The 57,671-nt window shown below is 68.6% G+C and carries 43 protein-coding genes (1 of these 43 running past the window's edge); 12 read left to right on the top strand and 31 right to left on the bottom strand.

All coding sequences use genetic code 11. The features are described 5' to 3' along the window. Positions 1 to 943, bottom strand: the 5' portion of a protein-coding gene (locus EFY87_RS02615; protein WP_245988342.1) for an MFS transporter. The gene continues 485 nt to the left of window position 1, outside the view; 943 of the gene's 1,428 nt are visible here — the first part of the coding sequence; the start codon lies at positions 941 to 943; its stop codon lies beyond the left edge, outside the window. A gap of 80 nt (positions 944 to 1,023) precedes the next feature. Here EFY87_RS02615 and EFY87_RS02610 point away from each other — a divergent pair, with 80 nt between their 5' ends. Next, positions 1,024 to 2,268 (top strand): alpha-hydroxy acid oxidase, encoded by a 1,245-nt coding sequence (locus tag EFY87_RS02610; RefSeq protein ID WP_425459342.1) that lies wholly within the window; start codon positions 1,024 to 1,026, stop codon positions 2,266 to 2,268. 410 nt (positions 2,269 to 2,678) lie between these two features. On the opposite strand, the gene EFY87_RS02605 is transcribed toward EFY87_RS02610, so the two are convergent. Then, entirely contained in the window at positions 2,679 to 3,902 is a 1,224-nt protein-coding gene (locus tag EFY87_RS02605) for a M24 family metallopeptidase (protein ID WP_245988340.1), read from the bottom strand. A gap of 63 nt (positions 3,903 to 3,965) precedes the next feature. On the opposite strand from EFY87_RS02605, the gene EFY87_RS02600 reads away from it, so the two are divergent. After that, positions 3,966 to 4,946 (top strand): D-2-hydroxyacid dehydrogenase, encoded by a 981-nt coding sequence (locus tag EFY87_RS02600; RefSeq protein WP_123269917.1) that lies wholly within the window; start codon positions 3,966 to 3,968, stop codon positions 4,944 to 4,946. A 160-nt stretch (positions 4,947 to 5,106) separates the two neighbouring features. On the opposite strand, the gene uvrB is transcribed toward EFY87_RS02600, so the two are convergent. Continuing rightward, complete coding sequence (gene uvrB, locus EFY87_RS02595; protein ID WP_123269916.1) at positions 5,107 to 7,218, bottom strand: excinuclease ABC subunit UvrB; 2,112 nt, start codon at positions 7,216 to 7,218, stop codon at positions 5,107 to 5,109. Between the two features lie 60 nt (positions 7,219 to 7,278). On the opposite strand from uvrB, the gene EFY87_RS02590 reads away from it, so the two are divergent. Next, on the top strand, positions 7,279 to 8,535 hold the full coding sequence (locus EFY87_RS02590; protein WP_158607477.1) for a threonine/serine exporter family protein: 1,257 nt from the start codon (positions 7,279 to 7,281) through the stop codon (positions 8,533 to 8,535). Between the two features lie 35 nt (positions 8,536 to 8,570). Here EFY87_RS02590 and EFY87_RS02585 read toward each other — a convergent pair whose 3' ends face one another. Then, positions 8,571 to 8,831 (bottom strand): metal-sensitive transcriptional regulator, encoded by a 261-nt coding sequence (locus tag EFY87_RS02585; RefSeq protein ID WP_123269914.1) that lies wholly within the window; start codon positions 8,829 to 8,831, stop codon positions 8,571 to 8,573. A 160-nt stretch (positions 8,832 to 8,991) separates the two neighbouring features. Between EFY87_RS02585 and EFY87_RS02580 the strand changes: the two genes are divergently transcribed. Further along, positions 8,992 to 11,154, top strand: coding sequence for an MMPL family transporter (locus tag EFY87_RS02580; protein WP_123269913.1), 2,163 nt, complete (start codon positions 8,992 to 8,994; stop codon positions 11,152 to 11,154). Positions 11,155 to 11,358: 204 nt separating this feature from the next. Here the strand turns inward: EFY87_RS02580 and lplAB are convergent, their stop codons facing one another. Further along, complete coding sequence (gene lplAB, locus EFY87_RS02575; protein ID WP_123269912.1) at positions 11,359 to 12,408, bottom strand: lipoate-protein ligase LplAB; 1,050 nt, start codon at positions 12,406 to 12,408, stop codon at positions 11,359 to 11,361. Positions 12,409 to 12,533: 125 nt separating this feature from the next. Then, the gene (locus EFY87_RS02570; protein WP_220093469.1) at positions 12,534 to 13,301 is read right to left on the bottom strand and encodes a GntR family transcriptional regulator; all 768 of its coding nucleotides are present in this window, start codon (positions 13,299 to 13,301) and stop codon (positions 12,534 to 12,536) included. A gap of 198 nt (positions 13,302 to 13,499) precedes the next feature. On the opposite strand from EFY87_RS02570, the gene EFY87_RS02565 reads away from it, so the two are divergent. Continuing rightward, positions 13,500 to 14,852 carry a chloride channel protein gene (locus EFY87_RS02565; protein WP_123269910.1) on the top strand — a complete coding sequence of 451 codons (1,353 nt, stop codon included), beginning with the start codon at positions 13,500 to 13,502 and terminating at the stop codon, positions 14,850 to 14,852. Positions 14,853 to 14,863: 11 nt separating this feature from the next. Here EFY87_RS02565 and EFY87_RS02560 read toward each other — a convergent pair whose 3' ends face one another. The 8 genes from EFY87_RS02560 to rpsA all read right to left on the bottom strand — a co-directional run bounded on the left by EFY87_RS02560 (position 14,864) and on the right by rpsA (position 24,177). Beyond that, positions 14,864 to 16,297 (bottom strand): MFS transporter, encoded by a 1,434-nt coding sequence (locus tag EFY87_RS02560; protein WP_123269909.1) that lies wholly within the window; start codon positions 16,295 to 16,297, stop codon positions 14,864 to 14,866. Then, entirely contained in the window at positions 16,294 to 16,728 is a 435-nt protein-coding gene (locus EFY87_RS02555; RefSeq protein WP_148043221.1) for a MarR family winged helix-turn-helix transcriptional regulator, read from the bottom strand. Before EFY87_RS02555 ends, EFY87_RS02560 begins: the two co-directional genes overlap by 4 nt. 74 nt (positions 16,729 to 16,802) lie before the next feature. Continuing rightward, complete coding sequence (locus tag EFY87_RS02550; RefSeq protein WP_123269907.1) at positions 16,803 to 17,879, bottom strand: ABC transporter ATP-binding protein; 1,077 nt, start codon at positions 17,877 to 17,879, stop codon at positions 16,803 to 16,805. A 3-nt stretch (positions 17,880 to 17,882) separates the two neighbouring features. Then, positions 17,883 to 19,220, bottom strand: coding sequence for an ABC transporter substrate-binding protein (locus tag EFY87_RS02545; protein ID WP_123269906.1), 1,338 nt, complete (start codon positions 19,218 to 19,220; stop codon positions 17,883 to 17,885). 27 nt (positions 19,221 to 19,247) lie between these two features. Next, on the bottom strand, positions 19,248 to 20,144 hold the full coding sequence (locus tag EFY87_RS02540; protein WP_123269905.1) for a carbohydrate ABC transporter permease: 897 nt from the start codon (positions 20,142 to 20,144) through the stop codon (positions 19,248 to 19,250). Beyond that, entirely contained in the window at positions 20,137 to 21,096 is a 960-nt protein-coding gene (locus EFY87_RS02535) for a carbohydrate ABC transporter permease (RefSeq protein ID WP_123270203.1), read from the bottom strand. Before EFY87_RS02535 ends, EFY87_RS02540 begins: the two co-directional genes overlap by 8 nt. A 97-nt stretch (positions 21,097 to 21,193) precedes the next feature. Then, a complete protein-coding gene (coaE, locus tag EFY87_RS02530; protein ID WP_123270202.1) occupies positions 21,194 to 22,417 on the bottom strand; it encodes a dephospho-CoA kinase in 1,224 nt (407 codons plus the stop codon). A 275-nt stretch (positions 22,418 to 22,692) separates the two neighbouring features. Continuing rightward, positions 22,693 to 24,177 carry a 30S ribosomal protein S1 gene (gene rpsA / locus EFY87_RS02525; protein WP_123269904.1) on the bottom strand — a complete coding sequence of 495 codons (1,485 nt, stop codon included), beginning with the start codon at positions 24,175 to 24,177 and terminating at the stop codon, positions 22,693 to 22,695. Between the two features lie 173 nt (positions 24,178 to 24,350). On the opposite strand from rpsA, the gene EFY87_RS02520 reads away from it, so the two are divergent. After that, on the top strand, positions 24,351 to 25,178 hold the full coding sequence (locus EFY87_RS02520) for a class I SAM-dependent methyltransferase (protein ID WP_123269903.1): 828 nt from the start codon (positions 24,351 to 24,353) through the stop codon (positions 25,176 to 25,178). A 26-nt stretch (positions 25,179 to 25,204) separates the two neighbouring features. Here EFY87_RS02520 and pgfA read toward each other — a convergent pair whose 3' ends face one another. From pgfA to EFY87_RS02500, 4 genes are all read right to left on the bottom strand, one after another. Beyond that, a complete protein-coding gene (gene pgfA / locus EFY87_RS02515; RefSeq protein ID WP_158607476.1) occupies positions 25,205 to 26,263 on the bottom strand; it encodes a cell envelope lipid trafficking protein PgfA in 1,059 nt (352 codons plus the stop codon). Between the two features lie 62 nt (positions 26,264 to 26,325). Beyond that, positions 26,326 to 26,934, bottom strand: coding sequence for an HAD-IIIA family hydrolase (locus EFY87_RS02510; RefSeq protein WP_123269901.1), 609 nt, complete (start codon positions 26,932 to 26,934; stop codon positions 26,326 to 26,328). Continuing rightward, positions 26,922 to 27,548, bottom strand: a complete 627-nt coding sequence (locus EFY87_RS02505; protein ID WP_123269900.1) for a D-sedoheptulose-7-phosphate isomerase — start codon at positions 27,546 to 27,548, stop codon at positions 26,922 to 26,924. Before EFY87_RS02505 ends, EFY87_RS02510 begins: the two co-directional genes overlap by 13 nt. Next, positions 27,548 to 28,630, bottom strand: coding sequence for a GHMP family kinase ATP-binding protein (locus EFY87_RS02500; protein WP_245988338.1), 1,083 nt, complete (start codon positions 28,628 to 28,630; stop codon positions 27,548 to 27,550). Before EFY87_RS02500 ends, EFY87_RS02505 begins: the two co-directional genes overlap by 1 nt. A gap of 89 nt (positions 28,631 to 28,719) precedes the next feature. Between EFY87_RS02500 and EFY87_RS02495 the strand changes: the two genes are divergently transcribed. Next, positions 28,720 to 29,868: an acyltransferase family protein gene (locus EFY87_RS02495; protein WP_123269899.1), complete on the top strand. Its 1,149-nt coding sequence runs from the start codon at positions 28,720 to 28,722 to the stop codon at positions 29,866 to 29,868. On the opposite strand, the gene EFY87_RS02490 is transcribed toward EFY87_RS02495, so the two are convergent. From EFY87_RS02490 to EFY87_RS02480, 3 genes are read right to left on the bottom strand one after another with little or no spacing between them, the layout of a single operon-like run. Further along, positions 29,762 to 33,322 carry an alpha-(1->3)-arabinofuranosyltransferase domain-containing protein gene (locus EFY87_RS02490; RefSeq protein WP_123269898.1) on the bottom strand — a complete coding sequence of 1,187 codons (3,561 nt, stop codon included), beginning with the start codon at positions 33,320 to 33,322 and terminating at the stop codon, positions 29,762 to 29,764. The two genes, EFY87_RS02495 and EFY87_RS02490, sit on opposite strands and share 107 nt — an antisense overlap. After that, positions 33,319 to 34,026 (bottom strand): class I SAM-dependent methyltransferase, encoded by a 708-nt coding sequence (locus EFY87_RS02485; protein WP_123269897.1) that lies wholly within the window; start codon positions 34,024 to 34,026, stop codon positions 33,319 to 33,321. The genes EFY87_RS02490 and EFY87_RS02485 overlap by 4 nt, the downstream gene beginning before the upstream one ends. Next, the gene (locus EFY87_RS02480) at positions 34,026 to 34,844 is read right to left on the bottom strand and encodes a class I SAM-dependent methyltransferase (protein WP_123269896.1); all 819 of its coding nucleotides are present in this window, start codon (positions 34,842 to 34,844) and stop codon (positions 34,026 to 34,028) included. The genes EFY87_RS02485 and EFY87_RS02480 overlap by 1 nt, the downstream gene beginning before the upstream one ends. A gap of 140 nt (positions 34,845 to 34,984) precedes the next feature. Here EFY87_RS02480 and EFY87_RS02475 point away from each other — a divergent pair, with 140 nt between their 5' ends. The 4 genes from EFY87_RS02475 (at position 34,985) to EFY87_RS02460 (ending at position 41,494) form a co-directional block, all read left to right on the top strand. Continuing rightward, complete coding sequence (locus EFY87_RS02475; RefSeq protein WP_245988336.1) at positions 34,985 to 36,250, top strand: glycosyltransferase family 4 protein; 1,266 nt, start codon at positions 34,985 to 34,987, stop codon at positions 36,248 to 36,250. A gap of 321 nt (positions 36,251 to 36,571) precedes the next feature. After that, on the top strand, positions 36,572 to 37,822 hold the full coding sequence (locus EFY87_RS02470; protein ID WP_123269894.1) for an MFS transporter: 1,251 nt from the start codon (positions 36,572 to 36,574) through the stop codon (positions 37,820 to 37,822). A 217-nt stretch (positions 37,823 to 38,039) separates the two neighbouring features. Continuing rightward, positions 38,040 to 40,757: an ABC transporter permease gene (locus tag EFY87_RS02465; RefSeq protein ID WP_148043220.1), complete on the top strand. Its 2,718-nt coding sequence runs from the start codon at positions 38,040 to 38,042 to the stop codon at positions 40,755 to 40,757. A 26-nt stretch (positions 40,758 to 40,783) separates the two neighbouring features. Then, positions 40,784 to 41,494 (top strand): ABC transporter ATP-binding protein, encoded by a 711-nt coding sequence (locus EFY87_RS02460; RefSeq protein ID WP_123269892.1) that lies wholly within the window; start codon positions 40,784 to 40,786, stop codon positions 41,492 to 41,494. 75 nt (positions 41,495 to 41,569) lie between these two features. On the opposite strand, the gene EFY87_RS02455 is transcribed toward EFY87_RS02460, so the two are convergent. From EFY87_RS02455 to EFY87_RS02420, 9 genes are all read right to left on the bottom strand, one after another. After that, positions 41,570 to 42,787, bottom strand: a complete 1,218-nt coding sequence (locus EFY87_RS02455; protein WP_123269891.1) for an MFS transporter — start codon at positions 42,785 to 42,787, stop codon at positions 41,570 to 41,572. A gap of 83 nt (positions 42,788 to 42,870) precedes the next feature. After that, positions 42,871 to 44,121, bottom strand: a complete 1,251-nt coding sequence (locus tag EFY87_RS02450) for an MFS transporter (RefSeq protein WP_123269890.1) — start codon at positions 44,119 to 44,121, stop codon at positions 42,871 to 42,873. 1 nt (position 44,122) lies between these two features. Next, positions 44,123 to 45,064, bottom strand: a complete 942-nt coding sequence (locus EFY87_RS02445; RefSeq protein ID WP_123269889.1) for a tyrosine-type recombinase/integrase — start codon at positions 45,062 to 45,064, stop codon at positions 44,123 to 44,125. Between the two features lie 79 nt (positions 45,065 to 45,143). After that, positions 45,144 to 46,481 (bottom strand): HNH endonuclease, encoded by a 1,338-nt coding sequence (locus tag EFY87_RS02440; protein WP_123269888.1) that lies wholly within the window; start codon positions 46,479 to 46,481, stop codon positions 45,144 to 45,146. A gap of 689 nt (positions 46,482 to 47,170) precedes the next feature. Further along, on the bottom strand, positions 47,171 to 47,323 hold the full coding sequence (locus EFY87_RS20195; protein WP_158607475.1) for a hypothetical protein: 153 nt from the start codon (positions 47,321 to 47,323) through the stop codon (positions 47,171 to 47,173). Positions 47,324 to 47,379: 56 nt separating this feature from the next. Then, complete coding sequence (locus tag EFY87_RS02435; protein ID WP_123269887.1) at positions 47,380 to 49,107, bottom strand: MmpA family trehalose lipid delivery protein; 1,728 nt, start codon at positions 49,105 to 49,107, stop codon at positions 47,380 to 47,382. Next, positions 49,104 to 50,186: a glycosyltransferase family 4 protein gene (locus EFY87_RS02430; RefSeq protein ID WP_245988334.1), complete on the bottom strand. Its 1,083-nt coding sequence runs from the start codon at positions 50,184 to 50,186 to the stop codon at positions 49,104 to 49,106. Before EFY87_RS02430 ends, EFY87_RS02435 begins: the two co-directional genes overlap by 4 nt. Continuing rightward, entirely contained in the window at positions 50,183 to 51,007 is an 825-nt protein-coding gene (locus EFY87_RS02425) for a glycosyltransferase family 2 protein (RefSeq protein ID WP_123269886.1), read from the bottom strand. Before EFY87_RS02425 ends, EFY87_RS02430 begins: the two co-directional genes overlap by 4 nt. After that, the gene (locus EFY87_RS02420; protein WP_123269885.1) at positions 51,000 to 55,427 is read right to left on the bottom strand and encodes an alpha-(1->3)-arabinofuranosyltransferase domain-containing protein; all 4,428 of its coding nucleotides are present in this window, start codon (positions 55,425 to 55,427) and stop codon (positions 51,000 to 51,002) included. The genes EFY87_RS02425 and EFY87_RS02420 overlap by 8 nt, the downstream gene beginning before the upstream one ends. Before the next feature lie 28 nt (positions 55,428 to 55,455). Here EFY87_RS02420 and EFY87_RS02415 point away from each other — a divergent pair, with 28 nt between their 5' ends. Further along, on the top strand, positions 55,456 to 56,709 hold the full coding sequence (locus EFY87_RS02415) for a lipopolysaccharide biosynthesis protein (RefSeq protein ID WP_148043219.1): 1,254 nt from the start codon (positions 55,456 to 55,458) through the stop codon (positions 56,707 to 56,709). On the opposite strand, the gene EFY87_RS02410 is transcribed toward EFY87_RS02415, so the two are convergent. Beyond that, positions 56,674 to 57,516, bottom strand: a complete 843-nt coding sequence (locus EFY87_RS02410) for a class I SAM-dependent methyltransferase (RefSeq protein ID WP_123269883.1) — start codon at positions 57,514 to 57,516, stop codon at positions 56,674 to 56,676. The two genes, EFY87_RS02415 and EFY87_RS02410, sit on opposite strands and share 36 nt — an antisense overlap. Positions 57,517 to 57,671: the final 155 nt, after the last annotated feature.

The following is a 57,671-nucleotide window of genomic DNA, read 5'->3' as shown; positions in this document are numbered from 1 at the left end:
TCGGTTTGCGGCCGACCCGGTCCGAGGTGGCACCGGCATACCAGATCAGCGCCATCATCAGCAGCTGGCCGATGAGCACCACGACGTCCGACTGCGTGCTGGAGATGCCGAGCGAATCGCTCATGTAGGTCGGCATGTAGGTCAGCAGCGTGTAGTCGGCGATGTTCAGCGCGATGACCAGCCCGAAGAGCTTCAGGATCGGCCGCCAGTGCTCCCGCAGCAGGTTCTTCAGCGCACCGGTGGCGGCCTCCTCGACCTCGTCGTTCTGCTGCAGCTCCTGGAAGACCGGCGTGTCCTCCATCCGGGTCCGCAGGTAGAGACCGATCAGCCCGAGCGGGAGCCCGATGAGGAACGGGATGCGCCAGCCCCAGGTGTCCATCTGATGCTCGGTCAGGGACGCGCGCAGGATCAGCGTGATGATGATGCCGCCGCTGAACCCGGCCAGGGTGCCGAACTCCAGGAACGAGCCCCAGAATCCGCGGCGCTTGTCGGGCGCGTACTCGGCCATGAAGGTGGCGGCACCGCCATACTCGCCGCCGGTCGAGAAGCCCTGGATGACCCGCAGCACGATGAGGACGATCGGCGCCCAGATGCCGATCCTGTCGTAGCTGGGAATGCAGCCGACCAGGAAGGTGCCGACGGCCATCAGGATGATGGTCAGCGCCATCACCGAGTTGCGCCCGATGCGGTCGCCGATGGGTCCCCAGACGATGCCGCCGAGCGGACGCAGGATGAACGACACGGCATACACCAGCAGCGTGGCGAGGTGGCCGTAGTGGCCGGGGAAGAAGTTGGTCGTGAGCTCGTTCACGAGGTAGGCGTAGACGCCATAGTCGTACCACTCGGTGGCGTTGCCGATCATCGACGCACCGACCGCGCGCCGCAAGGTGGCGTTGTCGACCGGCTGGTCGCCGGGGGTTTCGCTGGCGGTCGGTGCTGACACGTGCTTCTCCTCAGGGGCAGCGGACGGTTGTGGGTCGTCGTCAGCTACTACCCACGAATCTCGACTGTTAACAATCACTCATGTGCGAGGCTGATCTGGTGGTCACTCGTCAGCGCCCTCAGCCAGCCGAGATCTTCGAACTCATGCGGTTCAAGAAGCCGCAACTGGACCGCAAGAGACACCGGCTCGACTCGGCGCTGACCATCGCGGACCTGCGCCGGGTCGCCAAGCGGCGGACGCCCGCAGCGGCGTTCGACTACACCGACGGCGCGGCTGAGGAGGAGATCTCGCTGCACCGCGCGCGACGGGCGTTCCGCGACATCCAGTTCAACCCTGGGATCCTGCGCGGGGTCGGCGACGTCGACACCTCGTGCGAGATCTTCGGGGGTCTGTCGGCGCTGCCCTTCGGCATCGCCCCGACCGGGTTCACCCGGCTGATGCAGACCGAGGGCGAGACGGCCGGCGCGACGGCGGCAGCGGCTGCCGGCATACCGTTCTCGCTGTCGACTCTCGGCACCACCTCGATCGAGGACGTACGGCGGGCAAACCCGCACGGCCGCATCTGGTTTCAGCTCTACGTGATGCGCGACCGCGAGATCTCCTACGAGCTGGTACGACGCGCGGCTGCGGCCGGGTTCGACACGTTGTTCTTCACCGTTGACACTCCGGTCGCCGGTGCCCGGCTGCGGGACAAACGCAACGGCTTCTCGATCCCGCCGCAGCTGACCGCCCGGACCGTGCTCAACGCGATGCCGCGGCCCTGGTGGTGGTGGGACTTCCTGACGACGCCGAAACTGGAATTCGCGTCGCTGTCCTCGACGGGAGGGACTGTCGGAGAGTTGCTCGACGCGGCGATGGACCCGACGATCTCGTTCGAGGACCTGCAGGTGATCCGGGGGCTGTGGCCGGGCAAGCTGGTGGTCAAGGGGGTGCAGTCGGTCGCCGACGCACGCAAGCTGACCGACCTCGGCGTCGACGGCATCGTGCTGTCCAATCACGGTGGGCGCCAACTGGATCGGGCGCCGGTGCCGTTCGTGCTGTTGCCTGAAGTGCTGCGCGAAGTGGGCGCCGACACCGAGATCGCGCTCGACACGGGGATCATGTCCGGCGCCGACATCGTCGCCGCGATCGCGCTCGGCGCGAAGTTCACCCTCGTCGGGCGGGCGTACCTCTATGGCCTGATGGCCGGAGGCCGCGAAGGCGTCGACCGGATGATCCAGATCCTCACCGAGGAGATCGTCCGGACGATGAAGCTGCTCGGCGTGGCGTCCCTGGGTGAGCTCACGCCGCGGCACGTGACGCTGCTACCCGCCTCGGGTCGCTGACACGTCGGGTTGGCGCGACGATTGGGGGCGGCGGCGCGTCCCTACGGCGCGACCGTCGCGACTTCGGGACACCCCAGGCGCCATTTCGCGTCCCTACGGCGCGACCGTCGCGACTTCGGGACAGTTTGCCCGTGGGCTCCCGTCCTGAAACCTCGACCGTCGAAGGTTGCGTACGGCCAGCCCAGGATTCTGCCCGCGCGTCGCCGGGCACGCGACTTTGCGGCCCGAGTGAGCAGTACTGGCGAGTACAGCGGGATACTCGCCAGTAACTGCCCATTCGGCACACCTTCCGCCGCCTCACCCCGTTTTCTCGGTCCCGAACCGGCGACCGTTGCCACTTGCGCACGCATCCGACGCCGAAACCTGTCCCCGCCCGGCGACCGTTGCCACTTACGCACCCGGAGCCCAGGTCACGCCTTGATCGTCAGCCCGCGCGGGATGTCGGTGAGCAGGTCAGGCCCGTCCGGCCCGATGAGCAGTGACTCGGACGTCTCGTAACCCCAGCCGTCCATCCACATCCCGAGGATGACGTGAAACGCCATGTTCTCCTCGATTACGGTCTCGTCACCGGGGCGCAGGCTGACCGTGCGCTCGCCCCAGTCGGGCGGGTAGCCGATGCCGATCGAGTAGCCGATGCGGGACTCCTTGGTCAGACCGTATTTGCCTATCGTTTCAGCAAACTCGCGGTGTACGTCACACGTGCGGGTGCCCGGCCGCAGCTTCTCCAGCACCGCGGCCATGCCCTCGCTGGTCGCCTCGGCACAGTCCACCAGCCGGCGCGGCGCCTTGCCGAGGACGACCGTCCTGGCCAGCGGCGCGTGGTAGCGGTGGAAGACTCCGGCCAGCTCGACGGTGGTCGCCTCCCCGCGGCGCAGCGGCAGGTCGCTCCAGGTCAGGTGCGGTGTGCCCGCGGTCTCCCCCGTCGGCAGCATCGGCACGATCGCCGGATAGTCACCGCCCAACTGCTGCGCGCCGAGCGCCTGCGCGTGCTGGATCTCGGCGACGACGTCGCACTGGCGACGACCGGGTTCCAGCTCGCCCAGCGCGATCTCCATCACGCGCTGCGCGATCCGGCCCGCCGAGTGCAACATGGCGCGCTCCAGCGGCGACTTGCGCACCCGCACCCAGTTGACCAACTCGTTGCTGTCCACCAGGGCAGCCGTCTTGAGGGCCGACCGGAGGGAGAGGTAGCTGCGCACCGAGAAGAAGTGCGCGTCGAATTCCGCACCGACATACCCTCCGACATCGTCGGTCAGGACGCCGATCTCCAGCGCACGCGCGGCGATCCAGTCGAACGGATGCGCGTCCGGGCGGTTCACCAGCTGGTCCGGGTAGCCGTGAATCCGGTCGGTCGGGAGGAACGCCGTGTAGTGCGCACCCGCGGCGTCCATCGCACGCGTGAAGAGGTGACAGTCGCCGTCGACCGGCACGATGAGGCACTGCGGCATGTAGAACGACCACGCGTTGTAGCCGGTCAGGTAGTAGAGGTTCGCCGGGTCGGCGACGATCAGTGAGCTCAGGCTGCGTTCCGTCATACGCGCCTGCACCGCCCCCAGCCGATCGAGGTATTCCTGCTCCGGGAAAGGCCGCGCGCATAGGTCACCATCGGCGGCTTCGGGCGATATCGGGGTCACCCGCACATCGTGCATGCCCCGTCCGTTGTTGACAATCGACGACAGCACGCCTGTAGTGACCTGGTGACCTCCCACCGCCCCGTGATCACCGTGCTCGTCGCCGACTCAGCTAACCACCCGGACGGCCTCGACGTGCTGGCCGACCGCGCCATCATCCGCATCACGGACTCGGCGGGGCTGGCGACCGCGCTCGACGACGCCGAGGCGCTGTTCCTCTGGGACTTCTTCTCCACCTCGGTCCGGGACGTATGGCGGCACTGCGCCGACCTGCGCTGGATCCACGTCGCGGCCGCCGGCGTCGACACGCTGCTCTTCCCGAAGCTATGCGAGTCCGACGTCGTCGTCACCAACGCCCGCGGCATCTTCGACCGGCCGATCGCCGAATTCGTCCTTGCCGCGGTGCTCGCACATGCGAAGCTGCTGCGCGAGGGCGACAAGTTGCAGCGAGAGCATGTATGGCGCCACCGTCAGACGATGCCGCTGCGCGGGCAGCGCGCGCTGGTCGTCGGGACCGGCAGCATCGGGTGCGAGATCGCCCGGCTGCTGCGCGCGGTCGACGTCGAGGTGACCGGCGCCGGCCGCACCGCACGCGATGGCGATCCCGACTTCGGCACGGTCGTCGCCAGCACGGCGCTGGCCGATCACGTGGGTGACTTCGACGTGGTCGTCAATGTCACCCCGTTGACCGACAAAACACGGAACCTCTTCAACCGCAAGGTGTTTGCGGCGATGCGTCCCTCGGCATACTTCGTCAACGTCGGGCGTGGCCGGAGCGTCGTCGAGTCCGACCTGGTCGCAGCCCTGGAGGCCGGGCAGCTGGCCGGAGCCGCCCTGGACGTCTTCGAGACCGAGCCGTTGCCGTCGGAGTCGCCGTTGTGGGACCTCCCAACGGTGACGGTCTCGCCACACCTGTCGGGCGATGCGCAGGGCTCGCTGCAGGCGCTGTCCAGACAGTTCGTCGACCTCGCCACCCACCGGCTCGCGGGCCAGCCACTGCCGCATCCGGTTGACAAGCGACTCGGGTTCGTCCCGGGCGGGCGCTGATCTCCGCGGATAACCGTCCCCAACGCGCGACCGTCGCGACTTCGGGACACCGCCACCGCCGAAACCCGTCCCTAACGCGCGACCGTCGCGACGTCGGGACACTGTTCGGGTGATACGACGCACCAGCGCGACATAGACCGCACCAACGCCCACCCGGGAGCTACTTGGTGGCGGCCTGCATCTGCCGCAGCTCCTTCTTGAGGTCGCCAAGCTCGTCGCGCAGCCGGGCCGCCAGCTCGAAATGCAGGTCGGCTGCGGCCTGGTGCATCTGCTCCGTGAGCTCCTGGATGAGACTCGCCAGGTCGGACGCCGGAAGTCCGGAAACCCTTGCGGCTCCTGCGACTTCGGCGTCTGCGCCACGGCCACCCCGCTTGCCGCGTCCGTCGGCCTTGCCGCGCGACTGCGCCCGTCCGCTGCCCATTAGCGCATCGGTGTCGGCGTCCTCACGCTGCAACATGTCGGTGATGTCGGCGATCTTCTTGCGCAGCGGCTGCGGATCGACGCCCGCTTCCTTGTTGTAGGCCAGCTGCTTCTCCCGCCGCCGGTGGGTCTCGTCGATCGCCTCCTGCATCGAGGGAGTCACCTTGTCGGCATACATGTGCACCTGGCCCGACACGTTGCGGGCGGCACGACCGATCGTCTGGATCAGCGATCGCGCGGAGCGCAGGAAGCCCTCCTTGTCGGCATCGAGAATGCTCACCAGCGACACTTCGGGCAGGTCGAGACCCTCCCGCAACAGGTTGATGCCGACCAGCACGTCGAACTCGCCGAGCCGCAGCTCGCGCAACAGCTCGACCCGGCGCAGCGTGTCGACCTCGGAGTGCAGATAACGGACCCGGACACCCTTCTCCAGCAGGTAGTCGGTCAGGTCCTCGGCCATCTTCTTGGTCAGGGTCGTCACCAGCACCCGCTCGTCACGCGCGGTGCGTTCGTGGATCTCGTGCAACAGGTCGTCGATCTGGCCCTTGGTCGGCTTGAGCACGATCTCGGGGTCGACCAGGCCGGTCGGCCGGATGACCTGCTCGACCACGCCGTCGGCCTTGGCCAGCTCGTAGTCGCCCGGCGTCGCCGACAGGTAAATGGTCTGGCCGATGCGCTCCAGGAACTCCTCCCAGCGCAACGGGCGGTTGTCCATCGCACTCGGCAGCCGGAACCCGTGGTCGACGAGCATCCGCTTGCGGGACATGTCGCCCTCGTACATCGCGCCGATCTGCGGCACCGTCTGGTGCGACTCGTCGATGACGAGCAGGAAGTCCTCGGGGAAGTAGTCGAGCAGGCAGTTGGGTGCGCTGCCCGGCCCCCGGCCATCGATATGCCGCGAGTAGTTCTCGATGCCGGAGCACGAGCCGACCTGGCGCATCATCTCGATGTCGTAGGTCGTCCGCATGCGTAGCCGCTGCGCCTCCAGCAGCTTTCCCTGCTTCTCCAGCGTTTTCAGCCGGTCTTCGAGCTCGGCCTCGATGGACGAGATCGCGCGCTCCATCCGCTCCGGCCCGGCAACGTAGTGCGACGCCGGGAAGACGTACATCTCCTGCTCCTCGCGCACGACCTCACCGGTCAGCGGGTGCAGCGTGTAGAGACGCTCGATCTCGTCGCCGAAGAACTCGATGCGGATCGCCAGCTCCTCGTAGACCGGGATGATCTCGACGGTGTCGCCGCGCACCCGGAACGTGCCGCGCGTGAAGGCGAGGTCGTTGCGGGTGTATTGCATCTGCACGAACCTGCGCAGCAGGTCGTCGCGGTCCAGCTGGTCGCCGACCCGCAACGGCTGCATGCGGTCGACATACTCCTGCGGAGTGCCCAGGCCGTAGATGCACGACACGGACGCGACCACGATCACGTCCCGTCGGGTCAGCAGCGAGTTGGTGGCGCTGTGCCGCAGCCGCTCGACCTCGTCGTTGATCGAGGAGTCCTTCTCGATGTAGGTGTCGGTCTGCGGGATGTAGGCCTCGGGCTGGTAGTAGTCGTAGTAGGAGACGAAGTATTCGACGGCGTTGTGCGGCAACAGCTCCCGGAACTCGTTGGCCAGCTGCGCGGCGAGCGTCTTGTTGGGCGCCATCACCAGCGTCGGCCGCTGCACCTGCTCGATCAGCCATGCGGTGGTCGCGGACTTGCCGGTGCCGGTCGCGCCGAGCAGCACGGTGTCCTGCTCCCCCGCCTTCACCCGGCGCGCCAGATCGGCGATCGCGGTCGGCTGGTCGCCGCTCGGGGTGTATTCGGAGATCACCTCGAACGGCGCGACACGACGCTGCAAGTCAGTGGTGGGGCGCATACCGACACGGTAAACGCCACCACTGACAGGCTGTGTTCCCGCACCGGCATCATGGTCGGTATGACGACCGGCCCGACTCGTGAAGTGCTGCTCCGGATGGGCAGCGCCCTGCTCGCGGGAGGCACGCCGGTGCCCGATGTGGAACGGCAGGTCACGGTCCTCGGCCGCAGCCTCGGAGCGCCCGGCGCGCGTGCCGCCGCAACCCCGACCGGGCTGTTCGTCGGACTGAGCGCGAGCGATGGCATCGGCTTCGAGCCGGTGAGCGGGACCCTGCGCTTCGAGCAGGTCACCCGGGTGCAGGACGTCTACGAACGGCTGATGCGCGGCGCGACCACCGTCCCTGTGGCCATCGGCGAACTCGACGCGATCGAGGCGATGCCGTCGTCCCGGCCGGCGTGGGCGAGCGACCTGGCGATGGTGGCGATCGGCACTGGCATCTGCGCGATCTTGCAGCCCACCTGGCGTGACCTGGTGACGGCTGCCGCAAGCTCACTGCTCGTGGCCGCGCTGGTCGTCCTCAGTCGCCGGATCACCGTGATCCGCACCCTGCTCCCCCTGCTCGCCTCATTCGCCGTGGCCGTCCTCGTCCTCCTCGTCGCGCAGCACTGGCCTCTGGAGGGCACTCTGCGGACGATGATCGCGTCGTTCGCGGTGCTGCTGCCCGGCTCGATGATCGTCACCGGCATGTCCGAGATTGCCTCGGGAGCCGCCGTCGCCGGCTCGTCGCGGCTGGTCTCGGGCGTGATGCAACTCGTGCTCTTCGCGGTCGGGCTCTTCGCGGCGGTGTCCGTAACCGGCGAGCACCTGTCCGCGCTGACCAACGTGCGTGCGCAGGACCTCGGACCGCTCGCGCCATACATCGGTGTCGCGGTGATCGGCTGCGGCATCGTCGTCAACGTCGCGGCGTCCCGCGCGGCGATCCCGTGGATCTTCGTCGTGCTGGCGCTGACGTTCGCGACGCAGTCGATCGTGCAGGCCGCCGCCGGGCTCATCCTCGGCGCGCTCGCCGGAGCGGCCGTGGCCGGTTTCGCCGCAAACCTCGTCCCACGCTTCTCCGGGCGACCGCTGCGGCTGGTGGTCTTCCTGCCCGCCTTCTGGCTGCTCGTGCCGGGTAGCCTCGGACTGCTCAGCACCGCCGAATTGGCGACAGGGCAAGCGGGTTTCGACGCCGCGACGCTCGCGATCGGCTCGGTCGTCGCCGTCGCGGCGGGCACTCTCATCGGCAGCTCGGCCGGGCGGGCGCTCGACCGGCTGCTGGATCCGGCACAGCGCCGGGTCGCCGAACTCGGCGACGTCGCCGACGTCGAGCGGCTGTAACCCGCGCGGTCCAGTTCGGCACAGCCTCGCAGCGGTCAGGCGAGCGCGAGGAACAGCTTCTCCAGCCGTGCCCGGTCGACAGTGTCCGTGTCGTCATCGCGCAGGCACTGCTCCAGCCCGGTAGCGACGATCGCAAAGGCGCTGCGGGCCAGCGCCTTGTTGACTGCGGCCAACTGGGTCAGCACGTCCTCGCATTCCGCGCCTTCCTCGATCATCCGGATCACGCTGCCCAGGTGACCATGAGCACGCTTCATCCGGACGACGATCCTTTTCATCTCTTCTGGTGCGAGCTCCATCCCAGCACTCCGCCTTCCCGTCATGCCGACCACGAGTTGGTCAGGCACGTCATTTTACATCCCCCAGGGGGGTTAGATAGAGTCGTCCACATAACCCCCCGGGGGGATATGCTCATCGCTGCCCACCCCGGACCGGATACTTCGAGAGGGACCCCAGGACATGGCGGACACCACCCGGGCGGTCGCCCCACCGGCCACAGACCGGACCCAAGGCTTCCAGGCCGGACCACTAGGGCGCCTCGGCGTCTGGGTGGCCACCCACGCCCGCGTCGTCATCGTCGCCTGGATCCTCGTGGTCGTCGGACTGGGCTTCTTCGCGCCCCGCGTCGAAGCGAGTCTGTCCGGCGCAGGCTGGCAGGCAGAGGGCTCGCAGTCGGTCGCCGCGCGGCAGGTGGCGGGCAAGCACTTCGGCGGCGACGACAGCGCGGCCATCCAAGTGGTCGTCCGCTCCGACGGTGACGTGCTGCAGGGCAAGGGCGCCGCCGCTCTGCGCGAGGCCACCGCCATACTGCAGCGCGATCACCGGATCGCCCGGGTCGTCCAGCCGCAGCCGGGTATGACGATCAGCCGTGACCGGCACACCGCGATCCTGATCGCCGGAGCCGGCGCGGACACCAACGAGATGGTCAAGGCGGCGACCGACCTGAAGGGACCGCTGGAACGGCTCGACAGCAACGGAGTGCAGGTCACCCCGACCGGAGCCTCGATGCTCTGGTCCGATTTCAACGCCGCGAACCTGTCGGCGATGATGAAGTCGGAGATGCTGTCCTGGCCGATCACGCTGGCCATCCTGGTGCTGGCGTTCGGAGCCCTCGTGGCGGCGGGGCTGCCACTGGTGCTCACTCTGTCCGGACTGCTCGCGTCTGCCGGCTCGCTCGTGCTGATCAACTCACTGGTGCCGGTGTCCATCTGGGCGATGAACTTCGCGATGATGTTCGCGCTCGCGCTGGGCATCGACTATGCGCTCTTTCTCGTCGTGCGCTACCGGGCGGCACGCATTGGCCACGATGCGCCGCGCGAGACCGCCATCGCACAGACGATGGACACCGCCGGAAAGGCGGTCCTGCTGTCCGGGCTGACCGTGCTGGTGTCGTTGTCCGCGGTCTTGCTCGTGCCGTCACCGGCATTCCGGTCCATGGCCGGAGGCATCATGCTCTCGGTCGTGTTCGTGCTCGCCGCGACGCTCACCCTGCTACCGCTGGTGCTGTTCACCCTGGACCGGCGCATCGACAAACTGTCACTGCCCTGGGTCCACTCCGGAGAGCACCGCTCGCCGCGCTTCGCCCGCTGGGGAGAACGGCTATGGCGCCAGCCACTGCTCTTCGGCGGAGCCGCCCTGGTGATCCTGCTCGCCCTCGCCGCCCCGATCACGGGGCTGCGGACCGCGATGCCCTCGATCAAGGTCCTGCCCGACCACTCCGCGGCGCGGGTCGGCTACGACCGGGTGCAGGCGGCATTCGGCCCCGGAGCGCCCGGCACCCTGCAGATCCTCACCGACTCGACCGACACGGCAATTGCCGTGCACACACTGCGCCACGACCCAGGAATCGCGGGAGTGATGCCACCACAGACTGCCGCCGACGGCTCGAAATGGGTGCTGCTCCAAGCAGTGCCGCGTGTCGACCCGTCCGATCCGGCACTCGCACATACGGTCGGGCGACTGCGCGTCGAACTGCCGTCCGGCACCCTCGTCGGTGGCGCCGCCGTGGAGAATCTGGATCTCAAGTCCCAGCTGGATCGCAGCACGCCGATCGTCATCGCGGTCGTGCTCGGGCTCGGCTTCCTCCTGTTGCTCATCGCGTTGCAGGCACCCTTGATCGCGCTGCTCGGCACCCTCGCCAGCCTCTTGTCAACCGCGGCCGCCTTCGGCGTTGCCCGGCTGATCTTCCAGGACGGCCTCGGCAGCGGCCTGCTGCACTTCGAGCCGCAGGGCTTCCTCGACGCTTGGGCACCAGTGTTCTTCTTCGCGATGATCTTCGCCATCGCGATGGACTACACCGTGTTCCTCCTGGCATCGGCTAAGGAGCACTGGGAAGAGTCCGGGGACGCTAGGGAAGCAATGGTCGGAGCCGTCGCCCACTCCGGCCGAGTGATCTTCGCGGCCGGAGCAGTCATGGTCGCGGTCTTCTTCACCTTCGCGCTCTCCGGGCCGCTGCCGCCCAAGGAGATGGGCGTCATCCTCGGCTTCGCCGTCTTGCTGGATGCGTTCCTGGTCCGCCTCGTGCTGCTGCCCGTGCTGCTGCGGCTCACCGGTCGAGCTGCCTGGTGGAGCCCGCGCCTGCTACAGCGCGTGCTGCCTTCGATCCGTTTCGCACACCACTGAATCCATAGGAGGATCAACACAATGTGCCGTGCAGTGAAATGCAAGACGTGTGGCAAGACGACCTGGGCCGGCTGCGGCCAGCACGTGGATCAGGTGATGTCCCGGGTGCCTGCGGCGGACCGGTGCCCCGGACACCAGCCGGTACCTGAGCAGGCCAGCTCGCTGCGACGACTCTTCCGCCGGCGCAGCTGATCCGGCTGCTGCTCACGGCACGCGGTGCGTCCACTCCGCAGTGCCGAACTTCTCATCGACCAGGGCGCGTGCCTGCTCCAGTTCGTCCGAGGTGTATGACGCAAGCCGGCTCGGATAGCGCGCGAGGAACGACTGCGTGAAGCTCTCCAGGATCTGCTCTCGCGGCAGCCCAGTCTGGGACCGCATCGGATCGACCCGCTTGTTTGCCGACGTGGTGCCCTTGTCGGACATCTTCTCCCGCCCGATGCGCAGCACCTCAAGCATCTTGCCGGCGTCGATGTCGTAGGACATGGTCACGTGGTGCAGCACCGCACCGTCGGCGAACCGCTTCTGCGCCGCTCCGGCGATCTTGCCCTTGTCGGACGCGATGTCGTTGAGCGGCACGTAGTGTGCGCTGACTCCCACCTCGGCGAGCGCACCCATCACCCATTCGTCCAGGAACGCGTAGGACCGCTCGAAGCTGAGTCCTTCGACCATTGAGGACGGCACGACGAGCGAGTAGGTGATGCAGTTGCCCGGCTCCATGAACATCGCGCCACCGCCGGAAACCCTTCGCACGACGTCGATTCCGTACTTCGCCGCGCCATCCGCGTCGATCTCGTTGCGGAAGCTCTGGAACGAACCGATCACCACCAGCGGTGAGTCCCAGTCCCAGAACCGCAGCGTCGGCGGGCGGGTGCCGATGGCCACCTCGTGCGCGATCACCTCGTCGAGCGCGACATGCATCACCGGTGGCAGCACCGTCGCCGGTATGACGTCGAACGTGTGGTCCGCCCAGCCGGTGGCCTTGCCGAGCGCCCGTCGTACCGCCACGCCCACCGCGTCCGCGGTGAACCCGATCAGCCGCACCGAGGGGTCGAGCGCACCATTGATCGCGCCGGCGAGCTGATCCACCGACGCGTCCGCAGGCATCCCGGTGAGTGCCGCTTCGATGTCCTCCAGCGCCTCGTCCGGCTCCAGGAAGAAGTCGCCGGACACCGAAACCCTTGCCAGCCGACCGGATTCGACCTCGACGTCGACCGCGACCAGCTTGCCTCCGGGAACCTTGTATTCACCACGCATGCATCCAGGCTACGAGGGCGGGAACCGGCCACCGCCAGTGGATCGAGTGGACCCCATCCGGATCGAGAGGACCCACAACATGGAGGTGAGAAGGGGTCCTTTCGTGCGCGATCGGGTCCGCTCGATCAGTCGCCGCGAGCGGAGTCGATCCCCAGCAGGTAGCCGCTCCGCGCATCGAACCGAGCCGTCATACTGAACCGGTCCCCGCGCACCAGAGTGTGCCGCCACTCCAGGGGCCGGTCGTGCGAGATCCCGAGCCGGTCGATGGCGAACACAGCGGTGTCCCGGGGCAGCTGCAGCGCTGCACGATCGCTCGCCGTGGGTATGACGGCCCGCAAGTGTTCCTCACCGGATGTCAGTCGCACGCCGCAACGACGTCCCAGCTCCTCGTAGAAGCCCGTGTTGTGCCAATCGACGTCGAGCAGCGGGTGTGCGATGCCGGCCGGAAGCCAGACCTCGTCGAGCGCGAGCGGTTCGTCTCCGGCCAGTCGCAGCCTGGCTAGGTGCAGCAACGGCTCCGTCCTGTCCAGACCGAGCCGGTCCGCGACAGTGGCGTCGGTCGTCACGGCGAGCTCGCGCACGATGCTGTGCTGGCTGATGCCGGTCGCCCGGACCGAGTCGAACAGACTGTAGAGGGCACCCAGTGGCTGCTCGATCTCAGTCGGAGTCGCAAGCCTCGGCGTCCGGCCGCGCTGGGCGGTCACCACACCGTCCTCCCGCAGCTGGCGCAACGCCTGCCGGATCGTCTGCCTGCTGACGCCATACTCCTCCTGCAGTCGTGACTCGGGAGGGAATGCGTCGGCAAACTCGTGGCGCGAGATACGCGTGCCGATGTCGTCGCGGATCTGCCGCCAGAGCGGAATTCGGCTCGACCGATCGATGCGGGCATTCATGACCATCCAGTGTGCGCGATGGTGCCGAGCCGGCAAGGAATGGGGCCTCACCCACGGCATGCTCGCCATACGTTAATATGTACGTACATATGAGTATGGCGGGCGCCGCCCACCAGCTCGCGACGCATATTTCCCAACCTGCTTACGGAACACACTGGGAAGATTGCCCGATCACCGATCCAGTAGAAGGGGCAGTAGATGTCCCGACATTTCACCGAGTCGGCCGCCCGGGAGAAGCCGGCGCCTGGTGCGGTCGGGGCGCCCAACGCCGTGCACCGGATCGCGACCCTCGGGCTCGCCATCGTGGCCGCCGGGTTGCTGTCCGGCATCGCCGGCGTCACACTCACGTTCGTGCTGCGCGCGGTCGAGCACCTGACGTTCGGCTACTCCGGCGGCGGGTTCCTCACCGGAGTCGAGACTGCGCCGGACTGGCGGCGGGTCGTCGGCCCGGCGGTCGGCGGGCTGCTCTCCGGCGCCGGCTGGTGGCTGGTGCGGCGCCACCGCCACGTCCCGTCGTTGAACGACATCGTGCGCGACCCGGCAGCGACACGTCACCTGGGGACCGTCGTCGTCGACGCCTTCTTGCAGGTTCTCGTCGTGGGATCCGGCGCCTCGATAGGGCGCGAAGGCGCACCACGCCAGACTGCCGCCGTCCTTGCTTCGGCCGCAACGCAGCGGCTCCGGCTTGCTGACCCCGCGCGGCAGGCGCTGATCGCCGGCGCCGCGGGTGCAGGGCTGTCCGCGGTCTACAACACCCCGATCGCCGGTGCCCTGTTCGCGGTGGAGGTCATCCTGCGCACTCGCCGGCTCAGCGCCGCCGCCATCTCGCTGAGCGTGTCGTTCCTCGGCACCAGCGTGCTGTGGTTCGTGCACGGCACTGCCCCGACCTATCACCTGCCCGGCGGGACCACCGACTGGGTTCCCGTGGCGCTGTGGAGCATCGTGGCCATCGTCCCGTGTCTGCTGCTCGGGCGGGTTTTCTCCCGGATCACCAGCGCGGCGCAGGACCGGCACACCGGACCCACCGTCCGGCTGGTGGTTTCGATCGGGTCGGCGAGCGCGATTCTGGGGCTGATCGGCTGGTGGGCACCCGAACTGTTCGGCAACGGCAAGGCGGTCATCGACGCGATCGCCGACGGCGATCGGTCGCTCCTCCTCCTTGTCGCACTCGTCGCGCTGAAGCCGCTGGTGACCGCCATGTTCTTGCGCACCGGCGCGACGGGCGGGCTGCTGACACCGTCCATGGCCACCGGCGCCGCATTCGGCGCGTCGGTCGCGGTCGTACTTCGGCATTTCGGCGTCCCGGCCGACGTCCCGAGCTTCGCACTGGTCGCCGCGGCGGGCTGCCTGGCAACCACGCAGGAGGCGCCATTCTTCGCAGTGTTCTTCACCTGGGAACTGGCCCGCCCCGCGCCGTGGGAGCTGATCTGCTTCTTGATCACCGCGATCGGCGCAACGGCGATCTACCGGATGCGGCACCCGCAGGACCCGACGCAGCGACGGATGGCCCTGGGCAGGGTGGGCCGTCGACGACCCACTCGTGCGCGATGAGGCCTGCTCAATCAGAGGGAGGAACCCAGCTCCGCCGCCACGCGCTCGCTCGAGCGCAGCGCCAGACCGCCGGTGAGCCCGAAAGCAAGCACCAGCAACACGATTCCACAGCCGAGCATCACCAGCCAGGCAGGGTGCGTGGCCTGCGCCAGACCGTGCGCCATGCTGGTGTGCAGTTGCCCGAACGCAATCGCCGGGAGCACTGCAACCCCGAGGGATCCACCGACCTGGCGGCTCGTGGACGCGATGGCGGCCGCCACCCCGGCCTGCTCCCGCGGCATACCGGACATCGCCGAGTTGGTGATCGGCGCGTTCAGCATCCCGAAGCCGATCCCGAAGCACAGGTAGGCGAAGCCCAGGTAGACCAGGCTGGTGTGCTCGTCCAGCCGCATCAGCAGCACCGCGCTCAGCCCGATGCCGACGCCCGCGACGACCAGCGGCAGCCGGACACCCCGGTCCCCCACGACCCGGCCGGACACCGGCGCGAACAGCGCAACGGACACCGCCATCGGCAGCGTCATCAGCCCGGCGTGCAGTGCCGACATACCTCGAACGTCCTGCAGATACAGGGTGTTCAGGAAGAGGAAGCCGGCCATCGCGCAGAAACCGACGATCGCGGCAACCACCGCACCGCTGAACGGAATGCTGCGGAAGAAGCGCGGATCCAGCAACGGCTCCTTCCTGCGCAGCTCCCACCACACCAGTGCCACCAGAGAGAGCAGCGCCACCAGGAAGCAGCCGAGGATCACCACCGACGTCCAGCCCCGCGAGCCGCCCTCGATGATGCCGTACGTGACCCCGGTCAGCAGCAGCACGACCAGACACTGCGCCACCGGGTCCAGCCGCCGCACGTGCGCCGCACGGGACTCGGGCACGTACAGGTGCGTGAGTGTGACGGCAGCGAGCACCACCGGCACGTTCAGCCAGAAGATGGCCCGCCAGCCGAAACCGGCGACCAGCGCCCCGCCGATGATCGGCCCGAGCGCCATCGACAGCCCGATGACGCCGCCCCACATGCCGATCGCCTGCGCGCGTTCGCGCGGGTCGCGAAAAGTGTTGGTAATGATGGACATTGCGACCGGATTCAGCATCGATCCACCGATCGCCTGCAGCATCCGCGCACCGATCAGCAGCCCTGGATCCGGCGCCAGCGAGCAGCAGATCGAACCCAGGCCGAAGGCGACCAGCCCGATCTGGAAGACCCGCCGCCGCCCCACCCGGTCGGCGGTGGAGCCGGAGAGCATCAGCAGGCTGGCCAGGACCAGCGTGTAGGCGTCGATGACCCACTGCAGTTGTGAGCCGCTCGCGTGCAACTCCCGCCCGATCGACGGGATGGCCAGGTTGACCCCGGTCGAGTCGATGCCGACGATGAACAGACTGGAACAGCAGATCGCCAGCACCGCCAGCCGGCGACCGCGACTCAGCGGCGTCTCGTCCGCGTTCACTTCTCCGCCGCCGCACGCATCTTGTCGATCAGCCGGGTCAGTTCGCGCCGCTCCGACCCGGTGAGGGTCGACACCGGCGACGGTATGACGTCAGCAGCCGACCGCAGGGATTCCAGCAGTTCCTGCCCGTCCGTCGTGAGGTGCACCAGCTTGCGGCGGCCGTCCTGTGCGTCCGCGACGCGCTCGACATACCCGCGCTCGACGAGGTCACTGACGAGCACCGACGCGGCCGGCGCGTCGATGTCCATCCGCTCGGCGAGCTCCCCCTGGGACATCGGTCCACGTTCGACCCGGCGCAGCACCCGGTAACCGTTCCAGGGCATGCCACCTGTCCGGTCCTGCAACAGGTCGCGCACCAGCCACTTGTTGTCCATGACAAGCGCAGCCAGGCCGAGCCAGACCGCAACGGGTGTGGTTTTAGTTGTTGTCACACAACTATTGTAATCACACAATTAAATTGCGGTGTGGCAGGCCTGCCCAGCGACATGAACCTCAGGTGGCCAGGTCAGAGCCGTTCGCCGGACGACGCGTCGAAGACGTGCACCTCGTCAGCTACCGGCGTCACCCGCACGATGTCACCGACTGCCGGCCGGTGCTTCTTGTCCGTGCGTACGGTGATGCGCTTCGCCTCCTCGTCCATCTCCGGCGAACCGTAGATGAACACCTCCGCGCCGAGTGACTCGACCAGATCGACCTTGAGCGCCACGCCGTTCTTGTCCAGCGCGTCGGCGACCGTCCACGACTCCGGGCGCACGCCGATCGTCACGCTCGCGGCGTCGCCAATCCGGTCGCGCTCCAACGGCGTTGTCGCACCGAAGAACTCGGCGCGTCCGTCGTGCACCTTCGCGTCGATCAGGTTGATCGCCGGAGAGCCGATGAAGCCGGCGACGAAGGTATTGACCGGGTGGTCGTAGAGCACCTCCGGCGTGTCCACCTGCTGCAGGACACCGTCCTTGAGCACGGCGACTCGATGCCCCATCGTCATCGCCTCGGTCTGGTCGTGCGTGACGTAGACCGTGGTGACCCCGAGCCGCCGCTGCAGCGCGGCGATCTGCGCACGCGTCGAGACCCGCAGCTTCGCGTCGAGGTTGGACAGCGGCTCGTCCATGCAGAAGACCTTGGGGTTGCGCACGATCGCGCGGCCCATAGCCACCCGCTGCCGCTGGCCACCCGACATCTGCCCGGGCTTGCGGCCCAGCAGCGGCGACAGCTCGAGGATCTCGGCCGCCTCGTGCACCCGCTGCCGCGCCTCGGCCTTGCTCATCCCGCCGTTGCGCAGCGCGAACGCCATGTTCTCCTCGGCGCTCATGTTCGGGTAGAGCGCGTAGCTCTGGAACACCATCGCGACGTCGCGGTCGCGCGGCCGCACGCCCTTCTGGTCGTGCCCGTCGATCAGGATCCGGCCTGCGTCGACCGGCTCCAGACCGGCGAGCATGCGCAGGGTCGTGGACTTGCCGCAGCCGGACGGCCCGACCAGCACGAGGAATTCGCCGTCCTCGATGTCCAGCGTGACGCTGTCCACCGAGGGCTTGGTGTTGCCCTTGTGCAGCCGGGTCGCCCCGTCGAAGTAAACAGATGCCACGGATCAGGCCTTGAGCTTCGGCTTCACCTGCGAGTTGTACGCCGAGGTGATCGTCGCGTCCAGACCCTTCATCGTCGAGGTCACGTCGGACCCCGAGACGATCTTGTCGAGCGCCTGCCCGATGGACGTACCACCGCCGGGCACGAACACCCGGGCGTAGTCCTGCGGCCGGGTGTACGGCAACTGATCCACCGCGACCTTGAAGTTCGGGTGCGCCTTGAGGTAGGCCACCTCGTCGGGAAGCTTCAGCGCCGACTTGCGCACCGGCATGTACCCGGTCGCCTGGGTGAAGGTGTCCGTGCTCTGCGCGTTGGTCAGGAACTCCACGAACTTCGCGGCGTTCGCCTGGCGATCGGCCGAGATCCCGGACGGTATGGCGACGCCGGCGCCTCCGGTCGGGCAGCACTTCACGCCGCCGGGTGCGGGCACGAATCCAACACCGAGCTCGAACGGCACGCTCTTGAAACTGCCGAGGTCTCCGGTGGACTCCAGGAGCACGGCGCCGAGGCCGGCGCTGAAATCGCTCGCCGAGTTGGCAGAGGTCTTGATATAGCCGTTCATCGCCCAGGACTGCAGCAGTTGGGTTGCCTTGATCGTCTTGGGGTCTGTGAACGTCGGGGTCCAGCCCTTGGAGTAGGCGCCGCCGAACGACCACACGATCGCCTGGAAGGTCCAGTCCAAGTAGTTCGAGCCGTCGTCCAGGATCATCGCGGTCTTCCCGTGGCCGATGGCCGCCTTCAGCTTCGGCGCCCACTCGGTGAACTCGTCCCACGAGGTCGGCGACCGGTCCGGCAGGCCGGCCTTCTTGAAGACGTCCTTGTTGTAGTAGAAGACGACGGTCGAGCGCGCATACGGGATGGCGTAATGCTTGTTGTCGTACTTGTAGTCGGCATACAGGCCGTCGACATAGTCGGTGGTGGACAATCCTTCCTTGGCGAAGAGCGCGCCGATGTCGACGAACCTATTGTTGAGCGCGAAGTTGAACCAGGTCACGTCCGAGGCGACGACCACGTCCGGCAGGCCACCGCCTGCGAGGGCAGCATTGAATTTCTGCGCCACCTCCTCATAGTTCTTACCGGCATTGGTCAGCGTCACCTTCAGGTGCGGGTTCGCCTTCTCGAAGGCGGCGATCAGCTTCTGCTCGGTGGCCTGGGAAGTCCCCGGGTGATTGCTCCAGAAATTGATCGTGTTGCTGCTACCACCGCCGTTGCCGCCACCACCGCTGCCGCCGGTCCCGCCGCCCTTGGGCTTGGAGCCGGTGCCGGCGCACGCGCTGAGCCCCGCTGCGATGGCAGCACCGCCCGTCGCAGTGAGCACTCCGCGCCGTGTGAAGTTTGTCATGTGGAACTCCTTGTTATCCGGTGGTGTTCAGCCCTTGACCGCGCCAGCGGTCAAGCCCTTGATCATGTGTCGTTGCAAGGCCAGGAAGAGAATGAGTACGGGCAGCATCGCGAGCACGGTGCCCGCCATGATCGGCGCCCATTGCGAGGTTCCGTCGTTGTTCTGCAGGAAGGTCAATCCGATCGGCAACGTGCCGGTCCGCTGATCGTCCGACATCAGGAACGGCCACAGATATTCGTTCCACTCGTTGACGACGGTGATGATCGAGAACGCGATCAGCGTTGGCCAGGACATAGGCAGCACCACCCGCCACAGCATCTTGAGCGGCCCGGCGCCGTCCATTCTCGCCGATTCGATAATCTCTCCGGGCAACGACAGGAACTGATTGCGCATCAGGAAGGTGCCGAAGGCGACTCCGGCCAACGGAATGATGATCCCCTGATAAGTGTTGCGCCACCCCATTTGGCTGACCAGGGCGTAATTGGAGATGACGGTGATCTGGTTCGGCACCATCAACGCCGCGATGATCACCACGAACAACAGGCCCCGTCCCGGAAAGCGCAGCATTGCCAGCGCGTAGGCGCTGATCACGCCGAGGACGATCTTGGTCACCGACAAGATAGCCGTGATGATCACCGAGTTGCGAACATAATCCCAGAAGGCGATCTGCGTCGTCGCGGCATGGTAGGGCGTGGTCGTGAAATGCTTCGGCCACCACTCCGCCGGCTGGGTGTAGATGTCCTGCTGTTGCTTGAAGGAGGTGACCAGGATCCAGTAGAGCGGAAGCGCCACCACCAGGAAGACGACAACCATCGCGGCATACCCGGCGATCTTCATCGCCGGTCCCGAGTGGGACATCGCCTCCGCGTTGTGGGCACCGCCACCGGTGACGTCGACGGCCACCTCGGCGCTGGTGTCAGACATTCTTCATCCCCCTGTCCATCACGCGCACTTGAATGACCGTCACCACCAGGAGGATCAGGAACAGGATGGTCGCGATGGTGGCGCCATATCCGGCCCTGCTGTTGACGAATGTCTCCTGATAGACCTGGTAGACCATCGTCGACGTGCTGTAACCCTGCGGCCCACCGCGTGTCATCACGTTGATGATGTCGAAGACCTGCACAGAGTTCAGCAGCACGGTGATCGACAGGAAGAACGTGGTCGGTCGCAGCTGGGGCAGCAGCACCTTGTAGAAACGCCGCCAGGCCGACGCGCCGTCGATCTCGGCCGCCTCGTCGAGGTCCGCACGGCGACCTTGCAGCGCCGCGAGATAGATGACGAAGGTGTAGCCGAGGTTCTTCCACACGTAGGTGGCGGTCACCATGAACAGTGCCCAACCCGGGCGCTGATAGAAATTCGGCACCGTGAGGCCCATGCGATAGCCGAGGTCATGCACCAGGCCGAAGTTGGGGTCGAACACGAACTGGAAGGCGATCCCGATAGCTGCTCCGGAAATCACGAACGGCGCGAAGATCACCGACCGCACCAGGTTTCGCCCGCGCAGCTTCTGATCAAGCAGTAGCGCGAGCGCGAGCCCCAGCACCATCGAGAGCGCCACGGTCGCGATGGTGAAGATCACCGTGTTCTTCAGCACCTGATGGGAGTTCGGGTCGTGCCACCAGGTGACGTAGTTCTTGAAGCCGATGTAGTCGGCGTAGGGCGAGGAGATGTTCCAGTCGGTGAACGACAGCCGGATGTTGTCCAGCAGCGGCCGGTAGGTGAACACCACCAGCAGCACCAGGTTGGGCAGCAACAGGATGGCGGCGATCAGCCACTCGCCATACGGTTTGCCGCTGCGGCGCGGCGGTTCTCCGACCGGGTCGGGCGGACTGGGCCGCCCCGCGAGAGTGGGGGCTGGTTGCGACGCGGTCACGAGCACAGAGTTTGGCTGTCGTTGGATAACACGGCATGAACACTAGTGCTCGGCGAGCTGACACGGGGGTAACCATTGGGTCTGCGCCGCCGAACTGTTATCTGGCCGTTGTTCTGGGGTTTGTGTGCCACGCTCGGGCTCGCTCCAGAGCCGCGGCGATCCACGGTTCTTTCGCCGCCGGGTACGCGCGCCGGTCGGCCTCGGTGCGACCCGGATGGAGCCGCGCGATCCGGCGCTTCTCCGCGGCATACGCCTCGCACTCGGCCGGATTGGCGCGCAACCAGTCGCGGAAGAGCAACGCCGCAGCAGCACCTGGACCATCCGCGGGGCGCACATGCAGATGGTGGACGACCGCCGGGTCCGCACCGTTGAAATACAGCTTCTGCCAGCGCGCGGGGTCGGGCTCCCAGGGGTGGACGGTGTCCGACGTCGGGCGGCCCTCGACGAATCCCGCCGCGCGCAGCGCGGTGCGGAACGGCGCGCCGGACGCCAGCTTCAGGTCGTCGACCCGCACTTGCAGATCGATCACCTCCTTGGCCACCAGGCCGGGCACGCTCGTGGAGCCGATGTGGTCGATGCCTTTCACGTGGTCGCCGAGGCCTCCAGCAGCGAGCTGGCGGCGCAGGCGGTCGATCGACCGCCTGGCGAAGCCGGGCCAGGACGGATCGGGCTCGGCCAGCCGGGTCGGCAACGGTCGCCGTACGCCGCGATCGGCGAGCAGGTTGTCGTTGTATGGCGAAAGGCGTTCTCGCCACAGCGTTTCCACCTGATCGAGCAACTCCTCGCGCGTGCCGTTGTTGTCCAGCAGCGCGTCGGCCACGGCATACCGCTGCTCGTCGGTGGCCTGTGCGGCGATCCGCGCCCTGGCAGCATCCGGGGTCATCCCGCGGTCGCGCACGATGCGCTGCGTCCGGGTCTCCGCCGCCACGTCGACGATCACGGCCAGGTGGTGATCCGGCGCGAGATCGCCCTCGACCAGCAGCGGCATGTCGTGCACGACGATCGCGTCGCGCGGCGCCTCGGCGCGTTGCCGCCGGGTCTGTTCGGCGATGCGCGGATGCGTGATGGCCTCCAGATCGCGGCGCGCCGGCTCATCGGCGAAGACGATCGCGCCGAGCGCCGGCCGGTTGAGCGAACCGTCCGGCAGCAGCACCTCGGATCCGAAACGGGCGGCCACCTCGGCGAGTCCCGGGGTGCCCGGCGCCACCACCTCGCGCGCAATCCGGTCCGCGTCGATCACCACCGCGCCGAGTTGCGTCAGGTGCCCCGACACCGTCGACTTGCCCGAGCCGATGCCGCCGCTGAGTCCCACATAGAGCACCACGCGACTCTATCCGCCGCGTGTTTCGCGGACCGAACCCTCGACCGTCGCGCCATCGGGACACCCCCGGCCCGGATTCCCGTCCCGAACCCTCGACCGTCGCGCCTTCGGGACACCCCCGGCCCGGATTCCCGTCCCCAAAGCCCGACCGTCGCGCCTTCGGGACACCCCCGGCCCGGATTCCCGTCCCCAAAGCTCGACCGTCGCGCCTTCGGGACGCCGAAGGCCCCCGGAACCCATGAGTTCCGGGGGCCTTCGTGGTGGAGCTAGCTACCTCAGTTGCCGGTGAGCTTCTCGCGCAGGGCGGCGAGGGCCTCGTCGGAGGCGAGGGTGCCCTCGGCCGGTGCGGCCGGGAGGCTGCTGCTGCTCGAGGACGAGCCGCTGTCGCTGGACTCCGAGGAGTAGGAGGTCCCGCCGGTGGCGGCGGAGGCCGCAGCCTCGGCGTCGTCCTTGCGAGCCTGCTCAATCTGCGCCTGGTGCGCCTCGTAGCGGGCGTGCGCCTCGGCGTACTGCTTCTCCCACTTCTCGCGCTGGGTCTCGAAGCCTTCGAGCCATTCGCCGGACTCCGCGTCGAAGCCCTCGGGGTACTTGTAGTTGCCCTGCTCGTCATACTCCGCGGCCATGCCGTAGAGGGTCGGGTCGAACTCGGTCGCGGCGGCGGCGTCGTCGTTGGCCTGCTTGAGGCTCAGCGAGATGCGACGACGCTCCAGGTCGATGTCGATGACCTTGACGAAGATCTCCTGGCCGACCTGGACGACCTGCTCCGGCAACTCCACGTGGCGCTCGGCCAGTTCGGAGATGTGGACCAGACCCTCGATGCCGTCCTCGACACGCACGAACGCACCGAACGGCACCAGCTTGGTGACCTTGCCCGGCACGACCTGGCCGATCGCGTGGGTGCGCGCGAAGTGCTGCCACGGGTCCTCCTGAGTCGCCTTCAGCGACAGGGAGACACGCTCGCGGTCCATGTCCACGTCGAGCACCTGGACGGTGACCTCGTCGCCGACCTCGACGACCTCGGACGGGTGGTCGATGTGCTTCCAGGACAGCTCCGAGACGTGCACCAGGCCGTCGACTCCGCCGAGGTCGACGAAGGCGCCGAAGTTGACGATGCTGCTGACCACACCGGACCGGACCTGGCCCTTCTGCAGCTCCTTGAGGAACGTGGTGCGGACCTCGGACTGCGTCTGCTCGAGCCACGCGCGGCGCGACAGGACCACGTTGTTGCGGTTCTTGTCGAGCTCGATGATCTTGGCCTCGATCTGCTTGCCGACATACGGCTGCAGGTCACGGACCCGGCGCATCTCGACCAGCGATGCCGGCAGGAAGCCGCGCAGGCCGATGTCGAGGATCAGGCCGCCCTTGACGACCTCGATGACGGTGCCGGTGACGACGCCGTCCTCTTCCTTGATCTGCTCGATGGTGCCCCACGCGCGCTCGTACTGCGCGCGCTTCTTGGACAGGATGAGGCGGCCTTCCTTGTCCTCCTTCTGGAGAACCAGTGCCTCGACCTCGTCGCCGACCGCCACGACCTCACCCGGGTCGACGTCGTGCTTGATGGACAGCTCGCGCGAGGGAATGACGCCCTCGGTCTTGTAGCCGATGTCGAGCAGGACCTCGTCCCGGTCGACCTTGACGATGACACCGTCAACGATGTCGCCGTCATTGAAGTGCTTGATCGTCGCGTCGATCGCGGCGAGCAACTCCTCCTCGGACCCGATGTCGTTGATAGCGACCGGGGAGGTGGTGGTGGCAGTCATGTAGTAGGAAACCTTTGGTGGACAATAGACATGGACAATTGGTTGGTATGGCGAAAACCCGCCGACCAGGGCCGACGCCACGCCATACACGCACATGTGTGCGCGGGGTAATCCTATCGGGCCGTCCACAGGTGGGTCAAAAGGGGTCGGCGACGGCGAGGAGAAGCGGGTCGATGGACAGTTTCGGGGTCGGGCGACGGGATGCGTCGGCGGACGAGACACGGGCCGCCAACCGGGACTGGTGGGACGCCGAAGCGGTGGCCTACTACGCCGAGCACGGCTCCTTCCTCGGCGACGCCGACCTGGTCTGGGGCCCCGAAGGGCTGACCGAGGCCGACCTGCATGTGCTGGGCGACCTGGCCGGCCGCGACGTGCTCGAGATCGGCTCGGGGGCAGCGCAGGGCGGGCGGTATGTCGCGGGCCTCGGCGCACGCGTCGTTTCCACCGATCTGTCGCTCGGCATGCTGCGCCAGGCGCAGGCAATCGACTCCGGATCGTCCGCGCCACTCCCCCTTGCCCAGTGCGATGCGGCCGCGCTGCCGTTCGCGGACGCATCGTTCGACATGGTGTTCACGGCATACGGCGCCGTGCCGTTCGCAGCGGACAGCGGCGCGATCATGCGCGAGGCCGCACGGGTGCTCCGCCCGGGCGGGCGCTTCGTCTTCTCCACCACCCACCCGGTGCGCTGGGCTTTCCCCGACGCGCCCGGAGCCGAGGGACTGGTCGCCGACCGCTCGTATTTCGACCGCACGCCGTATGTCGAGGAGGGCGACGACGGCGTCGCCACCTATGTCGAGCACCACCGCACGCTCGGCGACCGGGTCCGCGAGATCGTGGCCGCGGGCCTCGCCCTGGTGGACCTGGTCGAGCCCGAGTGGCCGGACCACAACCGTCAGGTATGGGGCGGCTGGTCACCCACACGCGGCCGCGTCATACCCGGCACGGCGATCTTCGTGACCGAACTGCCGCCCTCCGCTCTACAGAGCGCGCGATCTGCATAGCCGGTGGCAGTATGGCGAGCCGCCCGCTACTCCTCGGGCCGGTTCAGCAGGTCCGCGACACCGCCGCCCTGGGTCTCGTCGTCCGAATCGTCGTCCGAATCGTCGGACTCCTCGGTGGCCGCGGGCTCGTCCGCACGACTCTCCGCCGCCTCGGACCGGGCGGCTCCACGGCCCAGCAGGAGGGCCATCACGATTCCGCCGATCAGCAGGAGGATGCCGAGGATGCCCAGGATCCACGGGGCGATCTTGAGCGCCTTCAGCTGGGCGGCTTTGCCCTTGTAGTCGTGCACGTTCTGCGTGACCGTCGCGTTGTTGAAGACCGAGGACGTCTTCAGCACGTTGACCGACTTGCCGGTCTTGACATCGGTCAGCCACTGCTGCTGGTTCTCGCGGACCTTGATGAACGCGCCGGTCTCCGGTTCGACCCAGATCGTGCGGTCATTGGCGTAGCTGTAAGTCGCCTTCACACCCGGGCTGTTCTGTGCCCCGCCGAAGAGGAACCCAGGCACCTCCTTGGCAGGCGAGCTCACGAGCGGCTGGCGCGGGACCGTGCCCTCGAAGCGGTAGACGGTCAGTCCGTCGATCGTGTCGGTGCCGGCGTACTTCATCTGCATCGACCTCTCGATCGACACGTCCCAGTAGGGGTAGGTCGTCTTCTGGGTGCCGAAGGGGAACTTGACCGTGTAGCCCGTGTGCTCGATGGCCTTACCGTTCTCCGAGTCACCGGACCACGGGATGACCTTGCCGGTGTGCCGGTTGACCGCGAACTTCTCGGTGAACGCGGTCTGCGCGGTCTTGGTCTGCGGGATCGAGGAGTACTGCCACTTGCTGAAGATCACCGAGTTGTGGCCGAACTGCTGGCTCTGCTCCTTCTGCCCGACCGCACCGATCGTCGTGGTCAACGTCGTGTGGTAGAACTTCAGGCTTCCCGCGTCGAAGATGTAGGCATTGTTGTCGACAGCGACTTGCTGGGAGTTCTGATCGATCGGGATGACCGCCAGCTTGTCGAAGGCGTAGAACTTCAGCAGCAGCGCCATGGTGATGAAAAACGCGCCGAAGCCGATGACGATCGCGGATTTCCGCACGGTCTGAACCTCCGGGGTGAACTGGAACTTACCGGACAGTAGCATCAACCGTGCGACTTGTGTCACACCAACGGCGCGCGACCCTCGAACAATCGCCTGCGGACCGTTCGCCAGGGCGTTTCGGCGGCGTCGACGAGCACGGATCCGGTCCCCGCCTCCCGCGCGGCGGCCGCGTCAGACGGCATGTCGCCGAGCAGCACGGTGCGCGACCACGCGGCCCAGGAAGCCCTGCGCAACGCCTCCCGGACGAGTCCGCCGCGCGGCTTGCGGCACCTGCAAGTGCCCGCGGCGTGCGGACATACCTGGATGCCGTCCAGGTGGGCGTCATACCGGCCCAGCTCGGCGATCAGCCGGCGATGCACGGCGCGCAGCTGGTCCGCGCGCAGCGCGCCGGTGGCCAGCCCGCGCTGGTTGGTGACCAGCACGACGCAACAGCCGGCCCGGTTGGCGGCGGCGACCGCAGCGCCGGCCCCCGGCAGCAGCACCAGGTCGTCCGGATCGGTGACGTAGCCGTCACGGCGCACGTTGAGCGTGCCGTCGCGATCCACCAGCACCAGGTCGTATGGCGCGCCGGTAGCACCGGCCGGTCGCTCGATCGGTCCGCGCTCCTGGCCGAGCAGCTCGGCGTCCCCGAGGCACGGCCGGCTCGTGCCGATCGCTACTCCTGGCACACGACGTCGACGGCCTCACACCACACGTGGGTCCACAGCAGGTGGACCTCCTGGATGCGCGGGGTCTCACCGGACGGGACGACCAGCACGTGGTCGGCCCGGCCCGCCAGACCGGTGCCCTGGGTGCCGGTGAGCGCGATCGTCAGCAGGCCAATCTCGTGCGCGAGCTCGAGCGCCCGCACGACGTTCTTGCTCGTGCCGCTGGTCGACATTGCCAGCAGCACGTCGCCGGGCCGGCCGAGGGCAGCGACGCCGCGGGCGAACGTCTCGTCATACGCATAGTCGTTGGCGACCGCAGTGATCGAGCTCAGCGACTCCGCCAGGTTGACCGCGGGCAGCGGCGCGCGATCCAGGATGCACTTGCCGATGAACTCGGCCGCGACGTGGCTGGCGATCGCCGCGGAACCGCCATTGCCCGCGACCAGGAGTGTGCCGCCCTCGACCAGCCGGTCCAGCAAGGCGGTGCCGGCCGCGTCGACCTGGGCGGCCAGGGCGGGCTCGGCGAGCGCCTGCGCCAGCTGCGCCCACGCCGTGACGCCGAGCTGCCGGCGTTCGGCGACCGCCGGCCCCCGATGTTCGGGCGGAACCTCGTGCAACGCGTGACCGTGCGGCATCAGTGCTGTCCTCTCCAGGTGGTGACCCCGTGCTCGCTGAAAGTGATCTCCGACAGGGTGAGGCCGAGCGCGAGCAGCTCCCGCGCGACGATGTGCCGGCGCTCGAACTCGCACACGAACACCAGGTGTCCCCCGCCGCCGGCGCCGGTCACCTTGCCGCCGAGCGCCCCGCAGCCGAGTGCCGTGGTGACCGCCTGGTCGATGAGCGGCGTCGAAATGCGTTGGGACATCTTGCGTTTCTGCGACCACGCCTCCCCTAGTAGCCGGCCGAACGCGTCGACCTCGCCGCGGACCAGCGCGACCTTCATCCGCTCGGCGAGTTCTTTCTGGGCGCGCAGGCCTTCCAGCGCCTCGGGGTTGCCTGTCTCGTAACGGGATCGCTGGTCCTCGATGATGTGGTCGCTGACCCGGGTGTTGCCGGTGAACGCCAGCAGCATGTTGTGCTCGAGCTCGTGGACGGTGTCGTCGCGCACTCGCAGCGGGTTGACGATCACCTCGCCGGGTTTGAACTCGAGATAGTTGAAACCGCCGAAGGCGGCGGCGTACTGATCCTGCGAGCCGCCGGGTATGGCGAGGTCCTCGCGCTCCAGCCGGTAGGCGAGTTCGGCCACGTCATACGGGGTGAGGTCGAGGCCGCAGTGCTGCGCGACCAGCCCGATCACCGACACCATCACCGCACTGGACGAGCCGAGCCCGGACCCGGGCGGCGCCTGCGTGTGCAGGAACAGGTCGAACCCGCCGGACGGCCGTGCGCCGTCGATCTCCCGGACCCGGTTGATCGCCGCCTTCGGCAGGTCGAGCTTGCCGTCGTATTCGACCGGGTCGTCGATGCCGAAGCCGATCGAGGTGCCGTAGTCGAGGGACTGCACCGTCACCTGGCCGTCGGTGCGCGGCCGCAGCGTGCCGAACGCGAACGACGAGATCGTTCCGGACAGGACGGCTCCCCCTTCGCGCTCCGGGAACGGCGACACGTCGGTGCCCCCGCCGGCGAACGAGATCCGCAGCGGCGCGCGGGCGCGCAGCACCGGACGGCTCAGGTCGACCGCGCCGTCGGCCGGTGGCAGATGATCGCGTGCTGTCATAGGTGCGGTGCGGGCCCTTCCGAAGGTGCGTGCGGAGAAAATCTACTGCAGAGTAGCTGCCGGGTGACCCGAAGAGCAGAGGAGGTGCGATGGCGCGCTATCGGCTGATCGACGGCCTGCGCGGGCTGGCGGCGCTGCTCGTGCTGCTCTCGCACGTCGGCTTCTGGACCGGCGCCGACAACCTGGATCTGTCCGGCGGGCTGCTCGCACGCGGCGACAGCGGAGTCGCCGTCTTCTTCGCGATCAGCGCGTTCCTGTTGCTGCGCCCGTGGCTCGCCGCGGGGGCGACCGGCGCGCAGCCGCCCGCCATACGCACCTATGCACTGCGCCGGGCCGCCCGGATCCTGCCCGCCTACCTGATCACGTTGGCGGTCGTGCTGCTCGTCGCGGGCACATGGGGCGCGGTCGGCGGGGGCGGCATCGGCGGCCCCGGGAAAGTGCTCGCGCACCTGCTGCTCGTGCAGGGGTATGCCGACACGTCATACCAGTCGTTCAGCCAGACGTGGAGCATCACCACCGAGGCGACGTTCTATCTGCTGGTGCCGGTGATCGGCACGGCGCTCGGCCGGCTGCTGCGGGCATCGGCCCGCCGGGTGTATGCCGTGCTGGCCGGCGTCGTCCTCATCGGACTGGTCAGCCAGGCCGCGACCGCCGCCTGGACCCGGCACGCACCCGCGACGCACGCCGGGGTGCTCGGGACCAGCGTGATCGGGCACGCCGCGTGGTTCGCGGCAGGTGCTGCGCTCGCCGTGGCGGTGCAGACGGGGGCACTGCAGCGGCTGCGCTCCGTGGGCGTGGGCACCTGGCTCGCGGCCGCCGCGGTCGTCTACCTCTTCGCGTCCAGCGGCATCGCCGGGCCGCGCGACCTGCTGGCCCCGACGATCGCCCAGGCCGTGACGAAGGAGGCGCTCTACACGCTGATCGCCGGCCTGCTGCTGCTCGCCGCGGTGCGCGGTCCGTCGGACGAACGCTGGCAGGCCCTCGCCGGCTCCTCGGTGAACCGCTTCGCGGGAGACATCTCCTACGGCGTCTTCCTCTGGCACGTGCTGGTGCTGCAGGTCATCTACCGCGCCTCCGGCTGGCAGCTCTTCACCGGGCCGCTGTCCGCGGTGCTCTTCGCGGTGCTGGTCTTCAGCGTGCTGATCGCGTGGGCGTCGGCGTCCCTGGTCGAGCAGCCGGTGCTGCGCCGCGTGCACCGACGCACTCGGCGAGCGCCCGTGCCAGCGCCGCCAGGGTGACGGTCGCGAGCAACTGACCGGCGATCGCGCCGGCCGACGAGGCATCGACGACACCGAAGAACGCCAGCGCGACGCAGGACGCGACCAGCGCACCGGCCGCGACGTGCCGGAGCAGAGGGCGCGGGACCGCCGCGGCAATCAGGCCTGCGACCGCGCCTGCCGGGCCGGCGACCAGGAAGCCTGCGACGACGGCGGATGCGGCACCGGCGAGGCGGGTGGGGCGGGTGGGTTCGCTTGCGGCACAGGCGGATTTGGAAGAGTCCGCCCCAACTCGGAGGTGGCGCTCACGGCGGCACGCCAGCGCCGCGACCAGGAAGGTCAGCAGCAAGGCCAGTGCCAGCAGCCCGCCGAGGAGCAACCCGAGGCGCTGCGGTGTCGTCGGGGTGAAGCGCATGGTCACCGTTTCGGCAGCGGTCCCGGTGACCCGGAAGCCCTGCCGCCACCCGTCGACCTCGACCGGCTGCAGGGCATGCCCCGCGCTGTTAGTCGCGTGCCACCCCGCGTTGAAGCCTTCGCTCAACGCGACGACTCCCGGCGTGCCGGCGGTGAGGCGCACGACTCGCCGGCCGGAGTCTCCGGACACGGAGCTGACGGCCCGGGTGGTGCCGGCCGGTGCCGGCGCATGCCCCAGCAACGCGAGCTGCGGGGTGAGACCGGATGCGCCGGAGATGGTGATGGTTCGCTCCCCCGACACTCCACCAACGCCCACGGCACAGGTGACTGCTTGGACCAGCGCGCCGGTGCGGACCCCGCCGGTTCCGTTGAGGCGCAACGGCATACGAGTCAGCGCGCCGTCCGCGGAGCGAACCGTGATCTCGCCGGCCGCACCGCACGTCGCCGGGACCGCGGCACCGGTCGCGCGCAACCACACCGTGCCGCCGAGGCTGCCCGCGCTGGTCAGGTGCACCTGCCGGGTGAGGCTCGCGCCGTCCTCGGGGAGCCGGGTCAGCAGCAGCGCCTGCTTCGCTGGGTCGACCTGCTGCGGGACATCGATGACCGAGCCGAGTCTGGTGCCGGGCAACGACATTTCGGCGACGCCCAGCACCGGGTCGATCGCGCCGGCCGGGGCGTACAGGCGGACCTCGACGGAGGTCGCGTCGCTGGCATGCACCGGGATGGTGAGGGTGCTGCGCCCGTCCACCGCGACCGAGACCGTTCGGCCACCGGTGACCACCTGCACAGTGGCGGGCAGAATGGCGTGCTGCGCCGGTCCCGCGAGCCGCAGCCGGACCTCGCTGATCGTGGTGCGCGGCAGCGTGCCGCGCAGCCACGCCGACGGCCGGTGGTCCCCGGTCAGCCACGCCGTGTCGTTGTCGCCGTCGAACGCGGACGCCGCCCCGTCCCGGACCCCCAGGTAGTGCGCGGCGAACGGGTCGGCGGCGGACGAGGAGACCTGCACATCGGTCCAGCCGATCCATTCACGCGCCGGCTGGTCGGCCGGATCTGTCGCGGGCGGCAGGTCCTTCGCGCCGATGCGGGTCGGCTCCGTGTCGTCTCGCGTCAGCACCGGACTGTACGCGAAAGCCGTTGGTACGCCGTTGTTGTAGGCCCGCCACGGCATCGTGTCGGTCACCACGTCCGCGTCACCGGACGGGCTGCCGTCCAGTCGCAGCCACTGGGTCGGTGAGAGCGCGCCGGCGGCATACAGGGCGAAGAGGGCTTCGGGTCCGCCGGCGACCGTGAGCGGCGTCCCGCCATAGACGGACGCGCCCTTGTCCGGCGAGGTGCCCACGTCATACACCGTCAGCGCGGACGTGCCGCGACCGAAGGTCGCGACCGCGCGGAAGCCGGGTGACGACTGCAGCGTCCGCTGCTCGGCCTGCCACGGTCTCGCCTGCACGGAGGCCGCGAGGTCGCGGCGCAGGACGATGCGGGTGATGCCGAGCCGGGCGAGGCCTGCCGCGAGCGCCGGCTGCGGCTGCCCGGTGGCGGCGAGTTGGTCGACCATGTCCAGGATCCGGGTCGAGCCCGGGATGCCCAGCGGCGCTGCTTCGCGCGTCACGATCGGCGACGTCGCGATCGCCGAGAGCGGTTCGTCGGTGGTGCTCCCCCACGTGTAGGTCGGCGTCCGCGAGTTGGGCAGCAGCATCGTGGAACCGCCGGACGTCTTTGCGGCAGAGTCGATTTCGTGAGCGACCTGCGTCCACTGAGGCGGTATGGCGCCATACGCGTCCGCCGCACCGACCCGCCCCTGCCAGATCGGTGTCGCGGCGACCGCGACGGCAAGGGCGATCAGCGCCGGCACGAAGCGATCGCGCGCCCGGGTCGATGAGGCAACGCGCTGCACCACGGCGGCCAGCCCGATGACGAGCGGCAGCCGCAGGATCGGGTCGGCCTTGTGCACATTGCGCAACGGCGCGAGTGAGCCGTCGAGCAGGGCACGCACCGGCTCGGAGAGCGGGCTGCCGACCGTGCCCCCGTGACCGAGGCTCATGAAGAGCACGGCGCCGACCGCGCAGCAGAGCAGCCAGCGCGCCAGGTGCCCCCGCTGCCGCAGCAGCCCCCAGCAGCCGACCGCGGCCACCAGGCCGGTGGCGATGATCGCGGTGACCGATTGCGCGAGCACCCAACCGCCTTGCCAGACAGGGTGATCCGCGCTGTCCAGAATGTAGGCGATCCAGTCGTCCGCGCCGCGGAAGACGTTCGGGACGGACGTGACGGCGGTGGTGATGGACGCTGTCTCGATGTAGTCCAGGAACGGGTAGGCGTAGCGGCCGAGCACCAGCAGCGGCAGCAGCCACCAGCAGGCGCCGAGCAGCACCGCGACCAGCCACAGCGGCAACCGGCGCCACCCGGCCGCGGACGTCAGCAGGAACAGGAACGGCAGCGCCAGCACGATGCCGGAGGCGGTGGCGTTCACCCCGCCGAGCGATGCTGCCAGGACTCCCGCGAGCGCGACGGAGCGGATCAGCTCGCGCCGCCGCAGCTCCCGGCGGACCAGTGGCAGCACGACGATGACCAGCCAGGGCGCGAGCGCCATCGGCCAGGCCTCGATCGAGATGACCGGCAGCACGGTGAGCATCCGCGGTGCCAGCGCGTATGCCGCCCCGCCGGTGATCGCGGCCAGCGGTCCCGCCACGCCCAGCCGGCGGATCAGTTGCTGGGCACCGAGGAAGGACACGGCGAGCAGCAGCGTCCACCAGATCCGCTGGGTCGCCCAGGCGGGGATCGCGAGCGACCGGCAGATCCCGAAGACCGGCCCCATCGGGAAGAGGTAGCCGTAGGCCTGGTTCTGCAGCTCGCCGAGTCCGGCGTGCGTGTTCCACGCGTCCAGTGAACGGCCCAGGTACCGCCACGGCGTGATGGTCAGGTCGATCTTGGTGTCCGGCTCGGTGCGGCCCGGCGACACCAGCCACGGCAGCAGCACCAGCACTGCCAGCATCAGGGCGAGCTGGATGCGCTCCACCGGATTGCGCATCGGCCGCGCGGCCGGTGCGTCATACCGGCCGGTCATCGGCGCCGCAGGATCAGCAACAGGTTCCAGGTGACGACCTCCCGCAGCCCCGGCACGCGCAGCAGGTGCCGCGCCAGGTCGGGCAGGTAGCGCGGCCGGGCGACGAGCACCTCGACGTCGGGCTGCTCGTGCGCCCAGTGCAGGCCTTGCGCGACGCTGACCCGGAAGAGCGTCTCGCCGACGGTGTTTTTCGGCGGGTGACCGTGTGCGCGGGTGTAGCGGCGGACGGCGCGCGCCCCGCCGAGCCAGTGCCAGGGCGACGTCTCGTGGCCGCCCCAGGGCGACAGCCAGTTGGTGTAGGAGAGGAAGACCAGGCCGCCAGGCCGCACGACGCGGACCATCTCGTCCGCCGCGCGCTGCGGGTCGCGCACGTGCTCCCAGAGGTTGCTGCTGAAGACGATGTCGACGCTGCGGTCCGCGAAGGGCAGCGCGGTCGCCGTCGCCACTACCCCGCCGTCGTGCACCGATGGCACCGACAGGTCGTGGTCGATCGGCACGTAGGTCGCGCCGGCCGCCCGGAAGGCGTGCGCGAACTCCGCCGGACCGGCACCGACGTCGAGCACCCGTGCGCCGTCGAGCGTGGTGAACTCGGTAAGCAGCTCGCAGGAATCGCGGGCGAGCGCGCCGTAGAAGACCTCCGGCTCGGTCTGCTCGACGAGGAAAGCACGGAAGAGCCGCACCGAGCGCGCCAGTCCGCGATCCATCAACCGGCCTTCCGGGCGGTCAGGTGCAGCGTCGGCCGCAGCCTGGGATGTATGGCGCGGGCGCCGAGCACCACGGGTGCGCTGGCGAGGCCGGCCAGCAGCACCGGGCGCTGCGCCAGCACCCCGTGCGGGCGGGGCCGCGGCCGACCGAGCCGAGCCAGGCTGGCGACGTCGGTCACCAGGCTGTCCAGGGCCGGCCGAGTCACGCGCACGTCGATCAAGCCTACGGACTCGGCCGCCCGGCGCAGGCTCTCGGCCGTGAAGAACCGCACATGCGTGGGGTCTTCCAGCATCCACCAGGCTGCGCCGTAGAGCCGGAGCCCCGCGCTGTCACCGGCCGGGGTGAGGAACTGCACGCGTCCGCCCGGCCGCAGCAGCGCTGCCGCGCGCTGCAGCGTGCGCAGCGGGTCCAGCACGTGTTCGAGCACGTGGATGCCGTAGACGAGTTCGACCTGCTCGGCCGGCTCGCGCAAGTCCTCGATCGGCGCCGTGTGCAGCGTCCCACGCGACCGCACGACGGGGTCGATGCCGACGGCGAGCTGGTCCGGGTCGGTGCCGGCGATCGTCGCGCCGGTGTCCAGGAAGCGGCGCAGCAGCGACCCGGCGCCGAAACCGATTTCGAAGACCGAGTCGGGCGTGCCGCCTGCGGTGAGGGTGCGGTAGGTGACGGCGAGGCGCCATGCGTCGAGCGTCGGCTCCCCGCCGTAGGCGTGGTCGCGATGGCCGGCCGGCGCGTCCGGGAGCGTGCGGGTCAGGTGTCCGCAGGAGGCGCACTGCCGCAGCGAACCGCCACCGCGCAGCGGCAACGGCCTCGTCATACCCCCGCAGATCTCGCACCGATCTTCGCCCGGAGGAGCAAACACGCTGGGCCTCCAGTTACCAACGAGTAGCAATCGGCGTTACTGTACCGGGTGCCCGGACGATGTGTCCGGCGTCACTCGACCGACTGGGGAACTTCGTGCGCGCTCGCCCTGCCGAGACGGCTTCGCAGCTGCGGGTGCTCTATCTGTCGTGGCGCGACCGCCAGCATCCGGAAGCGGGCGGCGCGGAGACGTTCACCGAGCGCACCGCCGAGGTGCTGACCGATCTCGGGCACCGGGTCACCGTCTTCACCAGCCGCTTCCCGGGCGCCCGCCCGGTCGAGGACCACGGCACCGTGCGGGTGCTGCGGCAGGGCGGCCGGTTCACCTGTTACGTCGCCGGCCTGGTGTATGTCGCCCGGCACCGCCGCGACTACGACGTAATCATCGATGTGCAGAACGGCGTGCCGTTCTGGTCTCCGTTGCTGGCCGGATCGCCGGTCGTCAACGTGATGCATCACGTGCACCGCGATCAGTGGAGCGTGATCTTCGGTCCGCGACTCGCCCGGTTCGGGTGGTTCCTGGAGTCGCGCGTCGCGCCGCGCGTCTATCGGAAGTGCCGCTATGTGACGGTTTCCCAGGCCAGCCGTGTCGACCTGGTGGACCTGGGCATCGACGAGGATCGCATCGACGTCGTCTACTCCGGCAACGATCGGCCGACGGCACTCGAGGACGGCCTGGTGGGTGAGAAGAGCCCGACCCCGGTGCTGACCGTGCTGGGCCGGCTGGTGCCGCACAAGCAGGTCGAGACCGCCATCGACATACTCGCCGACCTGTTGCCGGAACACCCGCAGTTGCGGCTGGACGTCATCGGCACCGGCTATTGGCACGACACCCTGGTGCGGCACGCGACGCAGCGCGGAGTGCGTGACCGGGTGGACTTCCACGGTTTCGTCGACGACGGGACCAAGCACCGGCTGCTGGCGCGGTCGTGGCTGATGATGGTGCCTTCCCACAAGGAAGGCTGGGGGCTGACCATCGTCGAGGCGGGTCTGCACGAGACGCCGTCGCTGGCGTTCGCGCATGCGGGTGGCCCGACGGAGTCGATCCGGCACGGCTCGACCGGGCTGCTCGCCCACGACACAGCGGAGATGCGCGAACAGGTCGCCCTGCTGCTGCGCGACGACGAGCTGCGCACCGCGTTCGGCCGGGCGGCCCGCACCCACGCGCTCGCGTTCGACTGGGCCAGCAGCGGCAAGGCACTGGAACTCACGCTCAAGTCGGTGCTCGGCCTGGCTCCGCGCCCCGTGCAGCCCGTCGCCCGTGCGGTACGCCTGCGGACGATCGGCGAGATCCTGGCCGATCGGGCGGAGCAGACGAATGGCGCCGGCGAGGTCGAGGCTCAGCTCGTTGCCCAGCGCTGAATTGAGCTCTTGAGCCGGCCACCCCTGCGGCATATAAATAGGGCGACGATCATGGCGGGGTCACTCTAGGCTGACCGCGAACCGCTCGATGGTCGAGCGTCGGCAGTAACGACCCGAGAGGCGAGTCGTCGTGTGGATCGGACTGCGTGCCGAGCGTATCGCGGAATCCGAGCGACATTCAGTCGGCATCCACCAGACTGATCCCAAAGAAAAGGACATGTTGGCGGATGTGCCAGTGAAGCAGGTCCACGGTAAAGACGCCGCCCATGGGGACAAATTCATAACAGGCCGGGACTCACAATATGAATATAGTTGGCTGCCGTGACGACCACCGAGGAGGCCAAGAAGACTGATGCGCTGTGGCGAAACGGTGATTACGTCCGCCTTGTGACTGGTGAAACTATCAGCAAGTTGGGTAGTTCGATGGCCGCATTCGTGCTGCCATTGATGACCTTGGCCCTGACCGGGTCAGCCGCCAAAGCCGGCGTAGTTGGTGGCGCATCCACTCTGGCTACCGTATTGTTCAGCCTGCTCGCTGGTGCCTTAGTAGATCGGTGGCACCGCAAACTTGTCATGATCACGAGCAGCGCAGTACGTGCACTATTGTGGTCCTCGATCGTTATTGCTCAGACGCTGCACCGATTATCCCTAGCCCAACTCGTCGTCGTGGGCTTTCTCTCTAGTACGATGGCGTCCTTCTTTGGGCCAGCCGAGGGAGCAGCGATCCGCAAGGTAGTGCGAACCGAACAACTGCCAGCAGCTCTATCGGTCAACCAAGGGCGTCAAGCTGCAGCCAATCTCGCTGGCGGTCCACTCGGTGGAGTCTTGTTCGGTATCAATCAGATGTTCCCGTTCACGGCGAACGCGCTCTCGTTCTTCGCATCCGTTGTAGGCGTTGCCAGCGTTCGCCATCCCCTCGGTAAGCCAGAGCGGAAAGTTCGAGAATCAGTCATTGTCAGCATCCGGACCGGCCTACGCTTCGTGTGGTCCCAGCCCGCCATACGTGACATATGCGCAACCGCGGCCATCATCAATTTCGCGCTCACCGGTTTTGACTTCACGATAATCCTGCACCTGAAACGCAACGGCGTGCCGGCAGCGTTGATCGGGTTTATCGGGACGGCTTCCGGCGCGGGAATCGTACTGGGTGCAATGATTGCCCCTAGGGTGCCCAAACGCATACCAACCGGAACGATTTGCGTTGCGCTCGGATGGGTGTTGCTGGTCGCCTACTCGGTAATGGACGTATTTCGCAATTCGCTCCCGGTGCAAGTAACGCTCGTATTCTTCGGGTTGCTGATGGTGCCGATCCTCAACGCTGGACTTCAAGCGTACAGCTTCGCCATCACGCCCGATGAGCTCCAAGGACGCGTGCGTAGCGCTATCAGCTTCATGGCGGGAATTCTGACACCATTTACTGCATTTCTCGGAGGACTCGGACTCGAGTATTTGGGAGCGTTCACGACCCTTTCCATCCTGGTCGTGATATTAGCGACCAGTCCAGTGCTCCTCACGATGAACAAGCACGTCCGCAGCATCCCACTACTGAGCGAAGTAGAACCCGCTGAATGACAATTCTCGAACGGAAGTCGTCCACGGCGCACCAAGGAACCTGGTCGCGATGGTTGTTGTGTCGTGAACGCCATTCCGCGCGTGCGCGGGGGGCGTTGCTCCTGTTGCAGGCTGTTCGATCAGCATCACTCGTAACAATTTGAGGACGAAGGGGCTCTCTAACCCACTTCGCGTGGACAGGTGTTCCGGCGCCCGCTAGGCATGCTTGGTGAGGTTCGTGCTGGGGAGTTTGCGGGGGCAGTGGGCGCGGGCGCTCGTGCTGGGTGCGGCGGTGCTGATCGCGGTGACCTCGTTCGTGGTGCTGACCGGCAGTGTTCGCGCGAGCCAGTTGGTCACGACGGGGACGGTCCGGGCGAATTTCCGCTCGTCATACGACATCCTGGTGCGGCCACCGAAGAGCACGACCGCCGAGGAACGAACCGCCGGAGAGGTGCGGCCCAACTACTTGTCCGGGATCTATGGCGGGATCACGATGGCCCAGTACGCGTCGATCAAGAAGCTGCCTGGGGTGCAGGTCGCGGCACCTGTCGCGATGCTCGGGCAGGTCTTCGAGCGAGTATCCGTGCCGGCGGACGTGACCCGGTTCCTGCCGAAGGACGGTCGGGGGGCGGTCCGTTACACAGTCACCCAGGTCAGCCAGCGGGGCCTGTCGCGCATCCCCGGACAGCAGGGTTTCGTGTATGTCACGTCGAACTCGTTGTCGCTGCCGCCACCCGAGGGCAGCGGCGCGTTCGGCCCGTATGAGCAGTCCGGGTCCGGGAAAGGGACACTGGTGTGCCCGAGCCCGGGCTTCGGGTCCACCCCGGCGGGGTCGCCATTCATGGTGGCGAATCAGTGGCAGACCTTCTGCTGGTCACGCGATGGCGGCTGGAACGGCAAGGAGTGGTCTGATGCGGGGCAGGGCCGGTATGCGGTCCTGCTGAATTGGTCGTTCCCGGTCACGATCGCCGCGATCGACCCGGCCGCTGAGGCCGCACTTGACGGGGTGAACAAGACGGTTACTGAGGGGCGGTACTTGACGGCCGCGGACCGGCCGCAATCGAAGGGCACCGGTGACGGGTCGGTGTCGGTGCCGGTGCTCGTATCGGACACGCAATTGGTTGATGAGACCGCTCAGGTGTCGATCAGTTCGCTGCCGGGGAGTGTCGCGACCCGGATCGGGCAGGGCGCTTCGGAGACGACGGGCCGCCGACTGGTGCTGTCCGCGCCGTCACATCATCTGGCGACGTTCACGGTCGGCACGGCGGGTGCGTATGAGCAGTTCATCGGGAGTATGGATGACCGTCTGTTGTTCAGCCTGGTGCAGGCCGGCCCGACGACATACACCACCGACGCCCGGGGTGTGTTGCACGCGGTGCCGCACAGCAACCCGGCATCGACCTGGGTGACCCCGTTGACCAGCGGGTATGGCGATGTGCCGCCGGACGCGTCGGGGACCGGGTTCCGGACCATCACCTCCTACCCGGCCTCGAACACCATCGGAGGCGTCCGACTGAGCGATGTGGGCACGTTCGACCCGACCAAGATCCGCGGCTTCTCGCAGTTGTCGAAGGTGCCGATGGAGACCTACCAGACGCCCGCGCTGACCGCAGCCAACGCCCGCACCCGGAAACTGTTGGGCGGGCGGGACTTGCTGCCGAACCTGAACCCGGCCGGGTACCAGCAGGCACCGCCGATGCTGCTGACCACCCTGGCCGCGATACCCACGTTCACGTCCCCGAGCAACTTCTTGGGAATCGGCACCACCAACGCACCGATCAGCGTGATCCGGATCCGCGTCCAGGGCGTGACCGGGACCGATCAGGCCAGCCGGGACCGGGTGCAGCAACTCGCGCTGCGCATCCGTAAGACCACAGGTTTGGACGTCGACATCACCATGGGTGCCTCGCCGGCGCCGCGCACGGTGGACCTGCCCGCCGGCGCGCATGGTGTCCCGGCCTTGCAGGTGCGCGAGGACTGGGTGAAGAAGGGCGCCGCGTATGCGATCGTGTCGGCGATCGACCGCAAGAGCGCGATCTTGTTCGCGCTCATCCTCATCGCGTGCGCACTGACCGTCGGCAACGCCGCCGTGGCATCCGTGCGATCCCGGCGCACCGAGCTCGGGGTGCTTGCCTGCTTGGGCTGGCGGCCCGGGACGATCCGCCGCTCGGTGATCGTCGAGCTGACCGTGATCGGGCTGACCGCCGGGATCCTCGGGGCACTCCTGGCGATCCCGGTCGGGAACGCCCTGGGCACCGCGGTCACCCCCGCCCGAGCAGTTCTCGCGGTCCCGGCCGGGCTGGTCCTGACCGTGGTCGCCGGGGTCGTGCCCGGTGTGCGGGCCAGTAGGGCCGCACCATTGGACGCGGTCTACCCGGCCGTGGTCAGCCCCCGCCGCCCGATCCGGTTACGCGGGGTCACCAGCACCGCCCTGGCCATGTTGTACCGGGCCCGCCTGCGGGCCGTCACCGGCGCATTGACGCTGTCGATCGGGGTCGCCGCGCTGACCACGCTGCTGGCAATCCAGTTCGCGTTCCACGGTGACGTCGTGGGCACCCTGATGGGCAACGCGATCTCGGTGCAGGTGCATGGCAGCGACATCGCCGCTGCCGTGATCATCGCGCTGCTCGGACTGATCAGCGTCGCGGACCTGCTCTACCTGGACGCCACCGAGAACGCCCCGCACTACGCCACCTTGCAAGCCACCGGGTGGCGTGACGCGACCCTGCTGCGGCTGGTCATCACCCAGGCCGCGGTGATCGGGGCCCTCGGTGCCCTCATCGGCGCCAGCGTCGGATACGCCCTGGCAGCGTCACTATCCGCGTTCGATGCGACGGTCGTCATCACCGGCATCGTCATCGGCCTGGCCGCGGTGCTGGCAACTCTGGCCGCGGCCGTCATCCCTGCTGCGCACACCGCCCGGTTGAACACCGCACGCGTGCTGAGCGCCGAATAACGACACGGGCACCACGGAAGGCGGTCATGGTTACTGATCCCAGCACGGCGTTCATCCACCTGGACGACGTCACGAAGAGTTACCGGCTCGGCGAGAGCACCATCCAGGCAGCCGACCACCTCACCCTGTCCATCGACGAGGGCAGCGCCACCGCGATCGTGGGACGCTCCGGTTCCGGGAAATCGACGCTGCTGCACCTGATCGGCGGGATCGACCGGCCCGACAGTGGCACCATCACCGTCGATGGCCAGAACCTGGGGGCGCTCACCCGCAACAAGCTGGCCGACTATCGCTCCAGCATCGGGTTCGTGTTCCAGCAATTCCACCTGCTGCCAGCCCTATCCGCGCTGGACAACGTGCTCGTGCCCCTGGTCGCCCGCCGGGTCGACTTCGACCGGCACGACGCGGCCCGTCAACTGCTGGAAGCGGTCGGCCTGCACGGCCGCGAACACGCCATGCCCTCCCAACTGTCCGGTGGGCAACAACAACGCGTCGCGATCGCCCGGGCCATGATCCACCGGCCCACCCTGCTGATCGCGGACGAACCCACCGGAAACCTCGACACCACCACCGCTACCGGAGTCCTCGACCTCCTGTTCCAACTGCAACAAGACCACGGCACGACGCTGGTCATCGCCACCCACGACACCACCGTCGCCGCGCAAGCCGACGATGTCATACACATCGACTCCGGACACATCGACGAACAGAAAAATGCAGACGCGAGAACGCCATGAACATGCAGAATTTGCGTGCGGCTAGGGTGGTCACACGCAGATGACGAACGTTGGTTTCGCGTTCGGTGGGCGCGCTCACTTCGTTCGTATGGCGCTTCGCAGTGCTGGTAGCGCTGCGAGTAGCGCGAGTCCGCGGATGATGCCGGCGACGGCATACGGGGTGCGGTTGCCTATCCCGTGCGCCACGAATCCGCCAACCAGGGCGCCGAGTGGCATCAGGCCCCAGCCGAGCATGCGGTAGACGCTGTTGACCCGGCCGAACAGCTGGTTCGGGACGCGTTGTTGTCGCAGGGTGACGGTCGCGATGCTCCACAGGGTGGTGGTGAATGCGCTGACCGCCAGCGACAGTGCAAGGACGACGGCATCGGACGAGGCAGAGATCGCTACGAACGCCAACGCGTTGATCGTCAACGACACGACCACTGCACGGAACTCGCCGAGCCGGGTGACGATGCGGGCGTTGGTGAGTCCGCCCAGAATGCCGCCGATCGCGGCCACTGCCAACACAATCCCGTAGCCACGCGGGCTCAGGTGCAGCACCCGCGTGGCCAACAGCACCAGCGTCACCTGCCCCATCTGGAAGCAGAACGTGTTGACGCTCAGCAGGATCGCGAGCGTGCGCAACAGGCGGTCACGCAGCAGGAACGACAGACCTTTCTTTATCGCACCGGTCATCGGCTGATGCGTCACGGACGTGGTCCGCCGCGAGACGGTCAGGCCCGCCAGCATCGCCGCAGACACCGCGAAGGATGCGGCGTTCATCCAGAACGCGAAGACCGCCGACAGCGCGAACAAGAAGCTGCCGATCGGCGGCCCGACGAACGTCTGCCCCACCCGAGCGGTGGTCGACTGATATCCGTTTGCCTTGTGCAGCAACGACTTCGGAACGATCTCGGGCAGCACCGCCTGGGAAGCGTTGCCGAAGACCACCTCCGCGACGCCCAGCACGAACGCGACCGCCGCCAGCGCCGCAATGTCGAAACGATGCAGGCCGATGAGGATCGCGGCGACCGAGACGATCACCACCTGGAAGACCTGCGACGTCCACATGAGTCTGGTGCGGTCACGCCGGTCGACAATCGCCCCGACCGGCAGCGACACCAGCAGCCATGGCAGGAAACTGGCCGCCGACACCACGGCGATCAGTCGCGAATCCCTGGTCAGGCTGACCGCGAGCAACGGCACGGCAACCGCGAACGCACCATCTCCGACCGTGTCGACAGTCGAGGCCCACCACAACCGCCAGAACTTCCCAGGGAGCTTGAGCCGGCTGTCCTCGGCGGTCGTAGTCACGGGACGCCTCTAGCCATCACAACGATCCAGTATGGCGAACAAATGTACGTCATACAAGTGTTTCAATCGGTGCGTTCCATTGGTTAGCCGGAGTTGGCGGTCGCAGGTTCCTCGGCGGTGGTATGGGAGCCGGTGAGGGTTCGGCTCAGGACCAGTCCGAGCGCGAGGAGGCAGAGTGTCGCGATGATCGCGAACAGTGCCACGCGTGCGCCGAGCCATGACCCGAGGGCGCCCCCTATGAGTGCGCCGAGCGGGATGGTGGCCGACATGAGCAGGTCCGAGGTGGCCGAGACCCGGCCCAGGATCGCCGGTGAGCTGGCGAGTTGACGCAGCGTCATGAAGGCGACCGTCGAGATCGTGAGCCCGAAGGTGAGCACGAAGAGTCCGACTGCGAACAGGCTCGCTGCCGGCCCGCGACCGGCGCACGCCATCAGTAGTCCGAGCGGCGCGGTCACGCAGAGCGCCCCGGCCGCCGCAGCGTTGAATCCGAACCGTTCGGTGACGCTGCCCGCGATGAAGGCGCCGACGAGGCCGCCGCTGGAGCCTACCGCGAGAATGACGCCGATGGAGCCGGCGGAGAGGTGAACGTCCCGCACCAGGAAGTAAACCTCGACCGCTCCCGCGGCGGTGAGCAGGAAGTTGATTGCTGCCAGTGACAGGCTCACTGCGCGCAGGAGCCGGGCACGTAGCAGGTAGGTAACGCCATCGGTGATCGCGGGCCACAGGGACGTGTCGCCGCTGGTCCGGGCCGGTGGTGGCTCCTCGATGTCGATGCGGGAGATGCACAGGCACGCGACCAGGAAGCTGGCTGCGTCCGCGGTGACTGCCCGCGCGGCACCGGCGAGTTGCACGAGGGCGCCACCGAGCGCGGGTCCGCAGATGCTGGCGACCGAGCGGCTGCTGCGCAGCTTGGCGTTGGCCCGTGCCAGGTCTTCCCGCGGCACGACGAGGCGCAGGTACGGGCTGTAGGCGGTGCGGAAGAACACCCCGAACAGCCCGCACAATCCGGCCGCGAGGATCAGTACCGGCATCGTCGGCCGGCCCCACTGCGCGACCGCGGGGACGATTGCCATCGAGACAGCCTGGCCGGCGCCGGCCCAGATCATGGTGGCGCGCCGGTGGTGCCGGTCGACCCAGACGCCGACCAGGAGGCCGATCAGCAAGGCCGGGAGCCACTCGGCCGCGGTGATGACCCCGACACCGAACGGTGCGGCGTGCAGTTGCTTGACCGCGACGAGCGGGATCGCGACCGTCGACACCGCGCTTCCTACACCGTTGATGGTCTGGCCGGTCCACAGCAGGTTGAACGACCGGTTCCGCCACAGCGAGGCCACGTCAGGCTCCCGAAGTTCTCCGAGGTGATTTCGGTTTGCCGACGTCGGCGGGGTGGCGTGCGTCGTGCCAGGCGTCGAGGAGTTGGTCGCTGTCCTGGGCCGGTGAGGACCAGCTGGTGATCGGCAGGTTACGCAGTCCCAATCGTTGGGCGATCACCGATGCCGGTATGCCGCCAGCGGTCAGTTCCGCCAGGTGGGCTCGTCGCAGATCGCCCAGGTGCGAGACGACTGCGGCTTCGCGGACGTAGCGGTCCCATCGTTTTGCCATCGCCTGGTAACTCACTGGCTTTTCGGGGTTTTCGCCGGCGAAGAGCGCACCGCTTGTTCGGCCGATTGCTTCGCGCCAGTTGAGCAGGCGCAAGTGGACGTCGAGGTCGTCGACATACACCCTGCGTCGAATGCCGCCCCAGCCCGGTACGTCGAGGTGTCGCGCGGACCTGTCGATGTCCTCCACGCGCAGGTTGAGTGCCTCGGAGGGCCGCAGACCCAGGCGCCGGATCAGCCCGAAGAAGAGGTGGTCGCGGTCCGCTTGCCTGGGAATGCACCGCAGCGCCGCGTCTCCGTCACAGTCCGCGTGCGGGTCGGTCGTCGTGCTGCCGCCGGCCGGTGGGCTGGGGTGCGTCGGTGTGTCGCGGCGCGGCGATGCGCCGTCGAGGAGGCGGAGCAGCCCTGGCCTACCCGGAGTCCGCGCGTCGTACCACCGCAGGAAGCTGCGCAAGGCGGCGGTATGACGAGCCCTCGTCGCCGGCGCAAACTCCGTCAACGAGGCCAGGTGACGGGTCACCCTCTCCGCCGTCAACTCTCGGCCGCCCAGCGACTGCCCGAGCTTGCGCAGGTCTGTCCGGTAGCCGCGCACGGTGGCCGGCCGACGCCCGCGGTCGATGAGGTCCGCCACGTACTGATCGAGCAGCCGGTCGAAGTCCATGGTTGTGACAATAGCCATTGTCACAACCAGCTGTCAGGGAACCAGCGTCAGCGCCCCGATCGAAGGGCGGATCGTCGACTACAAGCCGCCGGGTTGCTCAGCTGGCTTCTCGGTAAATGCCCTCGACCCAGATGAAGTCGATGAGGGTGCGTTCGGTGTATGAGCGGGTGGGTGGCGGTAACCCGGGTGGTGGGGGTGGGTGACTGGTCGCGGTCAGCCCACCTGTGGAGGTGGTGGTTTGTCCGGCATCGCCGGTGACCGAATAGTCGGGGTGTTCTTTGACGTAGTTGCAGCGTTCGCAGAGTCCTTGGCCGTCGCGTTCGGTGGTTTCCCCGCCTGACGCGTGGGGGCGGATGTGGTCGATGTGCCGGATCGTGCCGTTGCAGAACGGTGTGCGGCAGGTCTGATCCCGCAATCGGATGAGGTGGGCGAGGAGCCCGGGGTAGGTGCGTGCCCGGGAATCCATGCCGATCAGGTCGCCGGTGCCGGGGTGGGTGAACAGGCGCCGCACCTGCACCCGGGTGTTCTCGTCGCTGCCGGTGGCGAGTTGGCGGGCGAGGTCGGCGGGGATGGGTCCGTATCCGGCCAGGTGGGCTGGGGTGTCTCCGGTCAGGGTGTCGACGGGCATCAGCAGGTTCACCTGCACGTTGACACCGTCGGCGGGTGTGCGGCCGGTGACGCGTTCGGTCAGGGTGTCGGCCATCACCTGCCCCGGCGACCTGGTGTCGCCCGAGTCGGCGCGGGCGGCGCCGGCTGCGGTGGTGAGGGCGGCGTAGCAGGCGACCCCGTCCTTGACCGGCAGCAAAGCGGTCAGCTGGGTCATGCAGTCGGGTGCGGGCCGTAGCGTGACCCGGCGTTGCGTTTCAGCCCGTGCCCGGCGAGCCACGATCGCGGCGGGGTCGACCCGGTAGGCGTGTTCCCGGGCGGTGGCTTCCAGGCGGCGGTGACTGACCTGCCCGAGTTGGTCGGCGACCCCGGCGTCCACCGTGCCCCGGTCCTTTTTCGTGAGGCATGCGGTTTCCCGGCACAGGGTGGTGGCGTCCCCTTCACTGATCACCCCGGTGGTGAGCGCGGCCAGGGTGTGCGGCATTTCCTCCACGACGGCGTGCGCGAGACCCAGCAGCCGGGACCCCAAGTGGGGTGAGCAGCGGCGGGCGAGTGCGACGTGTGACCCGACCAGCCGCGCGGTGTCGGCCGGGTCGATCCCGCGCGGAACATCCCGGTCACGCTGCCGCTCATGTACGGCGACGGTGATCCGGGCTTGCCGGGCGCTGATCGCGTTCTTCAGTTCCTCCAACGCCCGTAGCTCGGCCAGCAGGTCGGTGTCAGCATCCGCACTGATGGGTGCGGTCAGCTGCTCGCGGAACGCGGACACCACAGCAACACCGAAGACGGCCACGCCGTCTCCCGCACTGGTTTTCGTGGTGTCGTCCATGTGTTCGAGTATACCCGAATGTTGTTCGGATGCAACAGTTTTCGTGACACTGTGTTGTCCACATCCCCCGGGACCCGGCCGGTTTGTGCACAGGTCCCGGAGAGGGGGGCGGCATGGTGCGCTTCCTCGCCGAGCGGGGTACTTCACCGCCGACCGGGGTACTTACGCACGCGGATTCTCGCGCTGGTTCTACCCCGCTCGGTGCGGAACTACCCCGCTCGGCGCGGACTCGTCAGGGGACGGCGTCGCCACCGAGGCCTGTACCCGTCAGTAAGTGCCCACTCGGGCTCCTCGACGCCGTGCAGGAGCCACGCGCGCCGATCCCGGGCCGCCGCCGTCGACACAAGCCGATCACGCCGGCCACCGCTCGACCAAGCCGGCTTACACTTCTTCGTGCGTGTCCGGGTCGCCGCCGAAAGGGCGTCCGCCGGGCCGGCCGAGGGCGGTGATCGCTTCGACCGCGCCCGCCGCGACGCTCACAACGCGACGCTTGATTACCAGCCCGGGCTCGATAAAGATCTAGACGTAACGCCCCGGCGACCATTCGAGCTGCACGGCTCGGACTCCCGGGGCAACTGTCTTTCTGCGGGGTTTTGTGGGCGCAGCGGCAACTTCCGAGGTCGCTGAACGCGCACCTCAGCCAGTCCCGGAATGTGTTGGCGTTGCGGGGAATCTGCGGGCGGGACGAACTACTGGTTGTAGTTGATCGTCGAGGAGAACTTCTGCGGCTGCGTCACCGAGCCCTGTTGCGCGATCAGCCCGAAGATCGCCACGGTCGCGAGGACGGCACCGACGACTGCCCCACCCACGTTGTAGAGGACCTTCTTGTTGGACTCGCCCATCGCGTCCCTCTCGGATTGCTGCTGTCTGCCGGTGCGGCGCTGCGTGAACTCCTATGTTACCCGCGAGTCAGCGCAAATGTGCGGATGTCTCTCAGGCTATCGAGCACCAGCCGCGCCGCAACCCCCAGCAGCGCGAGCGCGGCGAGCAGCCAGCCGGTGTAACGGTCGCCCGGTCCGGGGGCCGGTCCACGCACGTCACCGCCTAGATCGTAGAGACGCAACCCCGGCTCGGCGGCGATCCGGCGCACCGAACTCAGATCGGGCTCCCCTGCGCCGACCGGCTGGTCGGTCTCCACCAGCACGTAGCGCACCCCCTGCTCCCGCAGGGTCGGCAGTATGTCGCGACCCGAGTGCACCGCCGCGGTGATCCGGGCCGCCTGCGGACTCTCCCCGGGGACCACCTGGCCGCCCACGAGTGGCAGGTCGTCGTTGACCAGCACGTTCCTGTCGACCAGCCGTTGCCAGGGGTCGAGCAGCACCACGTCGTCGTCCCAGCCGTACTGCCGGTATTGGCTCCACGGAAAGACCGCGACCGCGCCAGCGGGCAGCGCGTCGATCCGTGCCGCCATCGCGGTGTATGCCGGCGGGTAATCCACTGCCCGGAACGCTCCCCCTGCGCCCCACGCGAATCCGGTGAGTGTCACCACCGGCCAGCTCGCGACCACCAGCGCGACGGCGACGCCGCCCTGCACGCCCGCCGAAACTCCGAAGCGACGCACGCGCTCGACCAGCCGCCCGCCCAGCACCGCGACCAGGATCAGCCACAGTCCGGCGAACTTCTGCGCGTCGCGCAGCAGCCCGCCGCCCGGGAGATCGGTGATCACGGCGGTCATCAGCTCGCGACCCACGGGCAGCGCGCTGGCCGCGGCAAGCACCAGCCCGAGCAGCCCGGCCACCACGAGTCCGCCGAGCGCGGGACCCTCCCGCCATACCCGATCGGCAACCGCGACCGCCACGCACAGCAGCACCGCCAGCAGGGCCAGGCAGGACACCACCACGGAGGAGCGTTCGGCGAACCACACGCCGGAGTTCCAGATGCCGCCGCCGGTCAGCAGCGACCCGACGACACCCCACGGCGTGTCGGCCCTGGACATGAAGGCGTCGACACCGAGCTGCGAGGTCGACTGCGACGGAGCCAGGAAGAGATAGGAAAACCACCAAGTGGCGTTCGCGAGGACGAAAACTCCTGCCGCCCACGCGAGTTCGCCACGTTCGAGCCGGTTGCCCCGGCTCGGCACGAGCAGCACCGCGAGCGTCGCGATCATCCCGAGCACGGCGCCTGTGGACCCCGTTGCGGCGCTCAACAGCAGCCACACACCCAGCCGCGCACCCGCGCGGCGCCGGCCCGCTCGCACGTCGCCGGCCGCGCGGACCAGGAACGGCACGCACGCGTAGCCGAGGAGATAACCCCAGTGGCCGATCGACAGCCGCTCGGCGACATACGGGTTCCAGCACGCGACCAGGGCGGCCGCCGCCGCACCCAGCCTGCTGCGCGACAGGGCACCCACGCCCGCCCCGGCGAGCACGAACACCGCGAGCAACAAACACTTTTCGACGATCCAGCCCGGCGCCAGGTGCGACAGCACCGCGACGACGAAGTCGTTCGGCACGGCCCGCGGCACGGAGCCGTCCACGCCGAGAGTGCGGTCGCTCAGCGCGAGACGCGGCACGAAGACCAGGTCGTAGCGCAGCAGGAACCCCTTGCCCAGAGCCGGGCCGAGGGCGAGCACCCCGCAGAGCAGTCCGACGATCGCCCCGATGCCGCGACGCCCCAGCCGGGTCATCGCGCGCCTTGCGCCTCGATGTCGGCGAAAGCCGCTCCCATCCGGGCACATTGGACCGTCAGGTCGTGCTCCGCGAGCATCCGGGCGCGATTCGCGGCACCGACGCGCACCCGCAGCTCGCGGTCGGCCAGGTAGGTGACCAACGCCTCGGCCAGCGCCTCGACATCGTCGTCGACGAGCGCGTTCGGCGGGTGCACCGCCTCGTCGTTCGTGCCGCACCGGGTGGTGACCACCGGTATGCCGCAGGCCTGCGCCTCGATGTAGGCCAGCCCGAACTGCTCGGTCCATTTCCAGGTGGGCCGCGGGGCGGTGCAGAAGACCGCGGCGTTCGCCAGCAGCGCGGCGACCCCGTGCGCGTCCAGCTGACCGGCCAGGCGCACCCCACCGCGCCGATCGGCCGCCGCACGTTCGACCAGGCCGCGCAACGGCCCGTTGCCTGCGACCACCAGCTGCGCTTCCGGGATCTGCCGGCGGACCAGCCGCATCGCCTCCAGCACCCGGTCGATGCCCTTGTTCGGCGCGAGGGGCGAGCAGAAGACGACCACCGGGTCCTCGGTGGGAGTGTCGGCCGGGGTGAAGACCGACGTGTCCACTCCGGGCTTCACCACCCGAATCCGGTGATCGGGAAAACCGTTGTTGATCAAGTGTTCTCGCGCCGCGTCCACGATGCACAGGAAGAGGTCGGCGTCGCGCGCCGAGTCGAGCGCCTGCTTGTAGGGCGGGATCCGGTAGAGCGGCTGGCGCGGCAGGTTCTCCCAGGTGAGCACCGCCTGCCGCACCCGGCTGCCCCGGCGCCACCGGCTCGCCTGGCCGGTCACCAGGGAGCACAGCTCCAGCGTGGTCACCCAGTCGTATGCCGCGGGCTGCTGCTCGGCCAGGCCGTCGACCCAGGCGAGCGCGCCGGCCTCGACGAAGCGCTTGACCGGCCGCCGGTAGGTGCTGGGAATCCAGGTGAGCTCACCCACCGGCTCCTGCGCGGCGAGCGCGGTGACGTCGGTGTCCGGCATCCGGCTCATCCAGTAGAGCTCACGCCGTGGTCGCTGGTCGGGCAGCGAGACCCACAGCATGCGCCGGGTCACGACGCCGCCTGGTCCCGGCGGCCGCGGCGCGCGCCGGCCGTGTAGCCGACGACCTCGAGGCTGCGCAGCACGACCATGCCACCGGCGTGCAGCGGGTCTCGCGCGAGCAGGCGCCAGTTGACGGCATACGAACGCAGGACGGCCTTGCCCTGGGCGCCGACGGCGCCGTCGTGCTGCCCGGCGAAGGCCGGGATGCTGCGGCCGTAGTAGTAGCGCTTGAGCACGACGTCCTTGACGGTCAGCCGGCCCTCGTCGTGGTCGACGATGACCGGCGCCAGCTTGATGCCGCGGCCTTCGGCGCGCATCCGCAACCGCAGGTCGGCGTCCTCGGGTCCGGACATGTCCAGGCGGAAGCCGCCGTCGCCGAGCAGGTAGTCGCGGCGCACCAGCCGCGGATTGTGCAGCCACGGCTGGTTGAGGTAACACTCCCGCTCCAAGGCGCGGCAGGCGGTCCAGAAGCCATCGCCGATGGTGCGCTCCGGCAGCGCGACGCCGGTCGCGCCCGTGGCGAGTGCGGTGCCGACCGCCTGCTCGATGCTCGTGGGCGGCAGCACCATGTCGCTGTCCAGCCAGAGCACCCACTCGCCGTGCGCCTCGGCGATGCCGAGGTTGCGCTGGGCGGATCGCTCCGGACCGCCGGTAAGCGCGAGATCGGCGAGTTCGGTTGCCACGTCGAGTGTTTCGTCGGTGCTGGAGTTGTCGACGACGACAAGCTCGACGTGCGGATAGGTCTGGTCGCGCACCGATCGCAGGCACGCACGGATGGTGCGTGCGTTGTTGCGGGTCGGCACGACCACCGACACGAGCGGTTGATCAGTCATTGCCGGACATCCTCTCCTCTCCGCGGCGTTCGCGCAGCACCCCGACGAGACCGACGACCAGCCCGGCCCCGGCGAGCCAGTGCGGCCACAGGCTCTGCGCGACGCCGTCGGCGCTCAGCGTGCCGCGTGCGTCGCCCAGGACGAGCAGGTAGACGCCCATCGACACCAGCAGCAGCACCGCGCCCGCGACCTGCAGCCACCAGGCCGGCATCGCCCGCCGCAGGCGCAGCGCCACCACGACGAGGACGCCCGCGGCCAGGCCGCCCCAGCCGACGAAGAAGCCGGCCACAACGACCAGCGCGAGCTCCAGCGCCGGACGCGTCCGGAGCAGCTGCCCGGCCCGGTGAGCGGCCCGGCGCCATACGGCATCGGACCGGGGCTGTGCGCGGCCCCAGGTGTCGCGCAGCCCGAACGCGCTCTGCGCGGCCGTCTCGGGGCCAGCGCCGTTGTCGGGGTCGGGATCGGCGTCGTCGGGCGAGTCACTGGCGTCGTCATACCCGGCCGGACCGTCACCGTCGGCACCGTCGTCCTCACCAGGACGGCGCCTGCTGACGAACGCGAAGACCACCAGCCCGACGGCGAGCAGCAGCACCACGATGCTCACCGCGAGCGCGATGTCGGCGCGCAGCTGCGGCGCGTAGCGGATCTGGACGGTGTAGGTGCCCGCCTTCGGCAGCAGCCAGCCGGTCGCGTAGCCGTCGAGCAGCTGTGCCGCACCGAGGTCCCTGCCGTTGGCGGTCGCGTGCCACCCGGGCGCGATGCTCTGGCCGAGGATCACCGCTGTCGGGCCGGTCGTGGTGACGTGCAGTGTCTTGTGCGTGGCGCCGTTGTCCGTGATGCGCGTGGCCGGCTGCGCGACCTGCGCCGGAGTCGCCCGCAGAGTGTCCAGCAGGTGCAGGTCGTCGAGGATGAATCCCGGGACCGGCTCGATGCGGTGGGTGCCGGCGCCGAGGTGCAGCGTGCCGCACAACGCCCAGGTGCTCCCCTGCGCCGCCGTGCCAGCCAGCTGCTTGGTGGCCGGCCGCATCCGCACCGGATGCCCGTCGACCGTCGCCACCTCCGTGCACCGCGGGTCGCCCACGCCCGCGTCCTGGATCGGACCAAGCCGCAGGCGGCGCATCTGCAGCCCCGAGTCGATCTCGGTGAAGCGCGGCGGCACGCCGGCCTCGGTGCCGTCGATCGAGTCGATGGTCATCCGGATCTGCTTGCCGCGCACCGGTTTTCCGTCGACGGACGGTATGGCGACCTTGGTCGTGCCGACGGCCTTCAGGGTCGCGGACGCGACCGTGCGGCCGTCCACCGTGAAGGTCACCCGCCGCGCGTAGCTGTCCCGCGGGTCGTGTGCGTTGCCGTCGCCCGGCTGCTGGGTGACCGACACCGACCGGATGGTGCGTTCGGGACCGTCCAGCTGCCACCACGCGCCCACCATCTTCCCGCCGGGCTCCCACGCGGTCGACGGGTCGCCATCGGCCGCGAGGGATGCGCGGGTGCTCGACAGCCGGAAGTAGAAGTCCGAGGAGCTGGCACGCACCCGCGGGGAGAATCCGGCGACCTTGTCCAGGATCGGCTCGAACGAGCCGGCCACCCGCACGGCTGCGGTGGCGTCGAAGGTGCGCTCGTCGGGCAGGCTGATCACTCGGCGGAGCTGGGTCTGCGGGTCGTCATACAGGTTCGGGGTGCCCTGTTCCCGGGTAAGCAGCACGTCCAGCGGTGTCGCGTCGAACGCCGCACGCTCCGGCGCGGACAGGCGGTCGTAGAGATCGTCGAAGGTCAGCGGGGTCCGGGCCCACCGGGTGGCCGGCGGCCCGGGCAGCTGGATGTCGGATATGCCGACCAGGTTGTAGCCGGTGCCGCGCGTCGAGTCGATGGTCACCGTGACCCGCCGCGCGGTCGTGTCGCCCATCGGGAAGTCGGCGTAGCCGGTCGTCGGCAGGCTGCGCGTCACCGCCTTCCCGCCGGCCCGCACGGTGACCTTGGCGATCGTGACGGCGCCGACCTGCGCCTGCGCGATGCGGATGGTGCCGAGGCGCTCCGCGGACGGCTCGGTGATGGTCAGCACGTTGCCCGGGGCGCGGCCGAAGTCACCGAACAGCCAGGAGGTGTTCGGGTCGCCGTCGACGGCGTTCTCCGGCACGGCACAGGGCAGGTCGAAGAAGGCACCACCCTCCGACGTCGCGGTCACCCGGGCGCCGGTGCGCTCCAGGACGGTCTGGTCGGCCGGGTTCGTCCCGAGCGTCCGGGTGATGCCGAGCGGCTGATTCGCCGCGAGCAACGGCCCCTGGTTGTTGGCCAGGCGGTTGGTGATCGCGTCGCGCCGGGCGTTGGTGTCGGTCAGCACGAGCGTGTGACCACCGCCCAGGTCACCGGCGAGCTGACCGGTCGTCAGGTCCTGTGCGTAGCGGAAGCTCGGCTGCTGCCGCAGCAGACCGGCGCTGACCAGCTCGGGCACCGCGAACCCGTCGCCGGCGATGACGAGCGAGTTCTTCGTGGACTCCACGCGGACGCTGGACGTCGGGTCCGTCACGGCATACCGCTGCAGGGGTGGGAGTGCGCGCTCGTCCGCAGGACTGTCGCTCGTCGCGACATACTCACCCGGAGCGCCGTAGTTGGCGACGCCGAAGAGTCCCTTGTCCGCGGCGGCGATCGCCGACACGACGTCCGGCCGCACCCCGCCGGTGTCCTCCCAGTCGGTGTCGTGGCGCATCAGCACCGTGTCGGCGCCCAGGTAGCGGGCATAGGTGGAGATGGTGCCGTCCGGCACCACGCCGTTCTCCAGCGTCGAGTCGAGCGAGGCCAGGAAATTGCCTCCCGGCGCCGACGCGTTCGGGCTGGTCTCCGGGATGATCACCTGCCGGTTGAACAGCGAATTGGCAACGTCATCAGGGCGATCCACGGTCCAGCGGTATGCCGGGCGGGTCTGACCGGGCAGGAAGAGCACCGCCGAGTCGGGGTTGCCCCGGTCGATCGCGGCCGCCGCCTGCCTCCAGTAGCCGGGAATGTCCATCGGCGAGGTGTAGAGCCGATTGGTCACGGCCGGCAGGATCCACGCCAGCACCAACAGCGACGCGGCGATGGCGGCGATCGGTGCGAGACCATCCCGGCGCATGATCCGCGGCCCCACCTTGACCACCGCCACGCCGAGCGCGAGCGCGAAACCGAGCGCGAGCAGCGCACCCACCTTGTTGGTGGTGCGGAAGGCCGCCATACCCGGCAGGCCGACGAACCACTCGAAGGCGATGCCGAACGGTGACGCCGGGTGCCCCGCGGCCGGGAAGATCCCCACCATGACCACGGCGGCGATGGCGACCGTCCCGGCCACCATGACCCGGACCGGTCCCCGTAGCCACCGCATCGCCAGCAGCGCCAGCGCCGGCCACAGCATGGTCAGCACCATCACCAGCGGGCTGGTCAGGTAGACCGCGTCCTGCGGGACCCAGGCGCCGTGATTGTCCTGGCCGTAGAGCGACCACAGGCCCATCCCGCGCAACACCTCGGGGAAGGACGACACCTTCGCGATGCCGGTCAGCGTCTCCGACTCGTCGACGATCTGGTTGCCGGTCGACAGCGCACCGAAGGCCGGCACCAGCCAGTAGACCGAGACACCGACCACGAAGACCGCGCACCGGCCGACCGTGGCCAGCACCACCGGCCAGCCGAGCCGCCATACCCGCAGCGCCACGAAGAGCACCGGAAGCAGCGCGAGCAGCTGGAAGATCGGCACGACCGCGACGTTCATGCCGCTCATCGCGAAGAACTCCAGACCGAACACCGCAGGCCAGCGCATGGCGTGGGCGAATCGGCGGAGCCGCCCGGCTCGCGGCGCGGACTCCGCGCTGCGGAGCGCATTGACGAACGCCAGCAGCGACCAGGGCAGCAGCGACATCGGCAGCGCGATCGCGAGCGTGCTGCCCGCCTGGATCGTGTAGGGGTTGGCCAGCACCAGGACGCCGGCCGCGAGGCCGGCCCAGCGTGTGCTGCGCCGGTCGTCACCGCCGGGCCGGTCACCGAGCAGCCGGCGGGTCAGCCGGGAGGTGCCCCACGCGGTTGCCAGCCACAGGGCGAAGTGAAAGACCTTGAACGTCCACTCCGGCGACAGCCCGATGCCGCGCAGCGCGCCGGTCACCAGCAGCACCGGCACCAGGCCGACGTTGAAATTCGGGGAGCCGAGGTACGGCGTGTCGGTCCACGCCGACAGGTACTGCCGGATCATCCGGCCCGGCGCCAGATAGACCTCGGGCTTGATATCGGTGAAGAAGTGGCCTAGTCCGTTGAGCCCGACGATCAACGCCAGCAGGACGGTCAACCCGAGAACGGTCAGCCGATAGCCGGTCATCAATCGGCGCACGTCAGTCGGCTCCCAGGGTTCGAGTTCGGCGTCGTCGCCGTCGGCGCGGCGGTGTTCCGCGATTGCGACGCCCAAATATAACTCGCGAGTAACCTTGGTGGTCGTGTCAGTCCGCAGCGCTTTGCGCACACCCTCGTCCGGGGCCGCACTGGGTGCGTTGCTCGGCGTGTCGATGGGTATGGCGAACGCGCTCGGCTACGTCGTCGTGATGCTGCTCTCGCGACCGCTCGGCCCTGGCGAATTCGGCGGCTACACAGCACTTTCCACGTATGGCGTGCTGCTCTCCATACCGGCAGGTGTCTTCCAGGTGGTGGTGGCGCGGCGACTGTCCGGGGACGATCCGGCGGAGCCGACCAGCGCGCTGCGCCCGGCGCTGTTCGTGGGCTGCGGCTGCTTCGTGGTCACCGCCGCGATCTCGCCCGCACTCGCACAGTGGTTCGAGCTGCCGTCGTTCTGGGCGGCGGTGCTGCTGGGCGGGATGCTCGTGCCGATGATGGTCACCGGCTGCCTGCAGGGCATCCTGCTCGGCCGTGGCCGGCTGCGCGCGCTGTCGGCTCTCTATGTGGTCAACGCAGGCACCCGGGTCGTTGCCGCAGCGTGCTGCGCGGTCATCGGGGCGGACGTGACCGGAGTCTTCGCGGCGATGCTGCTCGCGGGCATCGCGACCGCGGCCGTCGGGGCATGGCTGTGCCGGGCCGAGCTGCGGGCACTGCCGCGCACCGCCCGGCTGGCACGTGAGCTGGTGCGCTCCAACAGCACGCTCGCGGCATACATCGCCCTGATCAACGTCGACATGCTGCTCAGCCGGCACTTCCTCAGCGCTCACGACTCCGGCGGCTACGCGCTCGCCTCGACATTCGGCCGGGCTATGTGCTGGGGCACCCAGTTCGTTGCGCTGATCATCGTGCCGCGCATGCAGGGGACGCGGCCGACCCGCACCCTGCTGCAGGCGAGCGCGGTGGTGACGGCGATCGGAGTCGTCGGGTTCGGCGTCGTGTCGATCTCGCCGCAAGGCTGGATCGAGGCCGCCGGCGGGGCCGACTACCGGCAGTTCGGGGACCTGGCGCTGCTGTGTGTCGTGCTCGGGACCGCCTGGGCGCTCGCGCAGGTGTGGCTCTTCTCCGAGATGGGCAGCAACACCGGCTGGCTGAGTAGGCTGACCTGGCTGGTGATCGCGGGCGAGGTGGTCGCGATCTCGGTCCACTGGCACGCCTCCCCCGCGCAACTGGTCTGGGTCTGTATGGCGGGCGCGCTGATCGTCGCAGCAGCGGGCTTCGTGCAAGTCGTGGTCCGGCACCAGGCGACGGCGTTGCCCGACGAGTCAGTGATCGTCGTTGCCGACGCTCCGCGCGCGTGACACGGTCAGCCGGACCAGGCCCTGCTTGACCGGCTCCGGCAGCCGCGTCCCGAACCGCCAGGCCGCCTGGTTGACCTTGTCCTGTAGCGACGTCTGATAACGCCGCAACAGCTCGTCGACCGGGCTGAGCCGGCGGGACCGGGTGCCGGCGCGGCGGAACACCAGCGCGTGCATGCCGTTGGCCCAGCGCGGATCATCGGACTCCGTGACGTCCCAGGTCCGCACCACCTGCCACCCCGGGTGCCGACGCAGGAAGAGCCGGTGCGCGCGCTGCACGACCTTCCAGCTCGCGTCGTCCACGAGCACCAGCGCCTCGTCGGCCAGCAGCGGTTCCACCACGGCGAGCGCGAGATAGTGGGCGAGCAGGGTGTGATCGCCGTCGTAGAAGTAGACGCCGACCGGCCGGTCGATCGCCCCCGGCCGGGCCATCAGGGTGAAGGCGTCGCCTTCGAGCAGCCGGATGTCGGCGGCACCCGCGAACCGCTCCAGGTTGCCGGTCAGCTCGGCCCGCGCCTCCTGGCCCGCCATACCGAACTCCAGGAAGTTCTCCATCGCGTAGAACGTCTTGCCGGCGTTGTCCTGCACGGCGGCGACCAGGGAACGGCCCTTGAAGGTGCCGACCTCGAGGTATGCCTCGTCGGCGGGCAGCGCGGCCGCGGCGAGGTTGAGCACTGCGAGCTCGTTGACGCCCGTGAACCCGGAGACCTGCGAGGTCAGGTCCTGCCAGCGCGGGTCGATCGGGTCGGTCGACTGCGGATCGCCCGGGAACGCCTCGGCGATGGCGTCGAACACGCGAGATGTCTGCATGAGCGCAGAGACTAGGGCGTGTCCTGCGAATGATGTGAGTCGGTGTTACCGATGATGCTGGCGTGGTTGGACGTGGTGAGTTGACGGACGCGGCGTGGGAGCGGATCGGACCGTTGTTGCCACCCTCGGGTGGGCGTGGCGGGCAGTGGCGTGAT

Origin of the sequence: Flexivirga caeni, assembly GCF_003724155.1 — a bacterium.
In the GTDB taxonomy this organism is placed as follows: Bacteria; Actinomycetota; Actinomycetes; order Actinomycetales; family Dermatophilaceae; genus Flexivirga; species Flexivirga caeni.
This window is presented reverse-complemented; position numbering and strand designations above follow the sequence as displayed.

What these genes read in the sequence shown, in the direction of transcription:
- EFY87_RS02410 (WP_123269883.1), bottom strand. Translation starts at nt 57,516, where the DNA reads ATGCAGACATCTCGCGTGTTCGACGCCATCGCCGAGGCGTTCCCGGGC.
- EFY87_RS02460 (WP_123269892.1), top strand. Translation starts at nt 40,784, where the DNA reads ATGGTTACTGATCCCAGCACGGCGTTCATCCACCTGGACGACGTCACG.
- EFY87_RS02505 (WP_123269900.1), bottom strand. Translation starts at nt 27,548, where the DNA reads ATGCCGCACGGTCACGCGTTGCACGAGGTTCCGCCCGAACATCGGGGG.
- EFY87_RS02610 (WP_425459342.1), top strand. Translation starts at nt 1,024, where the DNA reads ATGTGCGAGGCTGATCTGGTGGTCACTCGTCAGCGCCCTCAGCCAGCC.
- rpsA (WP_123269904.1), bottom strand. Translation starts at nt 24,177, where the DNA reads ATGACTGCCACCACCACCTCCCCGGTCGCTATCAACGACATCGGGTCC.
- uvrB (WP_123269916.1), bottom strand. Translation starts at nt 7,218, where the DNA reads ATGCGCCCCACCACTGACTTGCAGCGTCGTGTCGCGCCGTTCGAGGTG.
- EFY87_RS02570 (WP_220093469.1), bottom strand. Translation starts at nt 13,301, where the DNA reads ATGAATGCCCGCATCGATCGGTCGAGCCGAATTCCGCTCTGGCGGCAG.
- EFY87_RS02495 (WP_123269899.1), top strand. Translation starts at nt 28,720, where the DNA reads ATGGCGCGCTATCGGCTGATCGACGGCCTGCGCGGGCTGGCGGCGCTG.
- EFY87_RS02445 (WP_123269889.1), bottom strand. Translation starts at nt 45,064, where the DNA reads ATGGCTATTGTCACAACCATGGACTTCGACCGGCTGCTCGATCAGTAC.
- EFY87_RS02435 (WP_123269887.1), bottom strand. Translation starts at nt 49,107, where the DNA reads ATGACCCGGCTGGGGCGTCGCGGCATCGGGGCGATCGTCGGACTGCTC.
- EFY87_RS02580 (WP_123269913.1), top strand. Translation starts at nt 8,992, where the DNA reads ATGGCGGACACCACCCGGGCGGTCGCCCCACCGGCCACAGACCGGACC.
- EFY87_RS02500 (WP_245988338.1), bottom strand. Translation starts at nt 28,630, where the DNA reads ATGACAGCACGCGATCATCTGCCACCGGCCGACGGCGCGGTCGACCTG.
- EFY87_RS20195 (WP_158607475.1), bottom strand. Translation starts at nt 47,323, where the DNA reads ATGGGCGAGTCCAACAAGAAGGTCCTCTACAACGTGGGTGGGGCAGTC.
- EFY87_RS02545 (WP_123269906.1), bottom strand. Translation starts at nt 19,220, where the DNA reads ATGACAAACTTCACACGGCGCGGAGTGCTCACTGCGACGGGCGGTGCT.
- EFY87_RS02480 (WP_123269896.1), bottom strand. Translation starts at nt 34,844, where the DNA reads ATGACGAGGCCGTTGCCGCTGCGCGGTGGCGGTTCGCTGCGGCAGTGC.
- EFY87_RS02585 (WP_123269914.1), bottom strand. Translation starts at nt 8,831, where the DNA reads ATGGAGCTCGCACCAGAAGAGATGAAAAGGATCGTCGTCCGGATGAAG.
- EFY87_RS02490 (WP_123269898.1), bottom strand. Translation starts at nt 33,322, where the DNA reads ATGACCGGCCGGTATGACGCACCGGCCGCGCGGCCGATGCGCAATCCG.
- EFY87_RS02520 (WP_123269903.1), top strand. Translation starts at nt 24,351, where the DNA reads ATGGACAGTTTCGGGGTCGGGCGACGGGATGCGTCGGCGGACGAGACA.
- EFY87_RS02540 (WP_123269905.1), bottom strand. Translation starts at nt 20,144, where the DNA reads ATGTCTGACACCAGCGCCGAGGTGGCCGTCGACGTCACCGGTGGCGGT.
- EFY87_RS02440 (WP_123269888.1), bottom strand. Translation starts at nt 46,481, where the DNA reads ATGGACGACACCACGAAAACCAGTGCGGGAGACGGCGTGGCCGTCTTC.
- EFY87_RS02485 (WP_123269897.1), bottom strand. Translation starts at nt 34,026, where the DNA reads ATGGATCGCGGACTGGCGCGCTCGGTGCGGCTCTTCCGTGCTTTCCTC.
- lplAB (WP_123269912.1), bottom strand. Translation starts at nt 12,408, where the DNA reads ATGCGTGGTGAATACAAGGTTCCCGGAGGCAAGCTGGTCGCGGTCGAC.
- EFY87_RS02425 (WP_123269886.1), bottom strand. Translation starts at nt 51,007, where the DNA reads ATGACTGATCAACCGCTCGTGTCGGTGGTCGTGCCGACCCGCAACAAC.
- EFY87_RS02565 (WP_123269910.1), top strand. Translation starts at nt 13,500, where the DNA reads ATGTCCCGACATTTCACCGAGTCGGCCGCCCGGGAGAAGCCGGCGCCT.
- EFY87_RS02590 (WP_158607477.1), top strand. Translation starts at nt 7,279, where the DNA reads ATGACGACCGGCCCGACTCGTGAAGTGCTGCTCCGGATGGGCAGCGCC.